The organism is uncultured Roseovarius sp. (assembly GCF_947489715.1).
GTDB lineage: Bacteria > Pseudomonadota > Alphaproteobacteria > Rhodobacterales > Rhodobacteraceae > Roseovarius.
Map to the genome: position 1 here is coordinate 172,414 of NZ_CANLER010000001.1, position 56,497 is coordinate 228,910.

Sequence of the window (56,497 nt, forward strand, 5' to 3'; positions counted from 1 at the left end):
GGCTGCGCGTGCGTTTGGGTTTCTCGGCCTTGGCCTCGGCGGTGTCGTCGGCCTTGGGCGCGTCGGATTTCAGCGGGTTGTCGAGTCGGGGAATTTCTTTCTGAATCAGACGTTCGATGGCATCGAGGTTTTTCTCATCGCGCGGGATGCAGATCATCATTGCTTTGCCATCGCGGCCCGCGCGACCGGTTCGGCCGATACGGTGCACGTAATCCTCGGCATGGCCGGGCACATCGAAATTGAACACATGGCTGACGGCGGGCACATCAAGGCCGCGCGCGGCCACGTCCGAGGCGCAGAGGAACCGCAACTCACCGGCGCGGAAGCCATCAAGCGTGCGAGTACGTTGTGACTGATCCAGGTCGCCATGAATAGGGGCGGCGTCATAGCCATATTTCTTGAGGCTTTTGGCAACAATATCCACATCTGTCTTGCGGTTGCAGAAGATGATGGCATTGGTGCATTTGTCACCTTCGCCGTCGATTAGTGTGCGCAGCAACTTGCGTTTTTCAGTGCCTTCGCGGTCGCGGCGAGAGGCCTTGAACATCACGACGCCCTGTTCGATCGTCTCAGACGCGGTGGCCTGACGGGCAACCTCAATTCGTTCTGGTGCGCTGAGGAAGGTGTTGGTGATACGTTCGATTTCAGGCGCCATCGTGGCCGAAAAGAAGAGCGTTTGACGGGTGAAGGGCGTAAGACCGAAGATGCGTTCGATATCGGGTATGAAACCCATGTCAAGCATCCGATCAGCCTCGTCCACGACCATGACCTTAACGTCGCTCAGGATCAGTTTGCCACGCTCGAAATGGTCAAGCAGGCGGCCAGGCGTAGCGATCAGTACGTCTACGCCCTTGTCAATGAGTTGATCCTGTTCCTTGAAGCTGACGCCACCAATTAGCAGCGCCTTCGTCAGTTTGAGATGTTTGGAATAGGTGTCAAAATTCTCGGCCACCTGGGCGGCCAGCTCGCGTGTCGGGCAGAGCACCAGTGAACGTGGCATGCGTGCTCGCGCGCGTCCCCGAGCCAGCAGAGATAGCATGGGCAGGGTGAAACTGGCGGTCTTGCCAGTCCCTGTCTGGGCAATGCCGAGCACATCCCGTCCTTCAAGCGCGGGCGGAATCGCACCCGCTTGAATAGGTGTGGGTGTTTCGTACCCGGCTTCGTCAATGGCTTTCAGAACCTTAGGGTTCAGCTTTAACTCAGAAAACTTGGTCATATGTGTCCGTTTGTTGCGGACACTATCATGGCCCGCGCGTCTGATGCCGGGTCGGGCCCCGCACGAGCCCCGTGGACATCCACAGTGATGACCCGGTGCGGATGGCTTTACCGGAAGAAGGGGGGTGCGGTCAATGCAGGCGCCAGAATCATGTTTAATGAGCGGATTGGCGCGTTAATTGTCGATAAAGTAGCAACAATAATCGCAGTTTACGCGAAATCTGGGAAATGGCGCGCGCGTTTCTTATCCAAGTCGAGCCTGATCAGATGCAGGTGGCCATAAGCAGCAAGACGTGCCCGTAGGGCAGGCGTGGCACGGCAAATCTGGTCGTAGAAGTTGCGAAGCGCGTCACCACCCTGAGCTTCGAGTTGACAAAGCAGACTGTGCAGGGTCGTGTCGCTACCCGGCGCGGGTTTGATGCTCGGGCGATAGGCTCCTTTTTTTATCCGGTAACGATAGTGTTTATTCCAGTGATCAAATCCAGTGGCATGCAAGTGGCACAGGTTTGTTCCGGTCAGGGGGGCAGGCGTGTCATTTTCACCATCCTGCGTGGCATGGTGTATGCGCAACCCGGTGCTCGGGCGACCGGTTCGGATAAAGACCTTGCCCTGTACATGGCTGAGGAAACCACCAACCAGATAGGTTCCAAAGCCAGGATAGATCGCTGCAGTTTCTGTGCGTCGCTGTGATGGACCGGTCGCGCATGATTTGAACCATTGTGCGCCGGCAGGTGGTGGATCGGCGGGATCGGGGGCCATTGCCTCGACTGGGTGCGAGCGGGCGCTGAACGTGTCATTCGGCAGCGCGGCGAGCTGTGCAGCGAGCGAGGTATCGCCGGGCCAGAGGAATTCATCAACGTCGAGATGTGCAAGCCAATCCGTGCCGGGTTCATGGGTCAAACAATGGGTGGCATTCACCTGCTGACGCACCTGGTGTTTGATCGGACGGTAACCGTGGATATGCCAATAGGACGCATCGGTGGTAATGGCGCGGCACTTAGGATGTGCATTCAGGGCACTATGGGCGGTGTTATCTGGGGCGTCGAGATAGACGCTCACCCGTTCAGCACCAAGGTCGAGATGATGGGCGGCGAAATTCAAAACGTCGCGTGTGGGAGCCTTGACGGTGGCGGTGACGCCCCAGCTGGGTTGATTGGTCATTTCCATAACATGCTGGGGTTGTGAGGTGGTCGCAAGGCGCATTACGAAGACATGTCGGTTTATAAGCCTATGTTCGAATTTTCTCAGGAAGATGAGCCCGGGGCTAGGCTTGATTCAACAGCGACAGAGCGGATGAATGCGGCTGCGGTACATAGCCATGGCCAAGCACGCTGACGGTGGGCGCCGGTGTCAGTACGGTGACATCGCCGGTGCCGGGATTGGGGAGACTGGCCGTGTAGATGCCGCCGTCATATCTGAGCAAGTGATTGTGCCAGATCAGGTGTGGGGCATCATCGTGCCAGATAAAGCAACCATCGGGCAGTGTTTCGATAGGGGCGGCGTGGCGGATGTGCTGTCGGGTTCGAGTGACCCTTGCAGCATGCAAAACCCTGTCATCCTGATCCAGCGTGTTCTTACCGTGACTCATTGCCCAGGCAGAGCGGAAGCGAGTGTAATCTTCGCGGCGGCAAAGGCCGCAGGGGCGGTGCCCGGCGGCAAGGGCCACGCATTCATCCAGGAAAAACAATTCGGTATAGTGGTTCGGGATCATCACCGGGCGATGCCAGTCCTTGAATTCCAGTACGCAAGTGACCCAATGGGGATGCGTCCATCGAGAGGTTTTCAAGCGCTGTCGGTCATCGTGCAGGATGCCGCGATTGCCCATCAGCGTGCCGCGGAACGGTAATGCGGTGATCTGTCCGTCTGGCAAGACGCGGTTTTGTAATGTCATCGTCGGCCACTTTGGTTTGGACACCTTGGTTTAGGTGATCCGCGGAGCTGGCACTATGGCAGGGTGGGGACTGTTGGCATAGGGGTTGCCCAAAGAAAAAGGCCGCCCGGTCAGGCGGCCTTTCGCTAAACGGTTAGGAACCGATCAGGATTTTTTGCGACGCTTCGCTGCGGCGAGGCCACCGAGGCCAGCCAGAAGCATCCAGCCAGCAGCCGGAAGCGGTACTGCGCCACCGACCGGTCCATCGGGGTCAAGGTCGATGTTAATGTCGCCTTTGCCACCTTTGTTGAACGTATATTTACTGGCATAGGGCGATGTTGCCATGCCCGACTTGGTCCAGTTGAACCACATTGAGAAGCCGGTCCCCGTTGTATCAAGCGCGTTGGCAGCTTCGCCTGCTTGGGGCGCATGTGTCGGGTTGCTGGTCAATGTGTACATCAAACCTTCCATGTGAGAACCGACAACACCTGTCAGCGTTGCAGAGATCACAGAAAAGTAAGTCCAGTCGCTGGGGTCGATCCCGGCATTGGTCGTTGCACAGTTATGCGAGCCACCGGCACCAGCTTGCTGGCAATAGGGGGTGTTGCCCGAGTTCTTGATGTTGAACCGCAGATCAAAATCGAAGGACAGATTGTTCTGACCGGTGTTTGTGGCGCGGCCGGTCAGACGCGCTTTGGTGCCGGTGTAGCGGAACAAACTGTCGGGGCTGAACGACCAAAGACCCGTTGCACCGTTGCCTTGAACAAAGGCGTTGCTGCTGGGGTTGTTGCCATTGGGCGTCCAGATCGAGCGATTATTGTTGTAGTCTTTTGCAATATAGTCGCCCGGAGAAATCGGTGCCGCAAACACTGCGGTGGGTGCGATCATTGCAACAGCAACAGCCGCTACTTTAATTTTACGTACTAAAGACATTACTCTTCCCTTATTCGTTACATGTCAGAGCAAAAGTATCTGCTTTTGGTGGTGGCACCTAATGGAAATTGGGCTTTTTCGGGGCAATTGTGGCAACAATAAGCCCTGATCTACGTGATTGGCGCGTGGGAAAAATAGCGCGCTCTCGCCACAGTAGTAAAATTCCCGTGATAGGAGAATTTCCGCTCATACCCCAAAGCATCGGGAAAATGCGTCAATAGGTGATTCGGATTCCGTCAGGCGTGCGTCATCCGGCCATCATTTCTTTCGTCGCAGTCAGTTTGACGTCTGGATAATCGCGCTCTACCCGGTCGATATCCCATTGCAATCTGGTCAGATACACTACGTCACCATCATGGTCATGTGCTATGTGCTGTTTGTTGGCTTCGGTAAAGGTGTCGATGGCCTTGCGCTCACCACTGACCCAGCGGGCCGAGGTGAATTGACTGGCCTCAAAACGGACGGGCAGGCCATATTCCAGCTCGATCCTTGAACCCAGAACCTCAAATTGAAGCGCGCCAACGACGCCGACGATGAAGCCGGAACCGAATGCTGGTTTAAATACCTTTGCTGCACCTTCTTCGGCGAATTGCATCAGCGCTTTTTCCAGATGCTTCGCTTTCATCGGATCACCCGCGCGCGCCTGTTGCAGGAGTTCCGGTGCGAAGGAGGGGATTCCCGAGACGCGCAATGCCTCGCCCTCGGTCAGCGTATCGCCGATACGGAGTTGGCCGTGATTGGGGATGCCGATGATGTCCCCAGCCCACGCTTCATCCGCTAATTCGCGGTCAGAGGCGAGGAAAAGTACAGGGTTGGTCACTGCCATCGGTTTCTTCGAACGCACATGGGTCAGTTTCATGCCGCGCTTGAAATGCCCTGAAGCCATGCGCAGGAACGCCACACGATCGCGGTGCTTGGGGTCCATATTGGCCTGGACTTTGAAGACAAAGCCAGAAACTTTTGTTTCATCAGGGGAAATCTGGCGCGGCTCGGCGCGTTGTGGTTGTGGTTCGGGGCCGTAAGTGCCGATACCATCCATCAGTTCCTTGACCCCGAACGAATTGATGGCAGAGCCAAACCAGATCGGTGTCATATGCCCTTCGAGGACTGATTGCGGGTTCAGTCCGGGAAGCAGCTCGCGTGCCATCTCAACCTCTTCGCGCAGCTTTTCAAGCAGGTTAGCGGGCACGTGCTCCGCAAGCGCCGGATCATCAAGCCCCTTTATTTCGACGCTTTCGGCCACGCGGTTGCGGTCGGCGCGGTCCATTAGCTCCAACCTGTCGTTGAGCATGTCGTAACACCCCATGAAATCGGCGCCGACTCCGATGGGCCAGCTGGCTGGGGTCACATCAATTGCGAGGTTTTCCTGAATCTCGTCGATGATATCGAATGTGTCGCGGCTTTCGCGGTCCATCTTGTTACAGAAAGTCAGGATTGGCAGATCGCGCAAGCGGCAGACCTCGAACAATTTCTGAGTCTGGCTTTCCACACCCTTGGCGCCGTCAATCACCATTACGGCGGCGTCCACAGCGGTAAGGGTGCGATAGGTGTCCTCCGAGAAATCCGAGTGACCGGGCGTATCAACAAGGTTGAAGCGAAAGGTCTTGAAGTCAAAAGACATTGCCGAGGCAGAGACCGAGATTCCTCGATCCTTCTCCATCTGCATGAAATCTGAACGCGTGCGCCGCGCCTCGCCTTTGGCGCGCACCTGTCCTGCCATCTGAATCGCCCCGCCAAAAAGCAGGAATTTCTCGGTCAGTGTCGTCTTGCCAGCGTCCGGGTGCGAGATGATCGCAAAGGTGCGGCGACGTGCAATTTCGGGCGGTAAATCGGGTCGGTTCTGGGCGATGTCTAACATGAGGCTGCGTATAGGTAACGAACGGAGCCTTGGCAAGAAACGGACACGCTGGTTGGGGATCGAAGTGCAAATCGTACTTTGTACAAGACCGCCTACTGGTGTGAGTCTTCGACAAAAATCTTGGGGGAAGTGGATGGAATATGGGATTTGTTGACGTCCGAAGTTCTGGAGATTTTGGTTGGCGGTATGTTCTTGCTGGATTATCTGACTATCAAACAAGTGGCCTTTTGGGTTTTTGTGCTGATCGGATCAGTGCTCGATATCTGTTATTACGCCTGGGTTGCCGTTGATCCATTGTGGGATGTGATATCCACCTCTCTGGCAATGGCCGTGGCCAGCCTTTTTTTTGGTTTGATGAGCCTTCTAGCGCCGAGGTCCAAGATCGTGGCGTCACGGAAGCAACGCGACATCTATCCGATCTTTTCGAACCTGATACAGGGCGACTTCAGATGACTGGCGGCACAGCCCGAGCTTTTCAACACTATCAATGACTTGGAACTCGCTGCGAATTGTGACAGCACGTGGTATCTTTATACATCATCGCGGGCACTTCGCCGATTGGAAAACTGGGCGCGCGGTTTTCCTTGCCCTTGGGCACCTTTGTTGGTGAGGCCGCTTTTCTGACAGTCCGGCACAGATCGGTTACTACGGTACTGCCTGATGTGATCGGAAGGGCTTCGATGGCGTTATGACGATTCACGCCATCGCTCTGGCAAATATTCACGATTCAAACTGACACTTGAGGCGATGATCATAAGTGATCTGGCAACGAAAGTGTCTTTTGCGGTAGCGTCGCCAAATCTGAATGAGGTCATGATTGCACAAGTTTAGGGGGCGGTGGGGGCGAATATGCCTCCAGCTTTCGTAATCATGCGGCCAGTTGGCAAAGAGTGCGCACTGGCAGTGTCGTAACGGAGGGCTGTTCAGCTTCGTCGCCGATCTTTACAGCATGGGTTACGCAGATCATGTACACTGGATTGCCATCCATCGTAGATTTCGAAACCAACAAGTAGCGCACACCGATGGAGTCGAGGAAACGCGCGACCTTGGGAAAGACAACTGCGACGAAACCTGTCAGTTTCTTTTCGTCGCGGTAACCGTCCAGCAAGACCGCAAGGTGTTTCAGCATCACCTTGCTTTCCTCGACCGAGATATCTTGCGCCCGGCAGAACCGTGTCAGCTCATGAATCCGACCCTTTTGCATGCGAAGGAAATCCCGGGCACCAGGGAAATGCGGCAGGAAGTGATCGGTAATCATCGTGCTGCTGGTGGTCGCGCGCACCCGGCATGAACCCATATGACGTCCGTGGCGATGTACCATCAGGTAGGTGCTGTCATCGTCGTCATATTCATCAATCTCGTATCCTTGAGGTGTGACACATAAATCCCACTTCTGACGCTCTACAAACTGGCGCCCACGATCAGAGAAAACGCTGTTGTTCAAAGTCTGTGGCAAGTCGCGGCGGGTACTGATTAATTTTTGCATGTTCACCTCTTGTTCTCATTGAGATGACACTGGCGTTCCGCAGCTTAATGACAAGCTAAGCCTTTATTTATAAAAAATAAATTCAACTTTTATTGTTTACCAAGCTGAACACAAAGTTGATGGAAGAAGTAAGTTTGAATGAAGAAGAGCGTTAGCGGAAGTTAAGACTGTGGGTCGCTTCATGCTCAGAAAAATCAGCGGTGCATCGCCTTTGATAGGGTAAGAAATTAACGTCGGCAATTAACAAGTTTGGCCAATTTCGTTAAATTTTACACGGAATGATCGGCGAAATTCAGCCTATATTAACTTAACAAGATCAATAGAAAGCTATCTAACTAAGTAGGTAGCGAAGATGAAACATTGGGTAAGAGCGGTCCTTGAAGACGCCTTTTGGTCAACAAAGACTATGTCAGAGGAAACAATTCGGGGTCTGAAGCGAATCGCAGAGCTTATCGAGGATATAGATGTCCATCCTTTTCGGACCACCGAACTAAGCGATATTGGCGAAGAACTGTCGGAATGCACCGATCTTACAGAACTGTCCGAGCTGATGTGGCAGGCGGCAACAACGGTCGGATTTCAGAATTTTGCGATATTCGTGATCCAGCAGGGGTCGAATGGGGCGTTCCGTTCGCGTATATGCACCTCTTACAAGGATACTTGGGTCAACCGATATCACGAGAAAGCCTATCAGTTCATTGATCCCGTGATCGCTCAGGCGGCGGCAGAAGATGGTTGGTTTCTGTTTTCAGAGCTTAATTCTAGCGCGCCTGCGATTGAGTGTTTTTGGGAGGATGCCGAGACATTTGGGATCGGGCGGAACGGGCTGTGTTTTTCGATCTCCCGAAAAGACGGCGCGCGGATCGGTGTGTCGTTCTCGACGTCCAACACCAAGGAAAAAGTTGAAGAGGTCGTGCGACTGAACGGCTTCGACCTGCAATTCCTGGCACATCTGGCGGTGGATTGTTTCTGTTATGCCTCGCGCGGGCCTTCCTTGTCGGATGATACGCTGTCTCTAAAAGAATTGCGTTTCCTCTATACCTTGGCCAGTAGCCCTGATCCGACCGAAGCGCTGGAGATTTCGGCGGGCTATGGGTCGAATAAGGCTTTGCAGTCGTCAATTCGGCAAAAGCTGAGTGTGGATACGGTTTTTCAGGCATTGGCGATCGTGTCAGCGAAGGGTTGGTTCAATCAGTTACCCTTTGACCAGCGCGAAGTTGCAAAACCTTTCCCGGCGCTTGTGGGATTTGGAACTGGTGATCCGATGTTGGAAGATACTGAAAAGGAAAAGTCGGAAACCAAAGCCATACGATTAGGTTCGGATCAGGAAGTCTGATCTGCGTGCCGCTATGTCAACGTGTCGAGGCACGTTTAAGTAACTTGGCCATATCCGGGTGATTAAGAAGGCTTTCGCCAATTTCAAACTGCATGTGCGCACGATCGGCATGATCGGGAAGGGATTTGGCCAACTCCTGGCTCAGTTCTGCTGGCAGGACGGGGCGGGTGCGAGTATCCACGAGCAGCGTCTCGGCAGCGATGCCTTCGGCATAAATGATCTGGTGTTCATCAAAGAGCAACTGAAAGTAATCGACGAATCCGCCATCTTCTTGAATCACGGTGTCTCCGTTCACCAGGTGTCTTGCTCGCACCAGTAACTCGTTTCTACCAGCGCCTAGTGCATCTGAGCGCTGATAGATGAAAAGCCGGTGGTCGGGGCTGACGAGCAAGTCATTCTCATTGTGCAGCGCGCCGGCCTTGATCCGGATTGGGGCAAAATCGCCGGTGGCGCGAACCGTCGCATGGCCAATCCAGCGGATTTTCTGTGGCCCGTCATCGCGGGTCAGGACTGTATCCCCGACATTCAGCTCCTCGATACATTTCTGCTCGCCAGATGTAAGCGTAATGTGAGTGCCGCGCGTGAAGGAGACACAGGCGACTTCGGCAAACTTGGTGCGCGCGCTGTCGCTATTAATGCCGACCAGCGAATAACCCAGCCGAGGCGTGAGTGGTGCGAGGGGTAAGGCATAGATTTCTTCGACATCGCCCTTGCCGTCTACCTCGACAAGAACCAGAACTTCGGTTGTGACCCCATTGCCGGACATGAGCGTCAGGCAGCAATCCATGTGCAGCGTAGCACCAGGGGTGCCGATAGCAGTTTCTGGCGCGATCACTTGACCGCCCTTACCATCGCTTTGCAGCGAAAGGCGGTACGGTTCGGCCGCTTGATTAAGTTCGTAGGTATCATCCAGATCAAGCTCAGCCGCGAAAGAAATCGGGTCGCCCAGATTTGCGCCATTCACAACACTCAAATCCGCCGACCGGAAAACGGGGATGGATTGCGTGGGATGAGATGTGGATTTTGGCATATTTATTTTGGCTCACTGATGGCTGCAGCCTACGGCTGGAGGGTTAAATTATGATTGTGTCATGAGCGGGTCAATGCACAGGCGTTTTACTGGCCATCCTGGGCGAATGGATGCTAAGCGTCAGGGGGAATTAGGGAGGAATTGCATCATGGATTTGGGAATCAGGGGAAAGCGCGCACTGGTATGTGCCTCGTCCAAAGGTCTTGGGTTGGGATGTGCCCATTCATTGGCTGAGGCAGGTGTTGATCTGGTGATGAATGCGCGCGGGGCGGAGGCGCTCGAGGCATCTGCCGCTGCGATCCGTGAGAAGTTCGGTGTAGATGTGGTGACCGTCTGCACCGATGTGACCACCGCCGAAGGGCAGGAAAAGGTGTTAGCTGCCGCTCAGGGTATTGATATCCTTGTTACAAACGCCGGTGGACCGCCTCCAGGTTTGTGGTCGGATTGGAATCGTGATGATTTCATCAAAGCGCTTGATGCAAACATGCTTACGCCGATTGCGCTAATGAAAGCGCTTCTGCCGGGGATGATGGAAAGAGGTTGGGGTCGGGTGGTCAATATCACTTCGGTCAGCGTCAAGGCGCCGGTGCCAGTGCTTGGGCTGAGCAATTCAGCCCGTGCAGGGTTGACCGGTTATGTCGCGGGCACGGCTCGTCAGGTGGCGGGTTCGGGTGTCGTGATCAACAATCTGCAACCCGGTATTCATGCGACCGATCGCGCCGTATCGCTGGATAATGCCGCTGCCCAGGCGCAAGGGATTTCTGTTGACGAGGCTATGGCAAATCGCAACGCAACCATTCCGGCGGGTCGCTATGGCACGATTGAGGAGTTCGGTGCCACCTGCGCCTTTATGTGTTCGCAACATGCAGGATATATGATTGGGCAGAATATTTTGCTGGATGGTGGCGCCACGAATTCGACGATGTAACTGGAAGTGGCGCAAGGGTTTTCACTGAAAGATCAACTTTTTAACAGCGGATCCATAGCGGATTTGGCTGCAGAGTTTGCCACTGCGCTGTCAGATTTCGATGCCGATCGTTTCTATGCGGATGTGATGTCGGGTCTGGCCGAGCGGGAATTACTGGCGCGTTTGGACTGGATTGCTGATTGCCTGGAACCGCATCTAGCGGGCGATTTTCCCTCTATGGCGGACCAATTGGAAGCGGCCATGGGTCCGGAGCTGGACCCGGGTCTGCAGGACGATGATTTCGGACGATTCATACATGCGGTACCCGGCATCCTTGCGGTACGGCATGGGCTGGAAAACCACCGCGACCGCGCCTTGGACCTGCTTTATGCGGCGACCAAGCGCTTTTCGATGGAATTCTATATCCGCCCGTTCCTGAACCGGTGGCCCGAGGAAACATTTGCTCGGCTAGAGCATTGGGCCGGGGATGAAAATTACCATGTCCGACGGTTGGTGTCTGAGGGGATGCGACCCAAACTGCCTTGGGCTGCGAAGGTCACGATTGATCCGATGATGCCACTGCCATTGCTTGATCAACTGCACGCAGATCCGACGCGCTATGTGACACGTTCTGTCGCAAACCATCTGAACGACATTGCAAAATTCGCACCGGATGTGGCGATGTCAAGGCTGGTGCAATGGCATGAGACGGGGCGCCAGGATGCTGTTGAATTGGCGTGGATGGCGCGTCATGCGCTGCGCACGCTGGTCAAGCAGGGTCATCCGGAAGCGTTGAAGTTTTTGGGATACCACACGGATATTGATGTGGCGGCAACGATTCAGATCGCGCCGGGGCCCGTGCGGATCGGGGGAGTGTTGGAATTCACCGCTGAAATAGAGACCTATTCGCCGCAAAATATTCTGGTCGATTATGTGTTGTATTTCCATCGTCCAGGGGGGCGTATCGGGCGCAAAGTGTTCAAGTTGAAGCAGGGCCGGACAGGGGCTGCAAAGCTGCTGCTGAACAAACAACATGCGCTCAAAGGTAATGCGACGACCTTTACACTGTACCCCGGGCCGCATCGGATAGAATTGCAGGTCAATGGCCAGATCGTGGCTGAGGTGGAGTTTGATCTGATGCCGCAATCTGAACGGGTATCACATTCGCGTCGGTCCCTGAAATAGTTTCTGGTCAGAGTGCGACGTGACTGCTACTCCGGCGTGACGCCACGAGTAGAAACGGAACTTTCTTAATGGAAGCAACTGCCATCATTACGATTTTCGGTCTTGTTATTCTTGCAAGCCTGGTTGCGGCACCGCGTCGTGTCACCATCGAAGGGTTCTTTGGCGGGACAGGCATTTCAGGTCGTGCGCCGGGTCTTTGGGTGCTTGTTCTGAGTCAGGTCACAACCTGGATTTTCGCTCGTTCGCTGATGAACGCCGCAATTCTGGGCTATTTCTACGGCATCTGGGGCACGCTGGCTTACGCGGCCTACTATGGCTCTTTCTTGACAGGTGGATTTATCGTCGGACGTTTGCGTGAGGGTGGCGCAGGGTCCGTTCAGGATTGGCTGAGCTCCCGGTTCGGCGCCAGTGGCGTGACCTGTTATAACATCGTGATCGCATTGCGTTTGCTTTCAGAAGTTTTTGCCAACCTTCTGGTCGTTGGACTGATTTTTGCGGCTGCGTTGCCCGAAGTAGGATTGGCGCGCGAGGCTGCGATCGTGTTGGTGGCAGTATTGGGATTGGCTTACAGCGCCTGGGGCGGGCTGAGCGCGGCCCTGCGCACAGACGTTTTGCAAATGCTTGTCTTCCTGGTGATTTTCGCACTGGCCTTTGGTGCGTTGCTATCCAGTCCCGGTTTTGATCTGGGCGCGGTTCTGACCTCTGAAGGGGTGAGCGGATCCTGGAACGGACAGGTTTTGTTGTTAGTGGCGTTCCTGCAAGTTTTCTCTTACCCCGCGCATGATCCGGTGATGATGGATCGCGGGTTTATTGCCGATCGCGAGACGACGCGCCGGTCCTTTTTGCATGCATTCTGGATCTCTAGCTTCTGCATCATCGCCTTCGGGTTTTTCGGTATTCAGGCTGCTATCGTCGGCGCGGAATACGAGGGGCAGTTGATTGGCACTTGGGCCGGAATGTTCCCGCCGTGGCTTTTCGTGGCACTTTTGGTTTCGCTGCTGATTTCGGCGCTGAGTACGCTTGATTCTGCTCTGGCCAGTGCTTCAAGACTGGTTGTGGACGAATTACGGCTTAGCCCGCGTACGCTGAATGGTGGGCGGGTTGCAATGGTGGCGTTCATGATCGCGGGTGCATTGCTGACACTTTGGGGCAATCAAACGCTTTTTGATGCGGTCGCCGTTAGTGGTACTGCCAGCATGTTCCTAACACCGGTGCTGTTGATCGGACTGGTGCTGAACCGCCATGTGTCCCTGTGGTCCTACATGGTGGCCTTCGGTGCCGCATTGATAGGGGCCTTTGCCTATTTCGCCCGCGAAGGGATCTTTGCATCGTTGCTGCCAGAGGGGCACAAATACGAACAATTGCTCGCTATTTGCGTGGTTGTTTTGGCCGTCGGATTCACCGCTGTAATGTTGGGGTCGCGCCGCCGACAGTGATTTGTCTGGCGAGCATGCCCCAGGTCAGGTGACCCCTAACGAAACGAAGGTGCGCGCCATGCCGCATGCCGACGCCCTATTCACATTCACACGCAACGAATTTGGCCAGCGTGAGGCATGTTCCTTTAAAAGAATGGAGCAGTCATTGATTTACGCGGGTCATTCGGTGGCGCTGGAAAAGACTATGATTTTCTCCATCCAAATGATGCCAAATGGCCGGAGCACCGGACTATGATGACGGTGGTCGGACAAGCGATCATCCCCGCCGAAGCGCCCGAGATCATCATCCATGTACCGAGCGCGCCGATTATCCAACGATAGGTGGCTCTTGCCTCGCGTCGGCTTGGTTGCTATCTGGCCCTTTGAATGCCTGATCAATTTGATCGGAAAAACGTGAGGCCCCGTGGACGAAATCCCCCCCAGACTTGAGATCAAGAACCTCAGACGCCTATACGACGGGCGTCTTGTAGTTGATGATGTCTCGCTCAAGGTTATGCCAGGGCAGGTGACCTGCCTCTTGGGTCCGTCAGGCTGTGGCAAATCGACGACGCTACGGATGATCGCCGGCGTCGAGATGCAGGATAGCGGTGAAATCTGGGTAGATGGCAATCTGATCTGCGACACAATCTACCGTGTCCCGCCTGAGCGACGCCATATCGGGCTGATGTTTCAGGATTTTGCCCTGTTTCCGCATCTTCGGGTCGGTGAGAACGTGGCCTTTGGCCTGACTGGCGACAAGGCTGAGAAAGGCGCGCGGGTCGAGACACTGCTTGAACGTGTTGGCATGGGCAAATATCTCGATGCCTATCCGCATGAACTTTCCGGGGGTGAACAACAACGCGTCGCATTGGCCCGTGCGTTGGCACCACGTCCTCGGATCATGCTGATGGACGAGCCGTTTTCGGGGTTGGATAATCGTTTGCGCGACGGCATCCGGGATGAAACGCTTGAGATTTTGCGCGAGCAGGATACCGCGGTTCTGTTGGTCACCCACGAGCCGGAAGAGGCGATGCGCATGGCTGATGAAATCGCCCTGATGCGCCGTGGCCGGATCGTGCAGCAGGGTGCGCCATACAATATCTACAACGCCCCCGCAGATCGAGACTCGGTTGCATTTTTTAGTGATATCAATGTGATACGAGGTGATGTTAAAGGATCTTTAGTGGAAACCCCCTTTGGCCAGTTTCTTGCCCCCGGGGTGATGGAAGGTCATGAGGTTGAAATCGTCATACGTCCACAGCACCTAAAGATAGACTTTGATCGCGACGGGCGCGGACCCAACCCTACAATTTCTGATGGCACACCGGCGCGTGGAATTGTGCAACGGGCGCGCTTCATGGGTAGCGAAAGCTTGGTGGAATTCAAAATGGACCATGACGGATCTATCCTGAAAGCGACCGTGCCGAATGTTTTCCTGCCCGCAACAGGCAAGCCGCTGTGGCTGATGATCCGACGGGATCGGTGTTTCGTGTTTCCTGTGGAGGGATAAAAATGTCTGATCTGACGGGGAAGCGCGCACTGGTGACCGGTGGGGCCGGGGGCATAGGCTTGGCCTGTGCCCAGAGTTTGGCGAAGGCTGGCGCGCACGTGACCATTACAGATGTTTCGGATGAGGTGTGCATGCGCGCCATGGTGGATCTGCCAGCAGGTGTCGATTGGATCACCTTCGACGTCAGCGATCGCGCCGCGGTTGAACGCGGCTTTGCCGAGCTTGAAGCAGGGGGAGGTGTAGATATCCTAGTGACCTGCGCCGCTATTGTGAAAGCCGCGCATATACTGGATTTCGACCCCGACGATTTTTCGCGCATCATTGATGTAAACCTGACCGGCACATTCCATTGCTGCCAGTTGGCGGGGCGGCAGATGGTTGCGAAGAACTGGGGACGGATCATCACGCTGAGCTCGGTTAATGGCCAGATAGCCAATATCGGGCGTGGGGCCTATTCTTGCAGCAAGGGAGGCGTTGATATGCTGACGCGGCTTTTAGCTGCGGAATTAGGTGGCAGCGGTGTAACGGCCAATGCGGTGGCACCGATTCCGGTCAATACACCCATGATCAAACAGGTGCATGGACCAAAAGACCGTGCGCTTTGGTATGCGCAGACCCCGATTGAACGCTATGCGGAACCGGCGGAGGTAGCCTCGGCCGTGTGTTACCTTGCGTCCGACGAGGCGGCGTTCATCAATGGGCATATTTTGAACGTTGATGGCGGTTTCATGGCCTCTGGCGTGCTACCGCGCGGCTGATTTTACGCGTATAAGTTGTTGTGCTAAAGTAACATTATTACTGTGGTTTCCGCAGGCTAACGGATTGAGATATGCGCAATTTCTTGACTCAAAAGCGGCAGGTGCCGCCAGCCTGTTTTCTTATTCTGGTGGCACCCGTGCTGGTTTTCGTCCTCAGCGACTGGCTTGTGCCGCAACTGGGTGTGCCGATGTTGCAGATCACCGCAGACGAATTACTGATTGACGGCAAAGGATACCTGGAAGCAGCGGGGCGTAATCGTTATCTGGCCGCGTTGATGTTCTTTACTGTTCTGGTGGTCATTGCCGTGGTGATGTTCATCGCAGAATTGTTGCGCCCGTTGACGATCAAGACGCGGGTGTTGGCAGTTGCGGTATTTCTGGCGACGCAATTGCCGGTCCTAAGTACCGTGATGAGCCATCAGGAAGACAGCATTACAACCTGGCGATCCTATCATCAGCTGGGCGAGGATGTGATGGCTGAGGTGCTGTCACGTGGCACGGTTCGGCGGTGTCAGGATGTAGTGGTGAAAGATGGTATCGAGCAGTTTCAGAACAATCCCGGCAAAAAGCTTATAGCAGGGCGGCCCTGTACCAATAACCCGGCGATGGCGCTGTTCCGGCTGCTTCTGGATGTCGGTTCGACCTTATCGGGAATCGGCGTTGCGGCGCTGGTTCTGGGGATGATCCTGTCATTATCGCACCCACCCAAAGGGACGCCACTGGAAGAACGTGCCTTTGATCATGGCCGCAATCAGCGGGCGGCTCGGCGGTTTCTTTATCTGGCCGGGTTGATGCTGAGTTCGGGCATGTTCATGGCGATGGCCTGGATGCATTGGCCAATGCCGCTGGTCGATACAAAAGCACATCCGGGCTATGGTGAGGCGATCAAGGCAACGCTATTCTATTCCGGTGTTTTTTATACGCTTTTGATCGTGACGGGGTTTGGTCCGGTGATGTTTCTGGCGGCACGGCGGTCAGATCAACTGGCGCTCGAAAGCCTGATGGTGGAAGAAAGCACGTCTGAGGCGGCAGCGGATAAAATCGTTCCTACAGTCACACGGCTAGATAAGTGGAAGGCCAGCCACGGTTTGCAGATCAGTATGACCGAAGCGATACAAGCGTTAATTGCAACGGGGTCACCTCTGCTGACAGCTTTCGCCGGAAGCTTTTCGCCAGTTTAAGCCGTGCGTTGCGGCGCTCAATGTGAGTTTGGGATTGTCCGAACAAGCTGAGCGAGACATTTTTTAGATGACATGCCGGATGGTTGAATGGCAGTGCTGCCAACTCTTCAGCGCCCCGTACTATGCGGATGATCCCGCATTTTTTACCCGATTTGGCCTGCTTGCGGCGCTTTGGTTCTTCCAACCTGCCTTGGAAGGGCTTAGATACAGTTGACGAAATTCCCGGCGCCGCTCAAAGATGGCGCCGAGTTAGGGAGAATTGAACATGCTGAACAATATCGGTCTTCCGGGCCTTCTGCTGATTGCGGTCGTGGTGCTGGTTCTTTTTGGACGCGGCAAGATATCGTCGCTGATGGGTGAAGTTGGCAAAGGCATCACCTCATTCAAAAAAGGCGTTGCCGAGGGTAACAAAGAAATCGACGATGCCAGCGAAGATGCGGCAGATGCGGCCAAGGACGTGACGCCCGAAGACGAAAAAGACAAGGCCTGAGAACGTAGATGTTCGACCTGGGCTGGACCGAGCTACTGCTGATCGGCATCGTGGCGTTGATCGTCGTGGGGCCAAAGGACCTGCCGGGTATGTTCCGGGCAGTTGGCAATTTTGTTGGCAAGGCCAAGGGGATGGCGCGCGAATTCAGTCGGGCGATGAACGAAGCGGCGGATGATGCGGGTGTCAGCGATGTGACCAACACGCTGAAAAAGGCCAGCAATCCAATGTCGAGCGCGATGGACGAGGTCAAGAAAGCCACCAGCTTCACCGAGCAGACGATGAATAGCGGCAAACCCAAGGGGGGCAGCTCGACACTCTCGCCCGAGAGGCAGGCGCAGGCCGACAAGATCCGTGACAAGGCTGCGGAAAAGGCCACTGAACGCAAGGCGGACGAGGCTGCGAAAGCCGCTGAAGCTAAACCGGCAGCAAAGAAGGCCCCTGCCAAGAAAGCGCCTGTTAAAAAGCCTGCAGCTAAGAAACCGGCGACCAAGAGCACAGCGACGAAGCCAGCGGCAAAGAAAGCAACGGCCAAAAGGGCGGCGACCAAGAAATCCGCTGAGGGCAAGGCATGAGCAATCCCGAAGAGATCGAAGACAGCTCAGCCCCGCTGATTGAGCACCTGGCGGAACTACGCAATCGGCTGATCCATTCGGTCGTGGCTTTCATCATCGGCATGGTGATCTGTTTTACGGTCGCCACGCCGATTTTCAATTTTCTTACGGCCCCCTTATGCTCGGTGCTCGCTGAGAGAGGGCAAGACTGCGACCTTATTTTTATTAGCCCGCAGGAAGGTTTTTTTGTCGCGATCAAGGTCTCGCTACTGGGTGGGTTTATCCTGGCATTCCCCTATATCGCCAACCAGATGTGGCGGTTCGTGGCGCCGGGACTCTATAAATCCGAGAAGGGTGCATTCTTGCCGTTCCTTGTCGCGTCTCCCTTCATGTTCTTTCTTGGCGCGTCCTTTGCCTTTTATGTGGTTACGCCTCTGGCCTATGATTTTTTCTTGGGGTTCCAGCAATTCGGCAATGCTGGCGAAGCGGTCGAGGGCGGGCAAAACGCGGCACCGTTGAGCGTGGTTTTCCAGGGCTCGGCGCAGGAATATCTGAACCTTACGATCAAATTCATCGTGGCGTTTGGCATGTGCTTCCAACTGCCCGTGCTTTTGACACTCATGGGAAAGGCGGGGTTGGTCAGTTCAGAGGGCTTGCGCGCTGTACGTAAATACGCTGTGGTTGGCATCCTGGTGCTGGCCGCACTTGTCACGCCGCCGGATGTGATCACGCAGGTGATCCTCTTTGTTGTGGTCTACGGTCTTTACGAGGTGTCGATCCAGCTGGTCAAACGTGTGGAAAAGCAGCGCGAAGCGCGGATGCGCGCGGAAGGTACCTGGTTCGAGGATGACGAGGAAGAAGCCGACGAAGAGTTGGCTGACGAGTTGGCGTCCGAGCTCGATGAGGCAAAGGGTGACAAACCGTGAGCGATCCGGTGGAGCGGATCGCGGATGCGCTGGAACGGCTGAGCCCTGCGCCGCTGGAACCGCCTGATTTTAAGGCTGCTGATGCATTCGTTTGGCACATAAATCCTGATCGGGTGCAGCCGGTCGGAAAGGTCAATCGTGTTGAAATGGACCTATTGGTCGGGATAGATCGATCGCGCGATACGCTGCTGGAGAACACTCAGCAATTTGCCCGAGGCCTGCCTGCAAATAACGCGCTTTTGTGGGGCGCTAGGGGGATGGGAAAATCCTCCCTCGTGAAGGCTGTGCATGCGGCGGTGTTGGCGCAAGGATTGCCCCTCAAGATCGTGGAGTTGCAGCGCGAAGATTTGGCGAGCGTTGGGCGTCTTCTGAATATACTGCGTGTCAGCACGGAGCGGTTCCTTCTCTTTTGCGATGATCTGAGCTTTTCCCACGATGACCAGCACTACAAATCGCTCAAAGCGGTTCTGGACGGTGGGATTGAAGGGCGGCCAGAAAACGTGGTCTTTTATGCGACCTCAAACCGCCGACATCTGATGCCGCGCGACATGATCGAAAATGAACGCTCGACCGCGATTAACCCAAGTGAGGCTGTAGAAGAAAAGGTTTCACTTTCGGACCGGTTCGGGCTTTGGTTGGGCTTCCATCCCTGTGATCAGGATGAGTATTTGGCAATGATCCGTGGGTATTGTGATGCCTACGGGATCGACATTGACAACGAGACTTTGCGTGCAGAGGCCATCGAATGGCAAGCGACACGTGGGGCGCGATCGGGCCGGGTAGCATGGCAGTATTTCACTGATCTGGCCGGGCGTCACGGCGTTTCAATCTGAATAATGACATAGCTGGGGCTGGCATTTTGCCCCGATGCGTCACGGTCTAACGCGTCGAAGCGCCGCGCCGCGCCCTTAGCGCAAAACCTCAATGATCGTCAGTGAATTCCTTTGGGATGGTGCGATCGCCCGATTTTTAGTTTAGCCCAGATAGGGCATGGGATCGACGCTGTCGAAACCTTTGCGGACTTCGAAATGAAGGGCCGCTGTGCCCTCTCGACGGATTTCGGCCAGTTTTTGCCCTCGAGCGACTTGATCGCCTTTCTTGACAGCAACACCAGCTACATTTGAATAAACCGTCAATAGGTTGTCGGGGTGTTTGATCACGATGATCGGGATGCCGTTTGTATCTTCCGTGATTGCGGCAACCACGCCCGAAGCCGCTGCCTTGACCGGAGAACCGGGATTGGCGGCTATGTCGATGCCTTCGTTCTTACCCTTCTGATATTCGCGGATTATGTCGCCGCGGACCGGGAAACCCATGCGCGACTTTTTTACGGAAGCGGTTGTGCGACTTTCGCCAAGGTCCGGCGCAGCAGCGGATTTTTCCGGGCGCGCGGCAGGTTTTGTATCCTCGGTCGGTAGCGGTTTTGTGGCGCTTGGCGGTGTGGGCGTCGGTGTGCCTTCCCCGGGGGCGGTGGCCGCGGCAAGAGGTACGGGGCTTCCGTCTTGTTGTGCAACCGGGATCAAAAGAAATTGTCCTTCGCGTACCGCAAAATCACTGTTCAGCCCGTTCCAGTCAGCGAGGCTGCGGATTGACACATTATAAAGCCTGGCGATGGTGAATGCAGTTTCACCCCGCTCTACCTTGTGGCGGATCGGTTCCACACCGGTCTGAGAAGGTGGTGCGAGCGCCGTGGTCTGCACTTCGGACGTTTGCGCATTTTCGAGCGCATTGCCGGCAATCGACGTAATTTCTGAATTCGGGGGTTGGATTGGGCCACCACTGGGTTCAGCGACACGACCGGGCAGGGCGATGATTTCACCCTGTCGCAAGATATCGCCGCTTTGAACGCCATTGAATGTAGCCAACTGGTTCGGGTCAACACCGACACGGGCGGCCACACTGGCCACAGTATCGCCACGCCGGGCGACGGCCACCTGATAACCGGGATAAGAAATGATGCCCCGGCTGTCGGGTTCTGGGCGATTAGCGGTTGCCGTCCGGGCTGCGGCCGAGGTGTTGAGAGCTTTACCGCCGCGCAGATCGAAATCCAGCGGTTCATCGCAGGCGCTCAGTAGCATCAGAGCCGAGCCGGCCAAAGCCAAGGCGGGGCGTGTTGGAAAGGTCATATGCTCGTGTCCTCGTCATCTGCCCCTTGTGCTCCGGGGCTTGAAATTATGCTTCTCTAACCTTTTTACGCGTCTTTGCCCAGTCCTTCGACCAGGGGTACAAAACGCACCGGAAGCAATTCGTCATAGTCAAATCCCTGATCTGTGCGGGTGACGCGGATCAGGTGCTGAACGGTATCGGACTGACCAACCGGCACCACCATGATACCCCCGATCTTGAGTTGCGCCAATAGGGGCCCGGGTGGGTCTTCGGCGGCTGCGGTTACCAGGATACGGTCGAAAGGTGCCTGATCCGGCAGACCAAAGCTGCCATCGGCGACGACCGGTGTGATATTCGTCAGATTCAGGTCGTTGAAAATTGCACTGGCCTCGCGCACCAGGCGTTTGTGGCGGTCGACTGTATAGACCCGTCGCGCCAGCTGGCTGAGGATCGCCGCCTGATAGCCCGATCCGGTCCCAACCTCCAGGATCTTGTTGCGTGGTTCAATCTTTAGCGCCTGTGTCATAAGGCCGACCACCGAGGGCTGACTGATGGTTTGGCCGCAGGCAATTGGAAGCGGCATGTCTTCATAAGCGCGTTCCGAGAATAGCCCACGGATAAATGGACCGCGGTCAACCTTTTCCATTGCAGTCAGGACGCGCGCATCGGTAACGCCCTTGGAGCGCAGCGCAAAGAGGAACTGCATTTTGCGTTCGGCGATATCGTCTTCTGCGTCGCTCATTCGATGGCTTTCAGTGGCTCCAGCACGTCATGGGCTGTCAGATCGGCTCGCATCGGTGTGACCGAGATGTAGCCTTGTAGATTAACATCTGCGTCCGATCCTGGCATGGTGGGTTGCTGTTGCGGTGCCCCTGTTACCCAGAGAAAACGGCGGCCCGAGGGTGAGAGGTGTGGCTGAACCCCAAATCCCATATCGCGGCGGAACCCTTGTGGTGCCGAACGGACACCTTTGACATTTGCGGCGGGCACCGGTGGGAAGTTGATATTGTAAAAAATGCCGTAGTCATCCTTGGTCCAGACACCCTTATCCAGCAGGGTGCGCAGGGTTTGCAGACCATGCACACGGGCCGCTTCGAACTGGTCATCGAGATCGCGATTTTCGGGGCCGTAGTACTGGCTTAGGGCAATCGCTGGGATGCCCTGAAGGGCCGCTTCCATCGCTGCGCCGACTGTGCCGGAATAGACGGCATTTTCGGCAGAATTGTTGCCGCGATTGACGCCTGACAGCACTAAGTCCGGCAGCGTGTCTTTCATTACATCATGCACACCGACCAGCACACAATCGGCAGGGCTGCCCTGTGTTGCATAATTGCGTTCACCCATTTGGGTTACCAGCATCGGTTGCGTATAAGAGATACAGTGACCGACGCCGGACTGCTCGAATGCCGGCGCAACGGTCCATACTTCGCCGTTGGGACCAGCAAGTTCGGTTGCGATGTCATGCATCACTTTTAGTCCAGGGGCGTTGATGCCGTCGTCATTGGTGATGAGAATGCGCAAATGTCAGCCCCTTTATGCTTTGAGCCTTAGTAGCGGCGGCAATGCGGCGGAGCAAGCGTTGGGGCGCTTTGATGGCATGCCCACGTAGTTAGCCGAGTTCGTTCAGTAGGCGACGGGCCTCGTCCTTGGGATTCGCCAATGGTGTGCGGTCTTCTCCTGGAAAAAAGCGGGCGCGGGTGGCGGTTGGCATGGGATTTGGCGTCAGGATGTGAACATGAGGGCCGGTCCGAACGGTTTCGGACTGCCAACTGCGGGCAAGAGCAATTTGTGCGGATTTGCTGGCGCCATAAGCTCCGAAGAATTTTGCACCCGCTTGTGGGTCATCAAAGAAAAGAGCTGTTCCCTCGGCGCCCAGAAGCGGTGAGATAAAGGGAATAAGCTGGCCGGTGGCAGTGACGTTGCAAGTGACAGATTTTGTCCAATCCTTTGCGTCTAGATGTGCCGCTGGTGTCAATGGAGCGGCGTGGATTGCGGTGTGCGCCCAAATATCAAGCATGCCCCAGCGATCATGGATCGAGCGACATAGCTGCGCCATTGCATCTGTATTGGTGATGTCCATAGGGGCCAGGGTGGCTTGGCCTCCAGCTGCTTGAATCCGATCGTCCAGTTCTTCCAGCGCGCCGGTGGTACGGCCCACGGCAACAATATGATGCGTCTTTGCCAGGTCTTCTGCGAGCGCCGCGCCCAACCCACGCGAAGCACCGGTGATCAGGGCAATTTTGGGAGAGGTGGTATCTGTCATGCTGCGGCAATCCCATCAGTTGGCACATTAATCAAGAACATTCGCCGATCTTTTTGGCACCCGATCAGAAAAAGATCGAGATTTCATTTGTCGTCCGACTGAATACCAAAACTAGTGTAAATAGCATTGGGTCGGTCGTTCCAAATAACCTATTGATTCAAAAGAAGACATACAGCTTGGTTTGCTGCACCTTGGCTTACTGCGGCGAAATGGAAAGGAGCCCAGTAAGCAATCGTGCCTGAAAATTTACCACCTTGAACATAATCATGAGGATAAGAAAGTAATGCCAGGCTGGTAATCACCGCGCAATCAGAACGTGCCTTGGACAAGAGGGTGGAAAACAGGTGCGGTATCCGTCAACCGCCCGGCACGACGAGCTTTCGGGACGTGCCGTTCAGGGCGAGCATTAGGGTGCCATCTTCGATAGCAACGATCGTGCCAGACCCCAGCTTGTCCCCTGTGGTTACGCTTTTGATCTTGCCGTTGCTGTAACGCACCAGGGCCTTGACGCTATCGGGCTTGATCACGGTGCCCAGCAGAGTGACCCAGGAATGCTTCAATGCGTTTTCATTCGTGGCGGCCCGCAGGGTGCCCTGCGGTGTTTCTGTATTGTCTGACATTTTGGGGTTAGCCTTGATTTCTCGCGCGCTTTTGGCTTGACACAACAGTGTAACTAAGCGCGCGGCGGGCGCATAACAGGGCTAGTCTGGAATGAAAAGCGGTAAGATACGCCACATCGGCGGAATTACGCTGCAACGCAGCATTGCTCAGTCGAATAGAGGCGACTAACGCGAGAAACTATTCCGCTGCTTTCAGCTCAAACCCTTTTTCGATCATGTCCGAGGGGGACACCGGGTATTCACCCGAGAAGCAGGCATCGCAATATTGCGGGCACTTGGCGTCGCGGCCTTTGACCTCGCCCACTGCACGGTAGAGCCCATCAAGTGAAATGAATTTCAGACTATCCACGGCAAGATGCTCGCACATTTCGTCTTCGCTCATCGTGGCGGCCAGCAGTTTCTCACGCTCGGGCGTATCGACCCCGTAAAAGCAAGGCCAGGCCGTGGGCGGAGACGCGATGCGGAAATGCACTTCGGCGGCACCTGCATCAAGGATCATTTCTTTGATCTTGCGGCTGGTGGTGCCGCGCACGACGCTGTCATCCACAAGGATCACCCGTTTTCCTTTGATGAGTGCGCGGTTGACGTTGAGCTTGAGCCGCACACCCATGTTGCGGATCTGCTCGGTCGGTTCAATAAAGGTCCGGCCCATATATTGATTACGGATAATGCCCATTGCGTAGGGGATGCCGGATTCGTGGCTGAAACCGATTGCTGCTGGTGTGCCGCTGTCAGGCACTGGACAAACAAGATCAGCGTCAACAGGTGCTTCTCGAGCCAGTTCGATCCCGATTTGACGGCGCGTTTCATAGACACTGCGGCCACCGATGATGCTATCGGGACGGGAGAAGTAAACATGTTCGAAGATGCAGAAACGGGATGCCTGCGGGCGGAAGGGGTAATGGCTTTCGACGCCTTTGCTGGTGATCACGACCATTTCGCCGGGCGCTATTTCACGCACATATTTGGCACCGATGATATCCAGCGCACAGGTCTCGGAACTCAACACCCAACCATCGCCGACCTGACCCAGTACCAGAGGGCGCACACCCAACGGGTCACGCACTCCAATCAACTTGGTCCGAGTCATAGCTACAACTGAAAACGCTCCTTCGACACGGCGCAAGGCGTCTTCCATCCGCTCGGGGATGGTACGTTGCAGGGAACGGGCCATCAGGTGGATGATACATTCACTGTCAGAATTGGATTGGAAGATCGAACCGCGCTCAATCAATTCCTTACGCAGTGCATCGGCATTGGTGATGTTGCCGTTATGGGCGATGGCGGCACCACCCATGGAAAACTCGCCAAAGAAGGGCTGCACATCGCGGATCACCGGGGTTTTACCCCCCGCTGTCGAATAGCGCACATGGCCAATTGACAATGGCCCGGGCAGCGTTTCCATCAACGACTGCTTGGTGAAATTGTCGCGCACATAGCCAAAGCGTCGGGCCGAGTTGAAACCTTTTTCAGGATGATGACAGACGATACCGCCAGCCTCTTGTCCGCGGTGTTGCAGGGCGTGCAGGCCAAGGGCCACGAAATTCGCTGCATCGGTAACGCCGATGACGCCGAATATGCCGCATTCCTCGTGGAGTTTATCATCATCAAAGGGATGGGCGGGGGGCATCTGTTTGGACAAGGCGGGCAGCTCCGAATCCGTGTGTTCGTGAATTGCCCCGTACATAGGGGCTTGGGTGCAGTATGTCACGAAACTATCACAAAATCAGCAAGTATGAGATTGGGGTGTCCCCGTGACGCCACGTAAAGCGTCAGGCGCTATGTCAAATAAGCACGCATCAAGGTCGCGTCGGATTTTTTCAGAGTCAGTGCGGCGCTATCCCCGAACTGATCAAGCCCTTCGTCAAGGGACGGGAACAGGGCCAAAAGCTCCTGCCTTTGATCTGATGATACGCCCGCAAGGGCATTTTTGGACAGAAAGAAGCTTTCGGTCAGTGAGCCGTTTGAAAGGATGATCTGGTGAGTGTCAAACATCAGATGAGTATAACGGATTTCATCTTGTTCACGGATCGACACTCCGGGCAGGCCACAGAGGTGTTTCGCGGCAATCAGAACCTCGGGTTGCCCAAACAGAACCTCCGCCATCGCAGAGGTGACAAAGATGCGATGTTCAGGCGACACGACAAGTTCCTCGACATTTCCGATGGAATTTGGCGCAAAGACCACGGGTGCGAAAGCTCCTTTTCCCGGAACTGTCGTTGAACCAACCCATTTGACCGGCAAATTGCCATTGTCGCGCGTCCACACAAGTTGCCCTGGTTTGATCGTCTCAACCCTTTTTTGACCGTCCGGTGTCTGGATCCTTGTGCGCGGGCCAAAACAGGTGATGAAGTTCCGATATCGCGAGTCACCGATATTCGAGCCACCGGTCTTGATATAGGACACACCATCCTGAAGCTCTGTATCGGTTGCAAAGCCCCAGACATCGCCCGTCACACCGCCCTGCGAAAATACCGTGATGGTAATCGTCGGGCCGGTCGGGTTACCGCTGCCATCAAGGGCGCGCATTAAAATCAGAGATTCGGCTTCGACTGCAGTGCCGTTTGGTAGGAGGCCGCCACCGTTGGCGATGATGTGGTTGTTTTCGTCATCATCTTCGAAAGTATTTCGACGACCGCCGGTGTCGTCGAGCGTCACAGTTGCTCCGCCGCCACCGGAATAGGTGAAAATGGTGCCATTGGGGGTGCTGGAATTGTTGATAACGGGATCGCCGACAATCCCACTATTCGGGCTTGAGTCCACCACGAGGTTTGCACTGTCGATCGCAAAAAAGTTCCGAAGTACCATTGCTCTACCGTTTATCCATCAAGATTACTTGCCAACTAATGCGGTTTGTTAGATCGGCAAGGCGCAAATATAGCAAGATTTCCCTTTAGTTCTATCGTTTTAGGCCAGGTTAGCGAATTTCGGCCCATCAGTTTCGCCACTGATCGAGCAACATGGCCGCCCCGGGATCAGGAGCGGCCGTGTTTTGGATGGCGGCGAAATTAGGCGGCAAGCGCGTGCAGGCGTTCTGTTTCCGCAGTATCCAACAGGGCCAGCAGGATGCGCGCTTCGGCATTGGTCAGTACCCGGAAGAAGCCATCGCTTTGGCCCGATTGGGCTGCGCAACGCAGCATTGCACCGCTGTTTGCAAAGATAATTTCGTCGGTATCGAAAGTCACTTCGACGGCAATGGTGTTGGGCAGACTGTCGATCTGGCGGGTGCCACGAAAGCCTTGAAGGGCTGGGACAGGCACAAGCACATATGGCGTGTCATAGAGGTCTTCGGCGTTGTCGTCGAAAATCATCACATGCTGGTCTTGGGTTAGGAACATGTCGTCGCAATTGTTCAGTGCACCGCCGGGAACGTGCCACAGTTGAGTACCAGCCTTCAGGCGAGCCTGGCGCAACCCAGCGATGGGTGCAAGGCCACCGTCGAACGTGTAGATCGCATCGCCGAGGCTTAGCCGCTCGACCGGCATCCATCCACTTTCGGTCTCGACCATCGTGCCGGCAGTAAGGGCCGGTGCGGAGACGATCTGGCGGGGTTTTTCAGCGGCTTCAGAGACGGGTTCAAAGCTGGTGAAGGCGGTAGAATGATTGAGCAGCATGGGTCGGTTTCCTTGAGTTGGTGCGTTTCGTTGTCTGCCAACCAGCAGGACCCGAAAATCTGCCATAATTTCGACACCGTCGGGGCGATTAAAAGTCAATATTTCCATATGGTTGCTAGTCTTGGCGCAATAGAGCTATTCCCTGCCAGATGCGAACGCCGGGCAAGTATTTGTTAACCAAGATCGCGTGTTTCGCCTTAAAAAACAGGGGCTAGAGCAACGGCGGTAGTTCGCCGAATCACGTCGAAACTCGCCTTTTCAGTGCGAAAACTCTCGTTCGGGGCTGTTATTCAACCAACGACCCTTCGCATTTGCCAACCAGTTCTTCGTATTGCTGGGTGATCCAGCCAAGCGCCTGTTCAGGGTTGCCACTTTCGACCTTTTCGGTCATCCGCGCAAACACCCGGGCTGATCGGCTGTCGTCGATGATCTGGATATTCTGCGATGTGATGATGGTCTCGTAGACAAAATAGGCGATTGCCACCAGAAGGATGCCGCGCGCCACGCCAAAGATAAATCCCAACCCCTGATCCAGCCCGCCGAGGGCTGATCTTTGGACGAGAGACGAAAACAGTGGTGTGATCAGCGACGCGACAATGAGAGCCACGGCAAAAACCACTGCAAAGGCGGCAATCATCGACAACTCGCAGCTATCAGAGATGAAATCACCGACGACGGGGATTTCCTTGACCAGCGGTTCAAGTTGCGGCGCAAAGATGAAAGCGACAATACCGGCTGCGATCCAGCCTGCGATGGCCAGAGCCTCTCGGACAAAACCGCGCGAATAGGCCAGCAGGGCCGATAAGACGATAACCAGCGCAACAACGCCGTCTATGATGGTAAAGCCGTCCATTCCTGCTCTTCCTCAACCTCTTGGCGCTTAACCAGCACCGAATTTTTCACCCACAAAGCTTGTCAGATCACCCATCAGCGACAGTTCCATGCCACTTTCTCCGGTGGATTTACCACCCGCGGGTGCGATGGCGGACGTGAAACCAAGTTTTCGGGCTTCTTTCAACCTGTTTTCTGTCTGTCCTACCGGTCTGAGCGCGCCGGACAAACTTATTTCGCCGAAAACCACCGTATCTGCGGGCAAAACTGTGTCTTCCCGGGCACTAAGCAGTGCGGCGGCCACGGCCAGATCTGCGGCCGGTTCCGAGATTTTCAACCCTCCGGCGACGTTCAGATATACATCAAGCCCGGCAAAAGGGATGCCGCACCGCGATTCAAGCACCGCCAGGATCATCGCCAGACGCGATCCATCCCAGCCGACAACCGCGCGCCGGGGTTGCGAATGCGGGGTAGGGGCCACCAACGCCTGTAACTCGACCAGCACGGGCCGTGTGCCCTCGATACCGGAAAAGACCACGCTGCCGGGGCTGGGTGTGCCACGCGTCGACAGGAAAAGCGCCGAAGGGTTGGCAACTTCGTCCAGTCCTTTGCCCGTCATCTCGAAAACGCCGATTTCATCTGCGGGACCAAAACGGTTCTTGACCGCACGCAGGATACGGAACTGATGGCCGCGTTCGCCTTCGAAATAAAGCACCGTGTCGACCATGTGTTCCACGACGCGGGGGCCAGCGATCTGGCCCTCCTTGGTGACATGGCCCACAAGGACGACCGAAACGCCCTTGCGCTTGGCAAAACTGGTCAATTCATGCGCAGCCGCACGGACCTGCGCCACGCTGCCCGGCGCGCTTTCGACCGTATCCGACCAGATCGTCTGGATTGAGTCGATGATCACGAGGCCCGGTGCCTCGGATTCAAGTGTCGTCAGGATATCGCGCAGCGACGTGGCGGCGGCCAGTTGCACAGGCGCATCTGCTAGGCCCAGTCGTTGTGCGCGCATGCGGACCTGTGCACTGGCTTCTTCACCTGAAACATAGATAGTTTTCAGCCCCGACTGGGCAAAGCGGGCGGCGGCTTGCAACAAAAGCGTGGATTTTCCGATACCGGGGTCTCCACCTACGAGGATCGCGCTGGCTGGCACCAGACCACCCCCCAGAACCCGGTCCAGCTCGGTTATTTTGGAACAGGTACGCGGTGGCGGTGCTTCATCCGTGGACAGATCGCTGAGCGGGATCGGTGTGCCGCGTTTGGCCCCAAGGCTCTTGGACTTTGGGCCGGTTGTCAGTGGCGCTTCCTCTACGATGGAATTCCATTCGCCGCAGCCGTCACATCGGCCTGACCACCGGGAATGTACTGCGCCACAGACGGTACAGGTAAATGAGCTCGATTTTGCCATGCCCCCTGATGCCCGAAGGCGCGGGGCCGGTCAAATGTCTAATCCTATTCCGCGGCGTAGCGCGGCATTGGAACGACATGCCCGTTGATCGAGGTTGTGTCCGGTTGGACGAGTTCCGGCAAGATCTCAGCCAGCGAGTCGCGCAGGCGCGCCACCTGGCTGTTCGCCACGCTCTCATCGACCTCGATTGCATTTTTCCAGTTTTGCAGCTTTGCCGTGATCTGTTTCGCATGGTCGATCTGGGCGTTGAAACTTTCGATCTCGTGCTGGCGCGCCTGCAAGAACGACTGCGCCCTTGCAACGTTTTCGTCAGAATATGTAGTGGCCAAATCCTGACTGACCTGAGACATCTGTGCCGCAAGTTCAAGGATTTCTGGCTCGATACCCTCTAGATCGGGATGATTGCGAAGATGTACGATGCGTTCGCGCACTGCGTCATATTCCGATGACATCTTGAAAAGCCCGGCACGGTCTGATGCATGTGCTTTTGCATAAGCCTGAGCGACGTCCTGCATATTCATTTCAAAGCGCCGATGAGAGGTTTCCAATCGCATCACGCGATGGGCTGAGGGTAGGTAGACGCTGAGAAGCAAGAGCAAAAGGGTCAAGCCGACCTGTGCGATCTGCCCCGCATTTTCATATGTTACGCCGCCGATACCTGCCTGGAGTTCCAGCCAGGGCAGCACTCCGGTAGTCGCCAAAATGGTCATGATGACCATTGCTGTCGTGATTACGGCCAAAGCGATCATACCCACCGCATTCGCCAAAGTTGCCATGTTAAGAATAGTTGTTTTCAGTTGTTCAGACATGGAAATGCCCCCAATGATGTATGAGTATCATGTAGGATGTCCGAAAGCGGATTTCTGCCGGTTGGGGAAGCTGAGCGCTCAAAACCATTCACGTCTGAGCGACAGATTTGTAACGTATTGCCGCTTATCCGCTTGAGCTTTGTCGTCTATCTATTTGATTTTGCTTCTCTGTCAGGAAGCCAATTACTATGGATGCAAGTATGCAAGCGGTAAATAAGTAAAGCCCCCATGCGGTTTCGATCGTGCCAATGCCGATGCCTTTGGAGAGTGTGATGTAGAGCGCAATCAGAAAAACATCGGCCATGGCCAGTTTGCCCAATATATGGAGCACTGGCAGTACCTTTCGCCGCATCAATCTGAAATGGATCAAAGCAAGGCCCGTCGTTTTTAGATATGGCGCAAATAACGCGAAAAATGTGACAAGCAGCGCCAGAAAAACATCAGAATCCCACAGGCTTTGCAGCCCAGAGATGACGCTGATTTCGCTAAGCCCAAACAGCGGTAAGCCTAGCCCAGCACGCATCAACGGTGCAAACCATGCGATGGGGAAGAGGACAAGCAGTGCTAGGTTGGTAAATTTCAGCATATCGTCCTCAGCGTGGTGGCGAAGATTAGGTAACGTTTCGCATGGATCGTCACAAGGAGGTCAGTTTAGTTGAGAGTGATAAGCTTTTATTATCACGCATAAATTACTTACCTATTTGACGAAATCTGCCTTGGAAGCTCCGGAAATACGGATCATTTCGGTTGGAGACGACGCAAAAACATGACGAGGTGTTCCGGCGGCAGCCCAAATCTGATCAAATTCAAGCAAGCGCGGATCGAAAAATGCCCGTGTCGGACTCAGGTGACCGATCGGAGAGACCCCCCCGATGGCGAAACCAGTTTGTGCTCGGATCAGATCAGCATCGGCTTTGCCCAACGCTTCACCGACCACTTTGCTGGCCTTTGTTGCGTCGACCTGATTACCACCTGCTGTGATGAACAGCAGTGCTTGATCAGAGGTGTCACCCCGAAAGATGATGGATTTGGCAATCTGATCGACATGACAGCCAATGAGATCTGCGGCCATTTGCGCGGTTGTCGCCTCTCCAATTTCAACCGGTTCAGCGCTGATTCCGGCCTCGGAAAGGGCGCGGGTGACGCGTTTAAGGCTTTTGCTCATCATGCAATCCTCGTGCTCGGCAAAGGTAAGACAGGTTAGTTGGCAGCGCCTGAAAACAGAACCTCATAGATTTTGTCTGTCAGTAACAGCGCACCCTTATGGCTGAGATGGTCACCATCACGATAAATCCTCAGATCTCCATCGTAGAGCGGGCAGACTTCAGGCCCGCAAAGAGATTTGAAAATACTCCGATACTCAACATTGGGAAACTCGGCGGCAAGCTTTTGCAAATGCGGCTCGTATGTTTCACGCTGTCTGCGCTCCTCTGCAACCGGTAACCCAAGCACAGAGAGGTGTTTTTTGTCGCCGTAAAGCAGGAGCCTCGCGTGAGTTCGCAAATCAAGCTCATCCCCGGTGGGGATATCATCCAGTAAGACAATCCTGACATTCGGAAAAGCTTTGGCAAATTTTGACAGCCCGTTGGCGGTTGCCGTCGGATTATAGCTTGTACCCGATCCGTCATAGCCATCATCAAGCCAGATCCGGCCGGTATGTCGATAGGATTCTCCGGTCATTTGCACCAGCCAGAGGCGCGCGATGTAAAGCGTTTCGATCTGGGGCCGTTGTTTCAGAAATTCAATCATGGCGTCGGTTTGTTCAGGCCATTCAGGCATTCCAGGCCTGGAAACATCGATAAGCGGAATAAACGATCCGGTGAAATGATACCCCGACAGGTGCGCGCGTTCTGCCGCCTTGAAAATGGCGGGGCTGATGGCATCCGCATGGCTGTCACCGACCAGCATGAAACTGGGCTCGACCGACATATCACCACGAACACAGACGTCCCCGTTTCTGGCGCGTTCAGGCGTGACCCGGTGACAATCACGTCTGTCATGCAGCAAGCCGTCGCGAGACAATGCCTTTGTAATCTCGGTGGGCATCCGGTCTGGAAATCCTTCCATCTGGGTTGTGACACTCGCGGCAGTAAAAATAACGGCTGAGGTCGCAAAAAAACCAGCGAAAACCTTCGCGCGCGAAATCTGTTTTTTCTGCCGAAACGGCTGTTCGATATAGCGCCAAGAAGCAATCGCCAGCGCGAAGGAAAGAGTGATGCAGATCAGGCCCTGAGTGGTGCTGAAGTCATCGACATTGATATAGTAGTAAAGCGAAATGACCGGCCAGTGCCAAAGGTAGAGCGAATAGGAAATCTTACCGACAAATACAAACGGAGTGAGGCTAAGCAGCCGCGACAATGGAGTTTGGACATGGGTTCCGCTGGCAATCAGAGCCGCCGCACCAAGACACGGAGCAAGCGCTGCAAGACCTGGGAACTGCGTTTCTGGGCCGAAAGTCACCACTGACCATACGATTAACGCGATGCCAGCAAAGGCAGTCACTCCGGCCAACGTTTTGTTCATCAAGAATTGCTTGATCCAGCCTTCTGTTATCGCGATGGCGAGAACTGCACCCAACACAAGTTCCCATATCCGATATTGCGGTAGATAAAATGCTGCGTCCGGGTTGTTTGCCACTGCCCAGATGGAAAACCCAAATGAAATCAATCCCAGGATACCCAGCCATGATACAGTTTGGCCGACGCCCGCTCGCCGGAACAGCCAAACAAAAAGGGGTGGAAAGAAGATATAAAACTGTTCTTCGATTCCCAGTGACCATGTGTGCAGCAATGGTTTGAGTTCGGCGGCCTCGGTGAAATAGCCCTGTGAGAGGTACTGCCAGATATTGGCAAAGAAAAACGCCGAGGCGATGGCGCTCTGGGCGAAATCCTCAAGGTGGCTTGGGATCATGATCGCATAGGCTGCGATGGCAGTGAGCAGGATTACGGAAAACAGGGCAGGGATAATCCGACGCACACGCCTTTCGTAAAACGCAACAATGGAAAAGCTGCCGGATTTTGCCTCGTCAAAGATGATCGAGGTGATGAGGAAGCCGGAAATGACGAAAAAGATATCAACGCCGACGAAACCGCCGCTCAGCCCGAGGCCGGTGTGAAAAGCGACAACCGGCAGGACAGCCACCGCGCGAAGCCCGTCAATGTCGGCGCGATACTTCATCATTCGATGTCCGTTTGTCTGTCCCTTGGCGCTATTGCTTGCTGCGTATCACCGTTGATGAAAAAGCGAAAGTCATTGCGGGACGTTGACCCGGCATGGCGGCGTTGTATCACTAGGCACATGGAATTTTTGCCCCGTGTCACCCGACTACCGCGCCCATATGAACCCGAACAGGGGGCTGAGGCGCGAGCACTGATGCCTGATGTCACCGGTACATTGGCGGATCTGGTCGATGGGGCAGCAGGATGCAGTCCCTACCTCGCAACGTTAATCAGCCATGAGCGTGACTGGCTGCCGGTTGCGCTGCACGAACCCGAGGGGGCTTTGGGAGATGTATTTGCTGACTTGAGTGTATTGCCACCAGATCAGTTGGGCGACGCTCTGCGTAAAGCCAAGCGTCAGGTGGCGTTGATCACGGGTTTGGCCGATCTGGCTGGCGTCTGGCCGCTTGAAATGGTGACACAAGTCCTGACGGATTTTGCAGATCTGGCGGTTGATCTGGCCACAAAGGCAATGATCGCGGCCGAGATCAAACGTGGAAAATTGCCCGGGATGGGCCCCGAAGATATCGCCTCTGCGGGTGGCATGGTGGCCCTCGCAATGGGCAAGATGGGGGCTGGAGAGCTGAATTACAGCTCGGATATCGACCTGATCTGTCTTTTTGATGAAACCCGGTATTCGGCCGATGACTATCACGATGCGCGGGCCTCTTTGGTGCGCGCGACGCGACGGATGTCGTCGATGCTCAATGATCGCGCAGCGGGTGGTTATGTGTTCCGCACCGATCTGCGGTTGCGGCCCGATCCGGCCGTTACGCCTGTCTGCATGGCGATGGCGGGCGCCGAGGCCTATTATGAAAGCCTTGGACGCACGTGGGAACGTGCAGCCTATATCAAAGCGCGCCCCTGTGCGGGTGATTTGGCGGCGGGTCAGCGGTTTCTTGAAACCTTGCGGCCCTTCGTTTGGCGCAAACATCTTGATTTCGCTGCGATCGAGGACGCCCATAACATGCGTTTGCGCATTCGCGAGCATAAGGGCTTGGGCGGCAAGCTATCCTTGTCAGGTCACAATATGAAACTGGGTCGCGGCGGTATCCGCGAGATTGAGTTTTTCACCCAAACTCGCCAGATCATCGCTGGCGGTCGAGATCCTGATTTACGTGTCAGGGGGACAATGGAAGGGCTGGCCAAACTTGCAGACAAGGGCTGGGTCCCGGAGGACGCAGCGGCGCTGCTGACCGATCACTACAGATTTCATCGCGAGGTCGAACACCGATTGCAGATGTTGCGCGATGCCCAGACGCATACATTACCAAATTCGGATGAAGAATTCGACCGCCTAGCCTGTTTCATGGGGCGTGAGGTGGATGAGCTGAAGGCCGATTTGCGCGCTCGGTTGGGCGAAGTCCACGAGGTGATCGAGGGTTTCTTCGCCCCCGAAGCCGGGGATTCCACAGGGCCCGTCGCAAGCGATCTTGATGAAGAAATCATTGGCCGATGGCCCAGCTATCCGGCGTTGCGTTCGGACCGGGCAGTGCAAATTTTCAAACGGCTCAGGCCCGACATTCTGGCGCGTCTCGCAAAGACGGCTCATCCTAATGAAGCGCTGCTGGCATTCGATGGGTTTTTGGCAGGATTGCCAGCGGGTGTGCAGGTTTTCTCACTTTTCGAAGCCAATCCGCAGTTGATTGACCTGCTGGTTGATATCGTTGGCACCGCACCCGCTTTGGCTGGGTATTTATCGCAGAACGCAGGTGTTTTCGACGCAGTGATAGCGGGCGATTTTTTTGCGCCTTGGCCCGGGCAGGCAGCGCTGGCAGTACAGCTGCGTGATCGGTTGGATGCAGAGCAGGATTACGAGCGCAAGTTGGATGCGGCGCGGCGTTGGCGCAAGGAATGGCATTTTCGTATTGGTGTGCACCACCTGCGTGGGTTGATCCGCGCAGATTATGCGGGCGAGCATTATGCTGATCTGGCGGGAGCTGTGATTGCCGGTATCTGGCCCGAAGTATTATGCCATTTCGCCGACAAACACGGATCCCCGCCGGGGCGTGGTGCTGTGGTTCTGGGGATGGGATCGCTGGGCGCTGAAAAACTGAACGCCGGCTCAGATCTGGATCTGATCGTGATCTACGACGCGGCGGGTGTGGATCAGTCGGAGGGGAGGCGTCCTTTAATGTCGCGGCTATACTACTCGCGTCTGACACAGGCGATGATCACCGCATTGACAGCCCCGATGGCCGAAGGGCGGCTTTATGAGGTGGACATGCGCCTGCGCCCTTCCGGCAACCAGGGGCCGGTCGCAACTGGCTGGGCCTCCTTCAGGGAATATCAACGATCAGATGCCTGGGTTTGGGAGCATTTGGCGTTGACCCGCGCGCGGGTGATTGCCGGGGACGAGGGATTGTCAAAAGAGGTTGAAGCCTTCCGAAAAGAACTTCTGGAGCAGAGTGGCGAACCCGGGCGCGTATTGATTGAGGTATCGGAAATGCGCGAACGGATTGCGACTGCCAAACCTCCGGAAGGGCCGTGGGATACCAAACTGGGCAAGGGTCGGCAGCAGGAAATCGAGTTGCTGGCGCAGGCGGCTTTACTGATGTCAGGCTCGGCCAAGCGTGATGTGACGGCCGGACTGAATGCGAGTGTCGCAATCGGCTGGCTGGACGACGCGGACAGGACGGCGCTTTCTCGGGCTTACGAGGTTTGTTGGCAGGTGTTGCAGGCGGCCCGGCTACTGAGTGACAAGCCACTTGATCCGGATAAGATTGGAGCGGGTGGGGCAGGTTTCGTGCTGCGCGAGACTGGCCACCAAAACCTTTCGGCTTTGCACAAGGCACTTGAAGCTGCGACGGTCAGGGCCGGAGAGATCATCGATAGCGCTTTGGCGCGTCAACCGCGAGGAATTTGAGATGGAACGTGATCCGTTGGACCACAAGGGTTTGATCCGAGAGGCGTATCGTATCGACGGGATCACGTTGGGTGAATGCCGTTCAATCTTTCTGGATTGGGCACTTTCAACGCCGGACGGGGCTGATAGCCGCCCAATGATTGCCGCCTTGCTTGAAAAATACGAGAGTGAAAACCCAGATCATCCGATGACGCAGGTGTTGATCGAGGGTAATCAGCGCGCGATGGCACCGAAGCGACGCGGTGGCTGGCGATCACGCCCGAGGGACTGAGTGTTCTTCGGTGTTTCTAGATCGCCTGAAAGCCCAAATAGATCACCACAGCCACGATAAGCGAGAAACCGAAGAGCACGGTGATTGCCATGCCTTCCAGGAACGTGCGGCGCACCGGCTCAATTGAGCAGATGGCCAGGATACCCATCGCGCACAGCACAAACATCAGGAGTATAAAAATATCCATTACTAACAACCAGGTAAAGAGCAGCTGGCACTAATAGTTACAGATGAATTTGGCAGAAATTGGTTTGAATGAGGCTGTTCGTGTGGTGGTGGAAACAATCAATTCCGAACAACCAGGATTGTCCGTGATAATCCGTTGAGCGCGCTTTTACATCAGAATTTCAGTCGCGAAGCGTCGCGGGCCAGCTGGGTGACGCGATCCCAGTCGCGGGTTTCTAACAACTCAACCGGTGTAACAAAATCAGAGGCCACATTGAGTACGTTCTGCAGCCCGGTGTAATCGGTTGCGTCTTCTTTGCGCATGTCACCTGAAACACTGAACTTTAACTGTGGAATAGCATGCTGCATGGCTTTTAGGGTCGACAGGGCATTGGTCGATCCACCGGGAAAGAAATTCAACACCGTGTAACCCCGGCTGAGCAGATGCATAGCTTCGGTAGGGGTGGATACACCGGGGAGTAACGGCACTTCGATCCCATCAAAATAGCGCAGTAAGGGGTCTGTAATACCGGGCGTTGAACAGAATTTGGCACCGGCATCCCGGGCAATGCGTACATCATCGGGGGACAGTATCATACCAGCGCCGACAATCGCATCGGGCACTTGCGACATCTCGCGTATCACGTCTGCTGCGTTGCGTCCGCGTATCGAAATTTCGATCACTGGTAACCGTCCCTTGGTCAGCGCGCGTGCCAACGGTGCGGCAAGGGTAGTGTTGTCGAGTGTTGGTGTGGTAATGATGGGCGACGTGCGGCAGATCATCTCGATCGTGTCCGAGGCCAGTTTGGTCTGCATTCAGTATTCCAGTTCAGTATCGTGAATGCCCCCGCTCACAATCGGATTACTTGGCGGCTACCCGACCTGCGTCAATCCGTAACCGTTTGGAAAGGCGTTTCTTTTTGAAGTGTTGCATTAGGGGTTCAACTTCACTCACCAGGGCAGAATTTGCCGCGTATTAACCATGTTTTAGTGCCGGTACTGCCCTATCCAAGCCGCAATCACTGCCCACCAAAGGACGCAATGAAAAATGGCCAGAAGGTCAGGAGGGCAAAATGAGCAGTTTCAGGAAATTTCTGTTGGTCTTGGTGGCCGGGGCTTTGTCGGCCTGTGCATCGGTTGAGACGGCGACACGCAATGCATCCTATTCGGGCGATGGCGCTGATGTCATGCCACGATCAATTGATATTCAGGCCGTTCGGGTGGTGGTGCCGGAAACACTGAAGGTTTCCGAGGCGAATATGTACTATCCGGGCGGTGATATCGTATGGCGTGGTGATCCTGTGGGTGACCGTCATGCGCAGGTAAAGGCAATCTTTGAAACCGCGATGCAGCAGGGCATCAGCCGGGTGTCAAAGGGGGCTGTGCCTGTGGTTTTGGATGCTCAGGTGACGCGTTTTCACGCCTTGTCGGAAAAAGCGCGCTATACGGTGGGCGGTGTCCACGCGCTGCAATTTACCATCATTTTGCGAAACCCCGAGACGCTTGAAGCTTTGGGCGCCCCGCGAAATATAAAGGCGGATTTCAAAGCCCTTGGCGGCGGTGAGGCGATCGCGGCCGAACGGGTCGGAATTACGCAAAAATCTCGCATCACAGACCATCTGGCGGATGTAATCCAGGCAGAGTTGACGCAATCCGAGGGTTATAAGCCTGCAAAACTGGGTCTGATAGGTGCAATCAATCAAATGTAATCTTTTCGACGCGGCCGAAACCTTCTAAGGGGGCGGTATGACCTTGCCCTCCTTACCCGTTATCCGACTAAGACCCAAAGTGAGACCCCAGGCGATCCGCCACGGGTTTCCATGGATATATGACAATGAATTGGTGACTGACCGGCGCACCAAGGCCTTGAAACCCGGCGCAATTGCTGTGCTGGAAGATGCCGAGCGCAAGCCGTTGGCATTGGTCGCCGTCAATCCGGTATCGCGTATCATGGCACGTGTGCTGACACGGGACGTAAACGCCACAATTGATGAAAACTGGTTGGTGGCAACGCTCGGTCGCGCATTGGCTCTGCGTGAACGGCTGTATACGGCACCATTCTACCGATTGGTCCATGCCGAGGCCGACGGGTTGCCAGGTGTGGTGATCGACCGTTTCGGTGATGTCGCCGTGATCCAGCCCAATGCCGCCTGGGCAGAATTGTTATTGCCGCAACTGACTAGGGCTCTGGCAGAGGTGACCGGCGTTTCAAGCGTGCTCAAGAACGCTTCGGGTCGGGCGCGGGGATTGGAGGGGCTGGACGAAGTCAGCGCCGTTTTGTTGGGCCAAGCGCCTGATACGCCGCTTGCCGTACCGATGAACGGGGCGACCTATATGGCCGATCTGACCGGTGGCCAGAAGACCGGATTGTTTTATGATCAGCGGTCCAACCATTCTTTTGCTGCGAAACTGGCGCAGGACGCGCGGGTCTTGGATGTATTCTCACATGTTGGAGGCTTCTCGTTGGCGATGCTGGCGGGAGGGGCAAAAACGGCTTTGGCCGTCGATGGATCAGAGGCGGCACTGGCCCTGGCGACCGAAGGTGCTGAACGCATGGAGATGGCCGAAAAGTTCGCCTCCCGCAAAGGCGACGCATTTGATGTGCTTGCAGCCTTGGCCGGTGAAGGGGAACAATTCGACGTCGTTATCTGCGACCCGCCTGCCTTTGCGCCGTCAAAGAAAGCCTTGGAGGCTGGATTGCGCGCCTATGAGAGGGTCGCGCGTCTGGCGGCACCGCTGGTTGCTGAGGGTGGCTATCTGGGGCTTTGTTCGTGTTCCCATGCGGTGGAGTTGACGCGGTTTCGTGCGGCATCGACCCGCGGTATCGGGCGGGCAGGGCGCGCGGGTCAGCTTATCCACACAGGTGCGGCAGGTCCTGACCACCCGACACATCCGCAGTTGGCGGAAAGCGGGTATCTCAAAGCGCTGTTTTACCGGCTGTGAAAGTTTTGCTGGATACCTGCGTGATTTATCCAACGGTCATGCGCCAGATGATCCTGGGCGTGGCCCGTATGGGCGCGTTCACACCAATCTGGTCGGCACGAATAATCGAGGAATGGCTGCGTGCGGCTGAGAAACTTGGACCGCAGGGCGTGACACAGGCGCAAAGCGAGGCGGTTCTTCTGAAAACGCAATGGCCCGAGGCCGAGGTGAGCTATGCGTCATCGCTTGAGGCGCGATTGTGGTTGCCAGATCCTGCTGACATTCATGTGTTGGCTGCGGCAATTGCGGGATCGGCAGATATCGTTCTGACGATGAACGCAAAGGATTTCCCGCGTAACATTCTGGCTGAGGAAGGGCTGAACCGGGCCGACCCGGATGGGTTTCTGCAGGGTATCTGGCAGGCGCAGCCGGAACTTGTGGCCAGCGTCGCACATAACGTTCTGGACGAGGCAAGCCGCCTTTCCGGTAAGACATGGGAAATGCGCGCGTTGCTCAAGAAAGCGCGGCTTCCGAGGCTTGGAAAAGCGCTATCCCGAGGCTGACTGAGGTTTCACCTGTTCTATTGCGCAGCTCAGGCCATGATCAACCTCACAGCACTGACAACGCGTACGTTACTGCCACCGTGTTTCGAGTTTTTCGATCGCTGCAATACGCTCATTCGTTTTGGGGTGGCTCATGAGCCAGGCCGGGGCGGCACCGGAGCGCGATTGGGTCAGAGCTTCGAGCTTGTTGAAGAGCGATTTTTGCGGGGCGGTGCCGATCCCGGCTTTCGTTAACAGTGCGGCGGCGTATTCGTCGGCCTCGTATTCATCCGAGCGCGACAGACGGGCTGCCAAAAGCGTGGTCAGCCCGTTGGCGATCCAGACGCCGATGCCGGGCAGAAAGCGACTGAGGATCATCGCGAGCGCCGTGCGCAGCGCGTTCTGACCGGAAAAGTCGATCATCCGCCGGCGCGAATGGCCGAGCGCGACATGCCCCAGTTCATGGGCGATCACGGATGCCATTTCATCCGCCGTCACCTCTCCGTTCTGGAATTTCCGGTAGAAGCCTCGGGTGATAAAGATGCGCCCATCGGGGGCGGCGAGGCCGTTCACCGGATCAATCTCGTAGATATGGACTTTGATCCGCGGCAGATCGAGCGCCTTGGCCAGCCGGTCGGTCATGACCTTGAGCATGGGATCAGCCAGTTCGGTCGAGCGGCTGTCAAGTTCGCGCCGAGTGCGCCAGACAGAAAACCGGTACATGGCCAGGGCATAGGCGATTGCCAGTATGATGGGCGTGAATTTCAGCATATGCCTTATATGGGGTAGGGCGCCTGCGCGGGCAAGTTACCTGATCAGCAGGTCCAGCGGTTGACGGGACAATCGCTCGACACCGTTGGCGGTTACCAGAACAGAATGGCCATAGCACATGGCAAGGCCTGCTTCGCTATCCATCAGGATCATGTGCAGGAAGAACACCTGGTTTTCCTGCATGATCAGGGGGTTGCCGTGATAGAACATCGGAAAATCCACCCAGATCGGATTGTAGATCGCACCCATCGCATAGCCGCAGGCCTGCGAACGGGCGTGGTTGAGCCCGGCGGCATCGAACACCCTGGCATGAGCGTCAAAGACATTTCCCATCGGGTCCCCGGGGCGGATCGCTGCTTCGCAGGCTTCCAGCGCCTCGACACAAGCGGTGTGCATGTGGCGCTGCCAGTCATTAGGTTCGCCAATCACCACGGTTCGCATCATGGCCGCGTGATAGCGGGCATAGGCGCCCGACCATTCCCAGGTGATCTGATCCTGCGCGTCCAAATGGCGGCGGCCCGAATAGTAGCGGCAGAGCAGCGCGCCGGGACCCGAGCCTAGAATGAACTCATTCCCGGCATAATCGCCACCGCCCTTGAACACGGCGCCCTGCATCTCGGCCAGAATAGCGCCCTCGAACGCGCCCGCACGGGTAACGGCCAGGCCAGCATCCATTGCATCGTCCGAAAGCGCGGCTGCCTTGCGGTGCATGTCGATCTCGGCAGGGGATTTGAGGCGGCGCAAGTGGCGGATCAACTCGGACGCGTCGATCAGGTCAGGCAGGGCGCTGCGAAGCATCTGGCCGTTGAAATCCGTGAGGCCCGAGGTGTTGGATTCAAATCCCAGCCGCCCGCTCGCGACACCAAGCCGTTCAAGCAGCTTGATCAGGTCCTGAACCGGTTTGGCGCCTTCGACCTCGGTCCAGATATGGATTTCATCATCCGAAAGGGTGGAGGTCAGTTGCGCTTGGCGCAGATCGGGCAGGCGGGTCAGCAGGTGTAGATCGCCATTCGCCGTCACGACCATCGCCTGGAACATGGCAAAGCCAAAGGTATCATAGCCGCAAATCCAGAAATGGCTTTCGGGCGCAAACATGATCAGCGCGTCAAGCCCGGCATCTGCCACAGCTTGCGTGGCACGGGCCTGACGGGCGGTGTATTCGGCGGTGTCGAAATGAAGCGGCATTGAGGTCTCCGATCTGGTTCGGAAAACTCAATCGCGCGGCGGCAGCTTTGGCAAGAGAAATGAATGGCAGGCTGGCATAATAAAATACCTGCCTACCAGTGTGGTGGTTCAGGCGATCTCGGCCAGTCGAGCCAGAATGGCGGTCCAGCCGCCCTCGTGATTGTCACGGCTTTCTTCGTTGGGGAAACGGATATGGGTGAGGGTGACATGGGTGCCGTCGCCTTCGGGCCGGAAATCAAGCGTAACGGTGCTGCCGTCGACCGAGAAAGGCGATTCCCACGAAAACACAATACGATTGGGGCGGTCGATGACCTTGTAGACGCCGCCATGGGGCATTTCATCGTCGTCTTTTTTCATGATCAGGTCGAACCGGCCGCCTATTTTGGCGTCGGTTGTTGCCTGTGGGGTGGTCATGCCGGGGCCGGGCTGCATGAAACGCATCAGCATTTCCGGATCAAGCCAGGCGTCGAACACGCGTTCGGGCGGGGCCGCGATGGTGCGGGTAACGGTGAGGGAAAGATCAGTATCGGTAACGGTCATTTGGCAGTCTCCTGAGTGAGCAGATGATCGAGCGCCTCAAGTCGCTGCGCCCAGATTGAACGAAGATCGGCAAACCACCGGTCGATTTCCTGAAGCGGGGCCATCTGCACTTCGATCAGATGTTCACGCCATTCGGTCCGGCGCGCCACCAGCCCGGCCCGCTCCAGCACCTTGATGTGTTTGGACACGGAATTGAGGCTCATGTCGAAATGTCCGGCGAGGCTGGTCACCCGTTGCGGCCCGTGCTGTGCCAGAAGCGTCAGGATCGACCGTCGCGTGGGGTCGCTGGCGGCCTTGAGGAGATCGGTCAGTGGGTCATGTGATTCTTGTTCAACCATATGGGTGAATAACATTTCAAAGCCAATCAATCAACCAAAAGGATGAATGAAGGATTCCGAACCCATGACCGCCGCTGCAAGATACGACTTTAGTCGGGGGAGGGGCAGGTTGCGGGAAATCTTCCTTCCCATAACGCGACATGCGTGCTTATCTTCGGCGCATAGACAAAACAAAACTGGGAGGTGCCGATGTCACAGGTCAGCATGACCGTGAATGGCAAGTCTGCGTCCGGAGAGGTTGAAGGCCGCACATTGCTTGTTGAATTCCTACGCGAAAATTTAAGTTTGACGGGAACACATGTCGGCTGTGATACCAGCCAGTGCGGTGCCTGCGTGGTGCATGTGGATGGCAAGGCCGTGAAGGCCTGCACGATGTTCGCCGCCGAGGCCGAAGGTGCCGATGTCAGAACCATCGAAGGGATGGCGAATGACGATGGTTCGCTTGGCACCATCCAGCAGGCGTTTCAGGATCACCACGGGTTGCAATGTGGATTCTGTACACCCGGCATGGTGATGAGTGCGGCAGCGTTGTTGTCTGAAAACCCGAACCCCAGCGAAGCCGAGATCAGAGATTATCTTGAGGGTAATATTTGCCGCTGCACTGGTTACCATAACATTATCAAAGCGATCATGGCCGCCGCCGGTCAGGACGTTTCAGGAATTGCCGCGGAATAACGCGCCGCTTTACGGGAGGATATAATATGCCAGCAGATGGAGGCATTGGCGCCGCCACAGCGCGCCGCGAAGACGTAAGGTTTCTGACAGGGGTCGGAAACTATACCGATGACATTAATCTACGTGGACAGGCCTATGTGCATTTCCTGCGCTCGGACGTGGCGCACGGGACACTCAACAGTGTGGACACATCCGCCGCTGACGGTATGCCGGGCGTGTTGCGCATCTTTACCGGTGCCGATTTCGCCGAGGTGGGCGGATTGCCCTGCGGTTGGCAGGTGACCGACCGCCACGGTGAAGTGATGCAGGAACCGGCGCATCCGGTGCTGGCCCAGGGCAAGGTGCGCCATGTCGGCGACCCGATTGCCGCCATCGTGGCTGAAACCCGCGAACAGGCGCGCGACGCTGCCGAGGCCATCGAAGTTGACATCGACGACCTCCCAGCGGTGATCGACATGAAGGCCGCGCTGGAAGATGGCGCGCCCAAGGTACATGACGATCTGACCTCGAACCTTTGCTACGACTGGGGGTTTGTCGAGGAAAACAAGGGCGCGGTGGATGAGGCCTTTGCCAATGCCGCGCATGTGACAACGCTGGAACTGGTCAATCAGCGGCTGGTCGCCAACCCGATGGAGCCGCGCGTGGCCGTGGGGGATTATAACCGTGGCACCGATGACAGCACGCTTTACACCACCAGCCAGAACCCGCATGTGATCCGTCTGTTGATGGGCGCCTTTGTGCTGGGCATTCCCGAACACAAGTTGCGGGTGGTGGCGCCCGATGTGGGCGGCGGTTTCGGTTCGAAAATCTTCCACTACGCGGAAGAGGCGTTTTGCACCTTTGCTGCCAAGGCACTGAACCGCCCGGTCAAGTGGACAAGTTCGCGGTCCGAGGCGTTCATGACTGACGCCCATGGCCGTGACCACGTTACTAAGATCGAATTGGCGCTGGATGCGGATAACAACTTCACCGCTTTGCGCACCGATACCCACGCCAATATGGGCGCCTATCTGAGCACCTTTGCGCCATCGGTCCCGACCTGGCTGCACGGCACGCTGATGGCGGGCAATTACAAGACGCCGCTGATCTATGTGAACGTCAAGGCGGTCTTTACCAATACCGTGCCGGTCGATGCCTATCGCGGCGCGGGCCGCCCCGAGGCGACCTTCCAGTTGGAGCGGGTCATCGACAAGGCGGCGCGGGAATTGGGTGTCGATCCTATTGCATTGAGACGGCAGAATTTTGTGACCGAATTCCCCTATGCCACCCCGGTCGCGGTCGAATATGACACCGGTGATTACGTGGCCACGATGGATAAGCTGGAAGAGATCGCCGATCTCAGTGGCTTTGACGCGCGGCTGGCTGAATCGCAGGCAAAGGGCAAGCTGCGGGGCCTTGGGATCAATTGCTATATCGAGGCGTGTGGCATCGCACCATCGAACCTCGTGGGGCAATTGGGCGCGCGCGCGGGGCTTTATGAAAGTGCCACTGTTCGGGTCAACGCCACCGGCGGGATCACGGTTATGACCGGCAGCCACAGCCACGGGCAGGGGCATGAAACGGCCTTTCCACAGGTGGTGGCCGATATGATCGGAATTGATGCCAGCATGATCGAGATCGAACATGGCGATACTGCAAATACTCCAATGGGCATGGGCACCTATGGCTCTCGCTCATTGGCAGTGGGCGGTAGCGCCATGGTGCGCGCGACCGAAAAGATTATCAACAAGGCCAAGAAGATCGCGGCTCACCTTATGGAAGCCGCTGATGCCGATATCGAGCTGAAGGACGGTCAGTTCAGCGTCGCGGGCACCGATAAATCGGTGGCTTGGGGCGATGTGACCCTGGCGGCTTACGTGCCGCATAACTATCCACTGGAAGAGATCGAGCCGGGGCTGGAGGAAACCGCGTTTTACGATCCGGCAAACTTCACCTATCCGGCAGGTGCCTATGCCTGCGAGGTTGAGGTCGACCCGGATACCGGCAAGGTCACTATCGAACGGTTCTCGGCGGCGGATGATTTCGGCAATATCGTCAACCCGATGATTGTCGATGGTCAGGTCCATGGTGGGATCGGGCAAGGGATCGGGCAGGCGCTGCTCGAATCCTGCGTCTATGACGAAAGCGGTCAGTTGCTTAGCGGTTCCTACATGGACTATGCCATGCCGCGCGCAGACGATGTGCCGTTCTACGTCGTCGATCATTCCTGTCAGACGCCATGTACGCATAACCCGCTAGGGGTGAAGGGCTGTGGCGAGGCCGGGGCGATCGGATCACCGCCTGCGGTGGTCAATGCCGTGGTGGACGCGCTGCAACGCGCGGGTCACGGTGTTACCCATATCGACATGCCACTTTCGCCGTCGCGCGTGTGGCAGGCAATGCAAGGGTAAGGAGAAAAACGATGTATGCATTTGACATTGAACGCCCGACCCGCCTGGCCGATGCGGTCAAACTGCTGAGTGACTCGGTCGAGTCGCAACCGCTGGGTGGTGGTCAGACCCTGATCCCCACGCTCAAGCAGCGCCTGGCGATGCCTGATCGGCTGGTGAGCCTTGGGGCCATTGATGAAATCAAGGGTATTTGTACCGGTGACGACGGCGCTTTGTGCATTGGAGGGACAACGACCCATGCCGATGTGGCCGCCGGTGCCGGAGCCTATCCGGCGCTTGCCGGGTTAGCAGGCAATATCGGCGATCCGGCGGTGCGTAACCGGGGCACGATCGGCGGATCGCTGGCCAATAACGACCCGTCCGCCTGTTATCCCGCAGGCGTTCTGGGCTCGGGCGCGACAGTGGTTACGAATACGCGCGAGATCGCGGCCGATGACTTCTTTGACGGGCTGTTTGCCACGGTCCTTGAGGAAGGTGAAATCATCACCGAGGTGAAGTTCCCTGTGCCGGAAAAGGCTGCCTACATGAAGTTCGAACAACCCGCCTCGCGGTTTGCTTTGGTAGGGGTATTTGTCGCGAAATACGGCGATGGCGTGCGTGTGGCCGTGACCGGTGCGTCCGAAGAGGGTGTGTTCCGCTGGTCCGAAGCCGAAGCGGCGTTGAGCGCGGATTTTTCGGCCGGTGCGATTGACGGGCTGTCGGTGTCCGGTGATGGCATGATCAGCGACCTGCATGGTTCGGGCGACTATCGTGCGCATCTTGTCGGTGTCATGACCAAACGTGCGGTCGCCGCGGCCTGAATTCAGGAAGGGCGGCATCGTTTTTTGCCGCCCTTACCGTTACGTCACGACCAGAAACACTGGCCGGATGTTCTGAGCGGCGATAGTCTCGTGGCGCAACTTCGGGGCGGCTTTTACAATACGCTCGCGTTTTCCGTTTGGGGGCGGAGCAATTGATGATTGTTGATATCTGGCAGAGTTTTCGGAGATTGCCTGTCTGGGTGCAGATTTGGGTGGCGGCTATCTTGGTGCCGGTCAATCTGTCGCCGTTGCTTTTTCTATCAGAATTTCAGGGCGTCATGGTGGCAACCCTGGCCGTTGGAGGGATGGCGCCGAACCTTGTTATCATGATGCGGGATCACGGATTTTCGCGGGCGATGGCCTTGCCACATCTGTTGATCTGGACGCCGCTTGTGATCTTTTTGATCAACCTGCTGAGCAGTGGCGCGGAACTGCCCGATATATATCGGAATTTCCTGATCTTGTTGTTGCTGGTCGACCTGGTGTCGCTGGCGTTTGACTGTCTTGATGCGCTGAAGTGGTGGAGAGGCGACCGGGGGGCCGCCTGATCCGCTGTTTTATCCGTGACCGCGTGCGCTGAATCGCGGCAACATGGCGCTGAAATCGCGGCCCGCGCCGTCTTCTTCCTCGACAAATTTCGCGTAAAGATCACGCGCGGCTTTGCCCAGCGGCGTGTCGGCATCCGCCGCCTTGGCGGCCTGCTGCGCCAGACGCAGATCCTTGAGCATCAGATCAGCGGCAAAGCCGGGTTTGTAATCATTGTCCGCAGGGCTTTGCGGGCCGATCCCGGGGGCGGGGCAATAGGCGTTCATCGACCAGGAATAACCCGAGGAGGTGCTGACCACATCGAACATCGCCTGCCGGTCAAGCCCCAGCTTGTCGGCAAGGGCGAAAGCCTCGCAGGTGACGATCATGGTGGCGCCGAGGATCATGTTGTTGCAGATCTTGGCGGCCTGACCATTGCCCGAAGGGCCGCAGTGAACCGCTTTTTGGCCCATGATTTCAAAAAGTTCCTTGGCAGTATTAAAGCCAGCATCGTCACCGCCGACCATGAAGGTAAGCGTACCACCCTGCGCCCCGCCGACGCCGCCGGAAACCGGCGCATCCAGTGCTGAAAGTCCAGCCGCTTGCGCCTGTTCGGCGACCGCTCGGGCGCTTTCCACATCCACGGTCGAACAATCGAGCAGCACCGCGCCTTGCTGCATCACCGGAATGACCTGATCCGCGACCGCGCGCAGGATCTGACCGTTGGGCAGCATGGTGATCACGACGTCGCGACCCGTTGCAGCCTCTGCGGCACTGGCGGCCGTGCTGACTCCTTCAATCGAGACATCCGCCATGTCAAAGCCGGTGACCTCGTGTCCGGCGTTGGCAAGGTTTGCCGCCATCGGGCCGCCCATGTTGCCCAGTCCGATAAATCCGATTTTCATGGCTTATCCTTTCGCATCGAATGTCAGTTTGTGTTCGCCCAGCGGCATCAGCATCTTTGTGGCGGCCAGCGCCGGTGGGTTGTCCAGATCATGCTGCCAATTGGGGCTGCGGTCCTTGTCGATCACCGCCGCGCGGATACCTTCGAGGAAATCGCCATGTTCCATCGCACGATAGGTGAAACGATATTCCAGTTCCAGCGCGTCGCGTATGGTGGTGCCGGGGCGGCGCAGACGGTGGGTCATCTCGACGGCGCAGGCCATCGACAGGGGAGAGTTGCGCGACAAGGCCTTGAGTGTTGCGGTGGCAAAGTCGCTGTCATCGGCGCGCAGGGCGTTGAGGATATCTATCAGGGAGTCGCCGCCGAAAAGCGCGTCAATCTGTGCCTGCTGAGCTGCCAGCGATCCGGTGGGAGCGTCCTGGGCCAAGGCGCCTATGGCGTTGATATCACCCGTTTCCTCAAGCCGCTGGATCAGCGCGGACCAATCCTCGGCGGGGATGTAAGTATCTGCGAAACCGACAAAAATTGCATCGGCGGGCCCCATGCGGGCGCAGGTCATTCCGAGGTATTCACCCAACCGACCCGGCGCCTGCGCCAGCATCAACGACCCGCCCACATCCGGCACCAGACCGATGCCGCATTCAGGCATGGCGATCTGGCTGTTTTCACACACGATCCGGTGCGAGCCGTGACAGGACACACCTACGCCGCCACCCATGGTAAAGCCCTGCATGAAAGACACGTAAGGTTTTGAATATTCATGGATTTTAGCGTTCAGGCGGTATTCATCGGCCCAGAATGTCTGCCCATAGCCAAAGTCGCCTGCGCGACCGGTTTCATAGAGTTTCTGAATGTCGCCACCGGCGCTGAAAGCCTTGTCGCCTTCGGCGTCGATGATCACCAATGCAATGTCATCATCGTCTTGCCACGCATCCAGAGCGGCCTCGATTGCCTGACACATCTCGTAGGTGACAGCATTGAGCGCCTTCGGGCGGGTCAAGGTGATGCGGCCTGCGTGACCGGATTTGCGAACGGAAATATCGCTCATTGATCCGCCAGCAATTGGCGCGCGACGATCAGGCGCATAATTTCGTTTGTGCCCTCTAAGATTTCATGAACGCGCAGGTCGCGGACCAGTTTTTCGATACCGTAATCGGCAAGGTAGCCATAGCCGCCATGCAGTTGCAGGCACTGGTTGACTACTTTCGATCCGGTCTCGGTCACGAAGCGTTTGGCCATGGCGCAGAACTTGGTGGCGTCGGGCGCGCCGCTGTCCAGTTTCCAAGCGGCCTGGCGCAGGAAGGTGCGGGCGGCCTGCAACTCGATCTCCATATCCGCGAGGCGGAATTGCAGGGCCTGGAACTGGTCGATGGATCGGCCGAATGCCTTGCGTTCACCCATATATTGCAGCGTCATCGTGAGGGCGGTCTGGGCCGCGCCAAGCGAGCAGGACGAGATGTTGAGACGCCCCCCATCCAGCCCCGCCATGGCGTATTTGAAGCCTTTTTCTTCTTCGCCCACAAGGTTGTCGGCACCGATCTGGCAATCATCAAATTGCACCTGCGCGGTGGGTTGCGAGCGCCAGCCCATTTTGTCTTCAAGGGCGCCAAAGCTGAGGCCCTTGGTGCCATCCTCGACATAGACGGTGGAGATGCCCTTGGGGCCGTCTTCGCCGGTGCGGACCATGACGACATAGGCGTCGGAATAGCCGCCGCCCGAGATGAACGCCTTGGTGCCGTTGAGGGTGTAGCCTTCGTTGGTACGCTCGGCGCGGGTCTTGAGGGCCGCGGCGTCCGAACCGGAGCCGGGTTCGGTGAGACAGTAGGAGAGGACGGTTTTCATGCTGAGAATGTCGGGCATCAGCCGCGCCTTCATCTCGTCACTGGCGAAGGTGTCGAGCATCTTGGCGCACATGTTATGGATCGACAGAAACGCCGCTACCGAGGGGCAAGCCATTGACAGTGCTTCGAAAACCAGCGTTGCGTCCAGCCGGGTGAGGCCCGATCCGCCGGTTTCTTCGGACACGTAGAGCCCGCCAAATCCAAGCTCGGCGATCTGCGGCCAAAGCTCTTTCGGGATGGTGCCCTGCTTTTCCCAATCGCGCGCGTAAGGCGCGATATTGTCCTGGCCAAAGGCATAGGCCATGTCGAAAATCGCGGTCTGTTCTTCTGTCAGGGCAAAATCCATCGAATCTTCCTTCAGCGCCAGTAATTGAACACGCGTTTAATTACCAAATGTTGCAGGAGTTTTGCAAGCACTGCGAGAATCACCCGCAAAGCCCAGGTTAACAAGGCAAATCCGGGGGGCTGTATCACGTCGGTAAAACGTCGGTATTACGTCGGTATTTTGCACCGGCTTTGTGGGCCTTAACAGAGCGCACGCAGGGAATGGCGCGCAATCAGAGATCGGCGTGGAATTCTTCGACCAGATGGCGGACGACGGCCTGCAGGGCATGATCATGGTCATCCCCGGCCTGGATCGCATCTTCATAGGCGCGGCGCTGGCGGGTGGAACTGGTCCCGGTGCGCATGATGTCGCGAATGCGTTCCAGTTCGGATACGGATTCGAAGAACCGTGCATCCTCTTCGATCAATTCCAGGATTTCCTCGAACAGTTCGGCAGCGGGCACGATCTCGCTGCGGCCAAAGTCGATCAGCCCCTCGCGAATCCCGTAGCGCTGTGCACGCCAGCGGTTTTCAGACACCAGAAACGCGTCGTAAATGCGCCAGCGCTGGTTCTTTTTCGCCAGCCGCCACAGCATCCGTGTCAGGGCCTGAACCAGAGCAGCCAGGGTCAGCGTATGCTCCATCCGGGGCTGGACGTCGCAGATACGGGATTCGATGGTGGGGAATTTCGAGGAGGGGCGCAGATCCCACCAGACTTTCGAACTGTCCTCGATCACGCCGAGATCGGTGAGCACGTTGACCGAACGTTCGAATTCCCCAAAGCTTTCCATGCGCGGGGGCAGGCCGGTTCGAGGCAGGTTGTCGAAAACTGTCAGGCGGTAGCTGTCGAGGCCGGTGTCGCGGCCCTGCCAATAGGGCGAGGAACACGAGAGCGCCAGCGTGTGCGGCAGGAAATAGGTCAACTGATTGATCAGGTCGGTGCGGCGATCACGGTTTTCGATGCCGACATGCACATGCATACCGCAGATCAGCATACGGCGGACGACACCCGCCAGATCATGCGACAGATCGTTGTACCGTTCCTTGTCGGTATGGTGTTGATCGCGCCAGTCCGAGAACGGATGACACGACGCGGCGATGGGGGCGAGGTTGAACTTGGCGGCGTTTTCCGAAACGCAGCTGCGCAGATACCGGAGATCCTCGCGCGCCTCGGCCACGTTCTTGCAGACCTTGGTGCCAATCTCGATCTGGCAATTCAGGAATTCCGGGCTGACCTGATCTTCGAGCTTGCTTTTGCAGGCTTCCATCAGCTCGGGCGGGGCCTCGGCCAATGCCAGGCTGTCGCGGTCAACCAGAAGGTATTCTTCTTCGATGCCAATGGTGAAATCAGTGTCTGATGCCAAGCGCCCCTCCCGCACAGAGTTTCGCTCAGGATGCCCCGCGGTTTCTTGTTTGGCAAGCGATAGGGTTTCATGACGAAGGTGCGCGGGATCGGTCCCTGTTGGATCGTCCGAATATCAATCTGTGCCGGAGGTTAGTGATTCGCCCTTGATGCCCATAAATTCGATTGCAGGAGGGGTGGTTCGCCGCAGTTTGACCGGAAATACGATATGCCCTTGAAAAAAATGACTAATCGCTGATGTTTTCCTGATTTACCGCTAATGATCGCGATCGACCAATAAAACAAAGCCGTTAACCATGAATGGCGCGATTTGTTTCCATTTCCGGGACGCTGTGTCGCGCTGGAAAGACAACCAAAGGCGTTTTGGTGCATGGCCTCTGAGGGGAAATTCAGTTATTAAATTTTTCAGGAAATGCGACACCACTGCACGCTGGGCTTTCAGAGAATTTCAGGTTCTGCGTCGCGCAAATAGATATGTATGTGAAAGGGTTAACCAGTGATGAGATTCACTACCTTGATTACCGCAGCTGCGATTGGTTTCTTCGCAGCCGGTGCAAATGCGGCAACAGTCACCTTTGATCTGCAAGGGTCTGACCGCGGCAACTATGACAGCCTGCCATCGTCGTTCTCCATGACGCAGGGTAGCCTGACCGGCAATTTCGATGCCAAATCCTTCTCAAAGGTTTCGGGGCGCAATGGCAAAATTACCAGCGGTACGGTCGTCGATGGCCGCATCGGTCGCTATTATGGTGGTGCAGGTGTCCTGAACTCGCGTGGCGACGGCAGCCACACCGTCGATGGCAACGGCTGGGATGACTTCATCCAGATTTCCTTTACCCAGTCGGTTCTGATCAAGTCGATCTCGTTCGGCTACTACGATGCGTGGGATTATTTCCGCATTCTGACAGATGCTTCGGGTGACGGCGCTATCGGCGTTGGCGACAGCTATTCCGCCGCGTATCAGCTTTTCAACCATAACCCTTTCACAGGGTTTGCCGGGCTCAGGACCAACGTTTTCGCGGTTGCGTCATTTGGCAACAAAGACAGCTGGAAACTGAAAAGCGTTACGGTGGAATATGACGACCCCAATGGCGGGGTCGTGCCACTGCCCGCAGCGGGTTGGCTGATGCTGGGCGCGCTTGGCGGTCTGGGCGCGTTGCGTCGCCGCAAGAAAGCCTGAACCACTTAATCCGTGGTCACACATTCAAACCCGGAGGCTGATCTGGCCTTCGGGTTTTATTTTGTCTGAATGCCGGGGCTTGAGACGCTTGGGCCTGTCAGCGGGGCGGTGACAGAAGTTCAGCGCGGTTGCTTTTGGCCAGCTCGCGCGTTTGGGCATCCATTTCGGCAAAGCGCGAGGGCAGGGCGTGCCGAAGCAAGGACACCGAAATCTGCCCTTCCGAATGAAGCTGATCGGCCAGACTTGCCGGCTGGGCCGGTTCCTGCGGAGCGGATGGCGCCGGGCGTTTCGGCCGGGCCGGGGCGCTCTGGCAGGGGTGCTGAGCCGTGTGCGCCACAGGCTGCACCGGCGCGCGCGTATGCGTGTGTGCAAATCGCGTGTAGCGTTTCTCCAGTTCCGGCGCGTGCAAATCCTGTTGCGCCTGTTTGCTGCCAAACAGTTTAATCATGCGACATCCCCATGTTGCGTCAGCGTTAAGGCTAGGTAACGAATGGGACGAAATTGTGTTAAGAACCTGACTAACCGATGCCGCAAAAGGAAAAGCGCCCGCCGGGGGCGGACGCTTTGGGTTAAGGCGCGATGGCCGGAAAATCCGAGGTGGTTTTCGGGCGCAGATCGCGCAAAGCCATTGGGTGATCCGGGATCAGTCCATTGCTTTGAAGTTGAATTCTCCGCCTTCCTTGATGCCCGATGGCCAGCGGGCGGTCACGGTCTTGGTGCGGGTGTAGAATTTGAAGGAATCCGGGCCATGCTGGTTCAGGTCGCCGAACATGGATTTCTTCCAGCCGCCGAAAGTATGGTAGGCCAGCGGCACGGGGATCGGCACGTTGATGCCGACCATGCCGATATTGATACGGTGGGCAAAGTCGCGGGCAGTGTCACCGTCGCGGGTATAGATCGCGGTGCCGTTGCCGTATTCGTGGTCGAGCGCCAGGCTGATCGCCTCTTCATAGGAACCTGCGCGCACGGTGCTGAGGACCGGGCCAAAGATTTCCTGCTTGTAGATATCCATGTCGGGCGTGACGTGGTCAAAGAGGTGTGGGCCGACGAAGAAGCCGTTCTCATACCCTTGCAGTTTGAAATCGCGGTTATCGACCACCAGTTTCGCGCCCTGGTCGACGCCGGACTGGATCAGGCCCATGATGCGTTGCTTGGCGGCGGCGGTCACGACCGGGCCGAAATCGACATCATTGCCATCGGTATAGGGGGCCACGCGCAGTTTTTCGATGCGCGGCACCAGCGCGTCGATCAGACGGTCGGCAGTTTCATCGCCCACGGGCACGGCGACAGACACGGCCATGCAGCGTTCGCCCGCCGCGCCGAAACCGGCACCGATCAGCGCGTCGGCGGCCTGATCGATATCGGCGTCGGGCATGACGATCAGGTGGTTCTTGGCGCCGCCAAAGCATTGCGCACGTTTGCCGTTGGCGGTGGCGCGGCTGTAGATATATTGCGCGACCGGGGTCGAGCCCACGAAAGAGACACCACCGATGATGTCGTGATCAAGCAGGGTATCCACGGCTTCCTTGTCGCCGTTGACGACCTGGAAGACACCCTTGGGCAGACCGGCCTCGACGAAAAGCTCGGCCAGCATCAGTGGCACCGAGGGGTCACGTTCGGACGGCTTCAGCACAACGGCATTGCCACAGGCGAGCGCCGGGCCCACATGCCAGAGCGGCATCATGGCGGGGAAGTTGAAGGGCATGATCGAGGCGACAACACCCAGCGGCTGACGCATGGAATACATGTCGATGCCGGGGCCGGCGTCATCGGTGTACTCGCCTTTCAGCATCTGCGGTGCGCCGATGCAGTATTCGACCACTTCGAGACCGCGTTGCAGATCACCCTTGGCGTCGGGGATGGTCTTGCCATGTTCGCGGCTGAGCGCTTCGGCAAGCTTGTCCATGTCGCGGTTCATCAGGCCGACCATCGCCATCATCACGCGGGCGCGTTTCTGCGGGTTCGTGGCGCCCCAGGCGACTTGCGCCGCGGCGGCGTCTTCGATCGCCTTTGTGGTCTCGGCCACGTTGGCCATCGGGCATTTCGATTGGACCTCGCCGGTGGCGGGGTTGAACACATCGTCAAACCGGCCGGACGTGCCTTTGGTCTGTTCGCCGTTCAGAAAGTGCGTCAGTTCTTGCATTTCGGTCCTCCTCTAAAGTTGCGCGCAGGGTAGCGTTGCAATTTTCATTGTAAAAGGGGCAATGTTCCAAAAGAGATTTGCAAAAATGCAAAGCCCCTGGTGAAAGGATCGCGCGATGGACACGCAATGGGATGATCTGAAGATATTTCTGGCGGTGGCGCGACGCGAAAGCCTGTCTGCGGCGGGTCGGGTTTTGAAGGTCGATCCGGCGACGGTGGGGCGGCGGATTGCCCGGCTGGAGGCGTCCTACGGCGCGCCGCTTTTCGCCAAATCGCCCACGGGCTATGCGCTGACCGATGCGGGCCAGCGATTGATGGGGCATGCGGTGCGGGTCGAACAGGCGATGGAAGATGCCGCCGAGGAGATGCGGGGCACGACCGGTAGCCTGAGCGGACAAATCAGAATCGGTGCGCCGGACGGGTCGGCAAATTTTCTGCTGCCGCAGGTCTGTGAGCGGATTGCCGACGATAATCCCGATCTGGATATTCAGCTGGTGGCCCTGCCGCGGGTGTTCAACCTGACCCGGCGCGAGGCGGATATGGTAGTGGCGGTCAGCCCGCCCAACGCCGGGCGCCTGACGGTTCAGAAGATCGCGGATTACAAGCTGCATCTGGCGGCGTCGAAGAAATACCTGAAGAAATATCCGCCAATCACGTCACTGGCGGACCTCAAGGGGCACCGGATCGTGGGCTATATCCAGGACATGATTTTCGACAAGGAACTGGATTACCTGAGTGAAACCGAGGTCGAGCGGGTCAATCTGGCCTCGAATTCGGTCTCGGTGCAGATCAACTGGGTGCGACAGGGCAGTGGCATCGGCATCGTACATGATTTTGCCATTCCCTGGACGCGCGGTTTGCAGAAGATCCTGCCCGATCAGGTCAGCCTGACGCGAAGCTTTTACCTGGTGCGTCATGCGGATGACCGGCGGCTGGAGCGGTTGAACCGTTTCGCCACGGCGCTTGTCGACGGCATGCGGCACGAGGTAGCGCGACTCGAGGCGCTCACTTGACAGGGGGGTGCTCATGCGGGAACCTCGGGGAAGCGAAACAATTTATAGCGGAGGCCTGCCATGCTGGTGCAACAAATCCTTAAATCCAAGGGCGATGAGGGCGTTATCACCATTAAACCCGGCATGCTGGTTTCCGAGGCAGCAAGCATTCTGGCGGAAAAGCGGATTGGTGGTCTGGTTGTGTCACAGGACGGGGACAGTGCCGATGGCATCC

Annotated in this window: 57 protein-coding genes (2 of these 57 running past the window's edge); 24 read left to right on the plus strand and 33 right to left on the minus strand. The window is 56.5% G+C overall.

The features are described 5' to 3' along the window. The 5 genes from Q1B27_RS00805 to Q1B27_RS00825 form a co-directional block, all read right to left on the minus strand. On the minus strand, nt 1-1,216 hold the 5' portion of the coding sequence (locus Q1B27_RS00805; RefSeq protein ID WP_299842222.1) for a DEAD/DEAH box helicase. 212 nt of this gene lie to the left of the window's left edge; only the first 1,216 of its 1,428 coding nucleotides appear in the window; its start codon is at nt 1,214-1,216; the stop codon falls past the left edge of the window. A gap of 209 nt (nt 1,217-1,425) precedes the next feature. Continuing rightward, nucleotides 1,426-2,376 carry a glycosyltransferase family 2 protein gene (locus Q1B27_RS00810; protein ID WP_299842224.1) on the minus strand — a complete coding sequence of 317 codons (951 nt, stop codon included), beginning with the start codon at nt 2,374-2,376 and terminating at the stop codon, nt 1,426-1,428. Between the two features lie 103 nt (nt 2,377-2,479). Beyond that, nucleotides 2,480-3,106, minus strand: coding sequence for a hypothetical protein (locus Q1B27_RS00815; RefSeq protein WP_299842226.1), 627 nt, complete (start codon nt 3,104-3,106; stop codon nt 2,480-2,482). 144 nt (nt 3,107-3,250) lie between these two features. Continuing rightward, nucleotides 3,251-4,018, minus strand: a complete 768-nt coding sequence (locus tag Q1B27_RS00820) for a VPLPA-CTERM sorting domain-containing protein (protein WP_299842229.1) — start codon at nt 4,016-4,018, stop codon at nt 3,251-3,253. A 247-nt stretch (nt 4,019-4,265) separates the two neighbouring features. After that, entirely contained in the window at nt 4,266-5,876 is a 1,611-nt protein-coding gene (locus Q1B27_RS00825) for a peptide chain release factor 3 (protein WP_299842232.1), read from the minus strand. A 150-nt stretch (nt 5,877-6,026) separates the two neighbouring features. On the opposite strand from Q1B27_RS00825, the gene Q1B27_RS00830 reads away from it, so the two are divergent. Beyond that, entirely contained in the window at nt 6,027-6,329 is a 303-nt protein-coding gene (locus Q1B27_RS00830) for a hypothetical protein (protein ID WP_299842235.1), read from the plus strand. A 415-nt stretch (nt 6,330-6,744) separates the two neighbouring features. On the opposite strand, the gene Q1B27_RS00835 is transcribed toward Q1B27_RS00830, so the two are convergent. Further along, nucleotides 6,745-7,362: an acyl-homoserine-lactone synthase gene (locus Q1B27_RS00835; protein WP_299842237.1), complete on the minus strand. Its 618-nt coding sequence runs from the start codon at nt 7,360-7,362 to the stop codon at nt 6,745-6,747. A gap of 406 nt (nt 7,363-7,768) precedes the next feature. On the opposite strand from Q1B27_RS00835, the gene Q1B27_RS00840 reads away from it, so the two are divergent. Further along, a complete protein-coding gene (locus Q1B27_RS00840; protein ID WP_299842239.1) occupies nt 7,769-8,698 on the plus strand; it encodes an autoinducer binding domain-containing protein in 930 nt (309 codons plus the stop codon). Nucleotides 8,699-8,714: 16 nt separating this feature from the next. Here the strand turns inward: Q1B27_RS00840 and Q1B27_RS00845 are convergent, their stop codons facing one another. Then, complete coding sequence (locus Q1B27_RS00845) at nt 8,715-9,728, minus strand: Hint domain-containing protein (RefSeq protein WP_299842242.1); 1,014 nt, start codon at nt 9,726-9,728, stop codon at nt 8,715-8,717. Between the two features lie 148 nt (nt 9,729-9,876). On the opposite strand from Q1B27_RS00845, the gene Q1B27_RS00850 reads away from it, so the two are divergent. From Q1B27_RS00850 to Q1B27_RS00895, 10 genes are all read left to right on the plus strand, one after another. Then, nucleotides 9,877-10,656, plus strand: coding sequence for an SDR family oxidoreductase (locus Q1B27_RS00850; protein ID WP_299842245.1), 780 nt, complete (start codon nt 9,877-9,879; stop codon nt 10,654-10,656). Nucleotides 10,657-10,719: 63 nt separating this feature from the next. Further along, nucleotides 10,720-11,820 (plus strand): hypothetical protein, encoded by a 1,101-nt coding sequence (locus Q1B27_RS00855; RefSeq protein WP_299842248.1) that lies wholly within the window; start codon nt 10,720-10,722, stop codon nt 11,818-11,820. A gap of 68 nt (nt 11,821-11,888) precedes the next feature. After that, nucleotides 11,889-13,256, plus strand: a complete 1,368-nt coding sequence (locus Q1B27_RS00860) for a sodium:proline symporter (RefSeq protein WP_299842251.1) — start codon at nt 11,889-11,891, stop codon at nt 13,254-13,256. 403 nt (nt 13,257-13,659) lie between these two features. Beyond that, complete coding sequence (locus tag Q1B27_RS00865) at nt 13,660-14,745, plus strand: ABC transporter ATP-binding protein (RefSeq protein WP_299842254.1); 1,086 nt, start codon at nt 13,660-13,662, stop codon at nt 14,743-14,745. A gap of 2 nt (nt 14,746-14,747) precedes the next feature. Continuing rightward, nucleotides 14,748-15,503, plus strand: a complete 756-nt coding sequence (locus tag Q1B27_RS00870; RefSeq protein WP_299842256.1) for an SDR family oxidoreductase — start codon at nt 14,748-14,750, stop codon at nt 15,501-15,503. 71 nt (nt 15,504-15,574) lie between these two features. Beyond that, nucleotides 15,575-16,684 carry a hypothetical protein gene (locus tag Q1B27_RS00875; protein ID WP_299842259.1) on the plus strand — a complete coding sequence of 370 codons (1,110 nt, stop codon included), beginning with the start codon at nt 15,575-15,577 and terminating at the stop codon, nt 16,682-16,684. Nucleotides 16,685-16,949: 265 nt separating this feature from the next. Further along, nucleotides 16,950-17,174 (plus strand): twin-arginine translocase TatA/TatE family subunit, encoded by a 225-nt coding sequence (locus Q1B27_RS00880; RefSeq protein ID WP_299842262.1) that lies wholly within the window; start codon nt 16,950-16,952, stop codon nt 17,172-17,174. Nucleotides 17,175-17,182: 8 nt separating this feature from the next. Beyond that, nucleotides 17,183-17,746: a Sec-independent protein translocase protein TatB gene (gene tatB / locus Q1B27_RS00885; RefSeq protein WP_299842266.1), complete on the plus strand. Its 564-nt coding sequence runs from the start codon at nt 17,183-17,185 to the stop codon at nt 17,744-17,746. Then, complete coding sequence (gene tatC / locus Q1B27_RS00890; RefSeq protein WP_299842269.1) at nt 17,743-18,651, plus strand: twin-arginine translocase subunit TatC; 909 nt, start codon at nt 17,743-17,745, stop codon at nt 18,649-18,651. The genes tatB and tatC overlap by 4 nt, the downstream gene beginning before the upstream one ends. Then, nucleotides 18,648-19,484 (plus strand): ATP-binding protein, encoded by an 837-nt coding sequence (locus Q1B27_RS00895; RefSeq protein ID WP_299842271.1) that lies wholly within the window; start codon nt 18,648-18,650, stop codon nt 19,482-19,484. Before tatC ends, Q1B27_RS00895 begins: the two co-directional genes overlap by 4 nt. Nucleotides 19,485-19,625: 141 nt before the next feature. Here the strand turns inward: Q1B27_RS00895 and Q1B27_RS00900 are convergent, their stop codons facing one another. From Q1B27_RS00900 to Q1B27_RS00965, 14 genes are all read right to left on the minus strand, one after another. Beyond that, complete coding sequence (locus tag Q1B27_RS00900; RefSeq protein WP_299842274.1) at nt 19,626-20,777, minus strand: peptidoglycan DD-metalloendopeptidase family protein; 1,152 nt, start codon at nt 20,775-20,777, stop codon at nt 19,626-19,628. 65 nt (nt 20,778-20,842) lie between these two features. After that, nucleotides 20,843-21,499, minus strand: coding sequence for a protein-L-isoaspartate(D-aspartate) O-methyltransferase (locus tag Q1B27_RS00905; protein WP_299842277.1), 657 nt, complete (start codon nt 21,497-21,499; stop codon nt 20,843-20,845). Next, nucleotides 21,496-22,278 carry a 5'/3'-nucleotidase SurE gene (surE, locus tag Q1B27_RS00910; protein WP_299842280.1) on the minus strand — a complete coding sequence of 261 codons (783 nt, stop codon included), beginning with the start codon at nt 22,276-22,278 and terminating at the stop codon, nt 21,496-21,498. The genes Q1B27_RS00905 and surE overlap by 4 nt, the downstream gene beginning before the upstream one ends. Before the next feature lie 88 nt (nt 22,279-22,366). Next, the gene (locus tag Q1B27_RS00915; protein WP_299842282.1) at nt 22,367-23,020 is read right to left on the minus strand and encodes an SDR family oxidoreductase; all 654 of its coding nucleotides are present in this window, start codon (nt 23,018-23,020) and stop codon (nt 22,367-22,369) included. Nucleotides 23,021-23,376: 356 nt separating this feature from the next. Beyond that, on the minus strand, nt 23,377-23,640 hold the full coding sequence (locus tag Q1B27_RS00920; RefSeq protein WP_299842285.1) for a hypothetical protein: 264 nt from the start codon (nt 23,638-23,640) through the stop codon (nt 23,377-23,379). A gap of 178 nt (nt 23,641-23,818) precedes the next feature. After that, complete coding sequence (purF, locus tag Q1B27_RS00925; protein WP_299844813.1) at nt 23,819-25,270, minus strand: amidophosphoribosyltransferase; 1,452 nt, start codon at nt 25,268-25,270, stop codon at nt 23,819-23,821. Between the two features lie 149 nt (nt 25,271-25,419). Beyond that, nucleotides 25,420-26,448 (minus strand): Hint domain-containing protein, encoded by a 1,029-nt coding sequence (locus tag Q1B27_RS00930; RefSeq protein ID WP_299842288.1) that lies wholly within the window; start codon nt 26,446-26,448, stop codon nt 25,420-25,422. Between the two features lie 200 nt (nt 26,449-26,648). Next, nucleotides 26,649-27,254, minus strand: coding sequence for a Hint domain-containing protein (locus Q1B27_RS00935; protein ID WP_299842291.1), 606 nt, complete (start codon nt 27,252-27,254; stop codon nt 26,649-26,651). Between the two features lie 286 nt (nt 27,255-27,540). Next, complete coding sequence (locus Q1B27_RS00940) at nt 27,541-28,107, minus strand: CvpA family protein (protein ID WP_299842294.1); 567 nt, start codon at nt 28,105-28,107, stop codon at nt 27,541-27,543. Nucleotides 28,108-28,134: 27 nt separating this feature from the next. Beyond that, nucleotides 28,135-29,499: a DNA repair protein RadA gene (radA, locus tag Q1B27_RS00945; RefSeq protein ID WP_299842296.1), complete on the minus strand. Its 1,365-nt coding sequence runs from the start codon at nt 29,497-29,499 to the stop codon at nt 28,135-28,137. A gap of 44 nt (nt 29,500-29,543) precedes the next feature. Continuing rightward, nucleotides 29,544-30,308, minus strand: a complete 765-nt coding sequence (locus Q1B27_RS00950; protein WP_299842298.1) for a DNA repair protein — start codon at nt 30,306-30,308, stop codon at nt 29,544-29,546. A gap of 124 nt (nt 30,309-30,432) precedes the next feature. Next, entirely contained in the window at nt 30,433-30,894 is a 462-nt protein-coding gene (locus Q1B27_RS00955; RefSeq protein WP_299842301.1) for a paraquat-inducible protein A, read from the minus strand. Between the two features lie 111 nt (nt 30,895-31,005). Next, nucleotides 31,006-31,473 carry a YbaK/EbsC family protein gene (locus Q1B27_RS00960; protein WP_299842304.1) on the minus strand — a complete coding sequence of 156 codons (468 nt, stop codon included), beginning with the start codon at nt 31,471-31,473 and terminating at the stop codon, nt 31,006-31,008. 35 nt (nt 31,474-31,508) lie between these two features. Continuing rightward, nucleotides 31,509-33,485: an acyltransferase family protein gene (locus Q1B27_RS00965; RefSeq protein ID WP_299842307.1), complete on the minus strand. Its 1,977-nt coding sequence runs from the start codon at nt 33,483-33,485 to the stop codon at nt 31,509-31,511. Nucleotides 33,486-33,605: 120 nt separating this feature from the next. Between Q1B27_RS00965 and Q1B27_RS00970 the strand changes: the two genes are divergently transcribed. Beyond that, nucleotides 33,606-36,392, plus strand: coding sequence for a glutamine-synthetase adenylyltransferase (locus tag Q1B27_RS00970; protein ID WP_299842309.1), 2,787 nt, complete (start codon nt 33,606-33,608; stop codon nt 36,390-36,392). Nucleotide 36,393: 1 nt separating this feature from the next. Continuing rightward, nucleotides 36,394-36,663 (plus strand): hypothetical protein, encoded by a 270-nt coding sequence (locus Q1B27_RS00975; protein WP_299842312.1) that lies wholly within the window; start codon nt 36,394-36,396, stop codon nt 36,661-36,663. 16 nt (nt 36,664-36,679) lie between these two features. Here the strand turns inward: Q1B27_RS00975 and Q1B27_RS00980 are convergent, their stop codons facing one another. Together Q1B27_RS00980 and Q1B27_RS00985 are read right to left on the minus strand one after the other, a co-directional pair. Beyond that, the gene (locus tag Q1B27_RS00980; RefSeq protein ID WP_299842315.1) at nt 36,680-36,850 is read right to left on the minus strand and encodes a hypothetical protein; all 171 of its coding nucleotides are present in this window, start codon (nt 36,848-36,850) and stop codon (nt 36,680-36,682) included. A 152-nt stretch (nt 36,851-37,002) separates the two neighbouring features. Then, on the minus strand, nt 37,003-37,644 hold the full coding sequence (locus tag Q1B27_RS00985) for a keto-deoxy-phosphogluconate aldolase (protein ID WP_299842318.1): 642 nt from the start codon (nt 37,642-37,644) through the stop codon (nt 37,003-37,005). A 257-nt stretch (nt 37,645-37,901) separates the two neighbouring features. On the opposite strand from Q1B27_RS00985, the gene Q1B27_RS00990 reads away from it, so the two are divergent. Genes Q1B27_RS00990 through Q1B27_RS01000 form a run of 3 tightly spaced genes read left to right on the plus strand, consistent with a single transcriptional unit; the run spans nt 37,902 to nt 40,313 of the window. Next, nucleotides 37,902-38,537, plus strand: a complete 636-nt coding sequence (locus tag Q1B27_RS00990; protein WP_299842321.1) for a DUF6778 family protein — start codon at nt 37,902-37,904, stop codon at nt 38,535-38,537. Nucleotides 38,538-38,574: 37 nt separating this feature from the next. Beyond that, nucleotides 38,575-39,771: an RSP_2647 family RNA methyltransferase gene (locus tag Q1B27_RS00995; RefSeq protein ID WP_299842323.1), complete on the plus strand. Its 1,197-nt coding sequence runs from the start codon at nt 38,575-38,577 to the stop codon at nt 39,769-39,771. Then, nucleotides 39,768-40,313 carry an RSP_2648 family PIN domain-containing protein gene (locus Q1B27_RS01000; protein WP_299842326.1) on the plus strand — a complete coding sequence of 182 codons (546 nt, stop codon included), beginning with the start codon at nt 39,768-39,770 and terminating at the stop codon, nt 40,311-40,313. The genes Q1B27_RS00995 and Q1B27_RS01000 overlap by 4 nt, the downstream gene beginning before the upstream one ends. Before the next feature lie 69 nt (nt 40,314-40,382). Here the strand turns inward: Q1B27_RS01000 and Q1B27_RS01005 are convergent, their stop codons facing one another. The 4 genes from Q1B27_RS01005 to Q1B27_RS01020 all read right to left on the minus strand — a co-directional run bounded on the left by Q1B27_RS01005 (nt 40,383) and on the right by Q1B27_RS01020 (nt 43,126). Beyond that, nucleotides 40,383-41,063: a M48 family metallopeptidase gene (locus tag Q1B27_RS01005; protein WP_299842328.1), complete on the minus strand. Its 681-nt coding sequence runs from the start codon at nt 41,061-41,063 to the stop codon at nt 40,383-40,385. Nucleotides 41,064-41,099: 36 nt separating this feature from the next. Continuing rightward, nucleotides 41,100-42,248 carry a Xaa-Pro peptidase family protein gene (locus tag Q1B27_RS01010; protein WP_299842330.1) on the minus strand — a complete coding sequence of 383 codons (1,149 nt, stop codon included), beginning with the start codon at nt 42,246-42,248 and terminating at the stop codon, nt 41,100-41,102. A gap of 108 nt (nt 42,249-42,356) precedes the next feature. Then, nucleotides 42,357-42,788, minus strand: coding sequence for an SRPBCC domain-containing protein (locus tag Q1B27_RS01015; RefSeq protein WP_299842332.1), 432 nt, complete (start codon nt 42,786-42,788; stop codon nt 42,357-42,359). Beyond that, nucleotides 42,785-43,126 carry a metalloregulator ArsR/SmtB family transcription factor gene (locus Q1B27_RS01020; protein WP_299842338.1) on the minus strand — a complete coding sequence of 114 codons (342 nt, stop codon included), beginning with the start codon at nt 43,124-43,126 and terminating at the stop codon, nt 42,785-42,787. The genes Q1B27_RS01015 and Q1B27_RS01020 overlap by 4 nt, the downstream gene beginning before the upstream one ends. Nucleotides 43,127-43,315: 189 nt before the next feature. Between Q1B27_RS01020 and Q1B27_RS01025 the strand changes: the two genes are divergently transcribed. From Q1B27_RS01025 to Q1B27_RS01040, 4 genes are all read left to right on the plus strand, one after another. Next, nucleotides 43,316-43,801, plus strand: a complete 486-nt coding sequence (locus tag Q1B27_RS01025; RefSeq protein WP_299842341.1) for a (2Fe-2S)-binding protein — start codon at nt 43,316-43,318, stop codon at nt 43,799-43,801. 26 nt (nt 43,802-43,827) lie between these two features. Beyond that, nucleotides 43,828-46,191, plus strand: a complete 2,364-nt coding sequence (locus Q1B27_RS01030) for a xanthine dehydrogenase family protein molybdopterin-binding subunit (RefSeq protein ID WP_299842344.1) — start codon at nt 43,828-43,830, stop codon at nt 46,189-46,191. 11 nt (nt 46,192-46,202) lie between these two features. After that, complete coding sequence (locus tag Q1B27_RS01035) at nt 46,203-46,991, plus strand: xanthine dehydrogenase family protein subunit M (RefSeq protein WP_299842346.1); 789 nt, start codon at nt 46,203-46,205, stop codon at nt 46,989-46,991. 155 nt (nt 46,992-47,146) lie between these two features. Further along, on the plus strand, nt 47,147-47,539 hold the full coding sequence (locus Q1B27_RS01040) for a hypothetical protein (protein ID WP_299842349.1): 393 nt from the start codon (nt 47,147-47,149) through the stop codon (nt 47,537-47,539). Nucleotides 47,540-47,548: 9 nt separating this feature from the next. Here Q1B27_RS01040 and mmsB read toward each other — a convergent pair whose 3' ends face one another. From mmsB to Q1B27_RS01060, 4 genes are all read right to left on the minus strand, one after another. Continuing rightward, the gene (gene mmsB, locus Q1B27_RS01045) at nt 47,549-48,421 is read right to left on the minus strand and encodes a 3-hydroxyisobutyrate dehydrogenase (RefSeq protein WP_299842352.1); all 873 of its coding nucleotides are present in this window, start codon (nt 48,419-48,421) and stop codon (nt 47,549-47,551) included. Between the two features lie 3 nt (nt 48,422-48,424). Continuing rightward, nucleotides 48,425-49,468 carry an enoyl-CoA hydratase/isomerase family protein gene (locus Q1B27_RS01050; RefSeq protein WP_299842355.1) on the minus strand — a complete coding sequence of 348 codons (1,044 nt, stop codon included), beginning with the start codon at nt 49,466-49,468 and terminating at the stop codon, nt 48,425-48,427. After that, the gene (locus tag Q1B27_RS01055) at nt 49,465-50,607 is read right to left on the minus strand and encodes an acyl-CoA dehydrogenase family protein (RefSeq protein ID WP_299842358.1); all 1,143 of its coding nucleotides are present in this window, start codon (nt 50,605-50,607) and stop codon (nt 49,465-49,467) included. Before Q1B27_RS01055 ends, Q1B27_RS01050 begins: the two co-directional genes overlap by 4 nt. A 211-nt stretch (nt 50,608-50,818) precedes the next feature. Continuing rightward, a complete protein-coding gene (locus Q1B27_RS01060) occupies nt 50,819-51,949 on the minus strand; it encodes a carboxylate-amine ligase (protein WP_299842361.1) in 1,131 nt (376 codons plus the stop codon). A 498-nt stretch (nt 51,950-52,447) separates the two neighbouring features. Between Q1B27_RS01060 and Q1B27_RS01065 the strand changes: the two genes are divergently transcribed. Further along, on the plus strand, nt 52,448-53,128 hold the full coding sequence (locus Q1B27_RS01065; RefSeq protein ID WP_299842363.1) for a VPLPA-CTERM sorting domain-containing protein: 681 nt from the start codon (nt 52,448-52,450) through the stop codon (nt 53,126-53,128). Nucleotides 53,129-53,225: 97 nt separating this feature from the next. On the opposite strand, the gene Q1B27_RS01070 is transcribed toward Q1B27_RS01065, so the two are convergent. Continuing rightward, on the minus strand, nt 53,226-53,576 hold the full coding sequence (locus Q1B27_RS01070) for a hypothetical protein (RefSeq protein ID WP_299842364.1): 351 nt from the start codon (nt 53,574-53,576) through the stop codon (nt 53,226-53,228). 195 nt (nt 53,577-53,771) lie between these two features. Further along, nucleotides 53,772-55,271 carry a CoA-acylating methylmalonate-semialdehyde dehydrogenase gene (locus Q1B27_RS01075; protein ID WP_299842366.1) on the minus strand — a complete coding sequence of 500 codons (1,500 nt, stop codon included), beginning with the start codon at nt 55,269-55,271 and terminating at the stop codon, nt 53,772-53,774. Nucleotides 55,272-55,386: 115 nt separating this feature from the next. Here Q1B27_RS01075 and Q1B27_RS01080 point away from each other — a divergent pair, with 115 nt between their 5' ends. Both Q1B27_RS01080 and Q1B27_RS01085 read left to right on the plus strand, forming a co-directional pair. Continuing rightward, complete coding sequence (locus Q1B27_RS01080) at nt 55,387-56,283, plus strand: LysR family transcriptional regulator (RefSeq protein ID WP_299842368.1); 897 nt, start codon at nt 55,387-55,389, stop codon at nt 56,281-56,283. Between the two features lie 60 nt (nt 56,284-56,343). Further along, nucleotides 56,344-56,497, plus strand: the 5' portion of a protein-coding gene (locus Q1B27_RS01085; protein ID WP_299842369.1) for a CBS domain-containing protein. 281 nt of this gene lie beyond the right edge of the window; the window shows 154 of its 435 coding nt (coding positions 1-154); it begins with the start codon at nt 56,344-56,346; the stop codon falls past the right edge of the window.

Bases quoted from the DNA above. Each gene is read 5' to 3' on its own strand.
- Q1B27_RS00810 (WP_299842224.1), bottom strand. From the start codon at position 2,376: ATGACCAATCAACCCAGCTGGGGCGTCACCGCCACCGTCAAGGCTCCC.
- Q1B27_RS00815 (WP_299842226.1), bottom strand. From the start codon at position 3,106: ATGACATTACAAAACCGCGTCTTGCCAGACGGACAGATCACCGCATTA.
- Q1B27_RS00820 (WP_299842229.1), bottom strand. From the start codon at position 4,018: ATGTCTTTAGTACGTAAAATTAAAGTAGCGGCTGTTGCTGTTGCAATG.
- Q1B27_RS00825 (WP_299842232.1), bottom strand. From the start codon at position 5,876: ATGTTAGACATCGCCCAGAACCGACCCGATTTACCGCCCGAAATTGCA.
- Q1B27_RS00835 (WP_299842237.1), bottom strand. From the start codon at position 7,362: ATGCAAAAATTAATCAGTACCCGCCGCGACTTGCCACAGACTTTGAAC.
- Q1B27_RS00840 (WP_299842239.1), top strand. From the start codon at position 7,769: ATGTCAGAGGAAACAATTCGGGGTCTGAAGCGAATCGCAGAGCTTATC.
- Q1B27_RS00845 (WP_299842242.1), bottom strand. From the start codon at position 9,728: ATGCCAAAATCCACATCTCATCCCACGCAATCCATCCCCGTTTTCCGG.
- Q1B27_RS00850 (WP_299842245.1), top strand. From the start codon at position 9,877: ATGGATTTGGGAATCAGGGGAAAGCGCGCACTGGTATGTGCCTCGTCC.
- Q1B27_RS00860 (WP_299842251.1), top strand. From the start codon at position 11,889: ATGGAAGCAACTGCCATCATTACGATTTTCGGTCTTGTTATTCTTGCA.
- Q1B27_RS00870 (WP_299842256.1), top strand. From the start codon at position 14,748: ATGTCTGATCTGACGGGGAAGCGCGCACTGGTGACCGGTGGGGCCGGG.
- Q1B27_RS00875 (WP_299842259.1), top strand. From the start codon at position 15,575: ATGCGCAATTTCTTGACTCAAAAGCGGCAGGTGCCGCCAGCCTGTTTT.
- Q1B27_RS00880 (WP_299842262.1), top strand. From the start codon at position 16,950: ATGCTGAACAATATCGGTCTTCCGGGCCTTCTGCTGATTGCGGTCGTG.
- tatB (WP_299842266.1), top strand. From the start codon at position 17,183: ATGTTCGACCTGGGCTGGACCGAGCTACTGCTGATCGGCATCGTGGCG.
- tatC (WP_299842269.1), top strand. From the start codon at position 17,743: ATGAGCAATCCCGAAGAGATCGAAGACAGCTCAGCCCCGCTGATTGAG.
- Q1B27_RS00900 (WP_299842274.1), bottom strand. From the start codon at position 20,777: ATGACCTTTCCAACACGCCCCGCCTTGGCTTTGGCCGGCTCGGCTCTG.
- Q1B27_RS00905 (WP_299842277.1), bottom strand. From the start codon at position 21,499: ATGAGCGACGCAGAAGACGATATCGCCGAACGCAAAATGCAGTTCCTC.
- Q1B27_RS00915 (WP_299842282.1), bottom strand. From the start codon at position 23,020: ATGACAGATACCACCTCTCCCAAAATTGCCCTGATCACCGGTGCTTCG.
- Q1B27_RS00920 (WP_299842285.1), bottom strand. From the start codon at position 23,640: ATGTCAGACAATACAGAAACACCGCAGGGCACCCTGCGGGCCGCCACG.
- purF (WP_299844813.1), bottom strand. From the start codon at position 25,270: ATGCCCCCCGCCCATCCCTTTGATGATGATAAACTCCACGAGGAATGC.
- Q1B27_RS00930 (WP_299842288.1), bottom strand. From the start codon at position 26,448: ATGGTACTTCGGAACTTTTTTGCGATCGACAGTGCAAACCTCGTGGTG.
- Q1B27_RS00935 (WP_299842291.1), bottom strand. From the start codon at position 27,254: ATGCTGCTCAATCATTCTACCGCCTTCACCAGCTTTGAACCCGTCTCT.
- Q1B27_RS00940 (WP_299842294.1), bottom strand. From the start codon at position 28,107: ATGGACGGCTTTACCATCATAGACGGCGTTGTTGCGCTGGTTATCGTC.
- radA (WP_299842296.1), bottom strand. From the start codon at position 29,499: ATGGCAAAATCGAGCTCATTTACCTGTACCGTCTGTGGCGCAGTACAT.
- Q1B27_RS00950 (WP_299842298.1), bottom strand. From the start codon at position 30,308: ATGTCTGAACAACTGAAAACAACTATTCTTAACATGGCAACTTTGGCG.
- Q1B27_RS00955 (WP_299842301.1), bottom strand. From the start codon at position 30,894: ATGCTGAAATTTACCAACCTAGCACTGCTTGTCCTCTTCCCCATCGCA.
- Q1B27_RS00960 (WP_299842304.1), bottom strand. From the start codon at position 31,473: ATGAGCAAAAGCCTTAAACGCGTCACCCGCGCCCTTTCCGAGGCCGGA.
- Q1B27_RS00965 (WP_299842307.1), bottom strand. From the start codon at position 33,485: ATGAAGTATCGCGCCGACATTGACGGGCTTCGCGCGGTGGCTGTCCTG.
- Q1B27_RS00970 (WP_299842309.1), top strand. From the start codon at position 33,606: ATGGAATTTTTGCCCCGTGTCACCCGACTACCGCGCCCATATGAACCC.
- Q1B27_RS00975 (WP_299842312.1), top strand. From the start codon at position 36,394: ATGGAACGTGATCCGTTGGACCACAAGGGTTTGATCCGAGAGGCGTAT.
- Q1B27_RS00980 (WP_299842315.1), bottom strand. From the start codon at position 36,850: ATGGATATTTTTATACTCCTGATGTTTGTGCTGTGCGCGATGGGTATC.
- Q1B27_RS00985 (WP_299842318.1), bottom strand. From the start codon at position 37,644: ATGCAGACCAAACTGGCCTCGGACACGATCGAGATGATCTGCCGCACG.
- Q1B27_RS00990 (WP_299842321.1), top strand. From the start codon at position 37,902: ATGAGCAGTTTCAGGAAATTTCTGTTGGTCTTGGTGGCCGGGGCTTTG.
- Q1B27_RS00995 (WP_299842323.1), top strand. From the start codon at position 38,575: ATGACCTTGCCCTCCTTACCCGTTATCCGACTAAGACCCAAAGTGAGA.
- Q1B27_RS01005 (WP_299842328.1), bottom strand. From the start codon at position 41,063: ATGCTGAAATTCACGCCCATCATACTGGCAATCGCCTATGCCCTGGCC.
- Q1B27_RS01010 (WP_299842330.1), bottom strand. From the start codon at position 42,248: ATGCCGCTTCATTTCGACACCGCCGAATACACCGCCCGTCAGGCCCGT.
- Q1B27_RS01015 (WP_299842332.1), bottom strand. From the start codon at position 42,788: ATGACCGTTACCGATACTGATCTTTCCCTCACCGTTACCCGCACCATC.
- Q1B27_RS01020 (WP_299842338.1), bottom strand. From the start codon at position 43,126: ATGGTTGAACAAGAATCACATGACCCACTGACCGATCTCCTCAAGGCC.
- Q1B27_RS01025 (WP_299842341.1), top strand. From the start codon at position 43,316: ATGTCACAGGTCAGCATGACCGTGAATGGCAAGTCTGCGTCCGGAGAG.
- Q1B27_RS01030 (WP_299842344.1), top strand. From the start codon at position 43,828: ATGCCAGCAGATGGAGGCATTGGCGCCGCCACAGCGCGCCGCGAAGAC.
- Q1B27_RS01035 (WP_299842346.1), top strand. From the start codon at position 46,203: ATGTATGCATTTGACATTGAACGCCCGACCCGCCTGGCCGATGCGGTC.
- Q1B27_RS01040 (WP_299842349.1), top strand. From the start codon at position 47,147: ATGATTGTTGATATCTGGCAGAGTTTTCGGAGATTGCCTGTCTGGGTG.
- mmsB (WP_299842352.1), bottom strand. From the start codon at position 48,421: ATGAAAATCGGATTTATCGGACTGGGCAACATGGGCGGCCCGATGGCG.
- Q1B27_RS01050 (WP_299842355.1), bottom strand. From the start codon at position 49,468: ATGAGCGATATTTCCGTTCGCAAATCCGGTCACGCAGGCCGCATCACC.
- Q1B27_RS01055 (WP_299842358.1), bottom strand. From the start codon at position 50,607: ATGGATTTTGCCCTGACAGAAGAACAGACCGCGATTTTCGACATGGCC.
- Q1B27_RS01065 (WP_299842363.1), top strand. From the start codon at position 52,448: ATGAGATTCACTACCTTGATTACCGCAGCTGCGATTGGTTTCTTCGCA.
- Q1B27_RS01070 (WP_299842364.1), bottom strand. From the start codon at position 53,576: ATGATTAAACTGTTTGGCAGCAAACAGGCGCAACAGGATTTGCACGCG.
- Q1B27_RS01075 (WP_299842366.1), bottom strand. From the start codon at position 55,271: ATGCAAGAACTGACGCACTTTCTGAACGGCGAACAGACCAAAGGCACG.
- Q1B27_RS01080 (WP_299842368.1), top strand. From the start codon at position 55,387: ATGGACACGCAATGGGATGATCTGAAGATATTTCTGGCGGTGGCGCGA.